Source organism: Microbulbifer maximicatervae (SeqCode), assembly GCF_052467305.1.
This window is the reverse complement of sequence record NZ_CP174306.1, coordinates 4,517,501-4,573,760: the sequence shown is the minus strand read 5'-3', so window position 1 is coordinate 4,573,760 and position 56,260 is coordinate 4,517,501. Positions and strand designations below refer to the sequence as shown.

The window sequence follows — 56,260 nt, the reverse complement described above, 5'->3', positions numbered from 1 at the left end:
AGCCGAAACTGGCACAAAGCCTCAGCGAACGGCTTAACGAAACCGGCTATGCCCTCTCCGCCTGGGCGCGAATTATTATTGGCCTGATCCTTTTACTAATTGCAGACACTCGCCACTGGTATATTTTGTTCAATGCCCTCGGTGTACTGGTGCTATTGAGTGGTGCCTATATGCTGCAAATTGGTTTTGAGCGGGGCAAAGAATTAGCGGTTAAAATTTCCCGTGGCAATGAAAATTTCCTGCGTATTAGCGGCGTCATCGGTGTCATCCTCGGCCTGATGCTGCTCTCTGCGCGTTAACGATGTAGGTTCCCATGTCTTCTACCGATTTAATTATTTTTGACTGTGATGGTGTGCTGGTAGACAGCGAGAGCATCGTCTGTCGCATATTGGCAGAAGAAATGAATCGCCTGGGCTTGCAGACCACCGCCGAGGAACTGGACGAGCAATTCAGCGGTCGCCCGGCCAGGGACTGCTTGGTGGAAATCGAGAAGCGCTTTGGCGGACCACTACCGGATAATTATTTTGGCAATACGGAGCGGCGTATCCGGGAGGCGTTCCAGCAGGAATTACAGCCGGTTGTGGGTATTGAAGGCCTGCTCGACCAACTGCAACAGCTGGGTTTGCGCAGCTGCGTGGCTTCCTCGGGCTCTCATCAGAAAATGCAGCTGACACTGAATAAGACCGGTTTGTACGATTATTTCGACGGGCGGATTTTTAGTGCCGACGATGTATCCCGGGGCAAGCCCTGGCCAGAGCTATTCCTGCACGCGGCAGATGCCATGGGGGTGGCGCCGGAGCGCTGTCTGGTAGTGGAGGACTCCATTGCCGGTGTCTCTGCGGCGGTCTCTGCAGGTATGCGCGTGGTTGGCTACAGCGCTCACCCAGTGCGGGGCCCCCAGCTGGAACAGCAGGGTGCCCGGGTAGTCACTGACATGATGGCAGTCCTGAACTTTATTTAATGGCCTCAGTGGCCGAGACTTCCAGTTGATCAGCGCTTTCGCTGTTCTACACTGAATTTGACGTCGAGAAACCGGAAGCTGTACCTATGGCGGGTAAATTCTTGTCTGCCTGTTGCCTATTCTTATTGGCCTTTACTCTGGTGGGCTGTGACCAGTCCGAATCCCCAAAGAAATATACGCTCGAGCCTGTCGATGGAATACAGTCAGGTGACAGTGAGAAGACTGCCCGAAAAGCGGCTCCCTTTGCCGATGAGTTGGTGAGGTTTTTACGGGGAAATAATCGGTCCATCGGAGACACGTTCCGCCTGCGCCTGGAGTTCGATCCCGGCGGTTTTGCCCCCCGCATAGAAACCATTGCCGATCTGGAAGCCTTGCTGGTGATCATGCGCGATTTTTCAGAGATGCGAATCTCCATTGAGGGGCATACAGACAGTGGCGGCGATGCGAAGAAGAATCTCAGCCTGTCCCAGCGCAGAGCGGATTGGGTAAAGCATTTCCTGATAGAGCGAGGCGTCTCCGCTGATCGTATGGAAGCCCAGGGCTACGGCGATACTGATCCGATTGCGGATAATGAGACAGAGAAAGGCAAGCGGGAGAACCGCCGCCTGATGATCCGGGTACTAAACTTTGATCGTGTTCCCAGCAAACTGCCGAGGCGCTAACCCCGAACAGCTTGCAGGTGAAGAGCTAGCTTAGGATAGTGTCTCAGCTAGAGGCATTACCCAATTCCTCACTGGAATTTACCGGCGCCTTTGGGGCTTGGTTGGAAAATATTTTCTTCATCAACTTTCCAGTTTGACGCAATCCAATAATACTCTGCGCTGTGAGCATACCGGAGATCATTGCACCGGCTACGCCGCAGCTCATCACATCCTGCCCTGTAAGGTAGAGCCCTTTGACCCGGCTTTTGGGTCTCAGCCAGGATTGCTCAAAGCGGTTGGGATCGTGATCCAGTCCGTAGATTTCTCCCCGTGGGTAGAAGCAGAAATAATCCGTGGATAACGGGGTTGAAAGCTCGTAGTAATCGATTTCCCCACGCAACTGCGGCATATGCTTATACAAATGCTCCAGCAGGCGCTGGCTAAATGCCTCCTTTAGGTCCTCGTAATCATCTCCCCGCTTGCCCCAAGGCTTGTCGTGCCACTGGGCAAACCAGTCGTAGTTGGCCGGTGCCACAATTTCGATGGTGGCGCGGCCCGGGTAGCGCTGGGTAAAGGTGGGGTCTTTCGCAGACGGGAAAGAAATATAGACTAGCGGTATTTCCTTATCCTGATCGTCGATAAAGGCCTGCATATCCTCTTCGTACTGATCGCTGGAATAGATCCAGTAATTGGTCTTGGGCAGGTTTAATTCTTCCGCAGTTTTCTCCAAGCCAATATACAGACACAGGTGAGACATGGAGCGGTTGACGGTGTCCAGGTCGCGGATATATCCCATGCGCTCACTGGTACTGCGCGGTAACAGCTTCTCGAAGGTATTAAATACCCCTGTGCCGGAGACAACTAATGGTGCTTCGATTTCATGTCCGTCAGACATTCTTACACCGCGAACCTGATCCCCATTCATCAGGATGGTTTCCACCTTGGCATAGGTAAATACATCTCCACCACTGGCCTGGATTTGGGGAATTATCGTTTCGGAGATTTTGCTGGCGCCGCCGACAGGATAGTAACCGCCATAGAGATAATGTTTGGCGATCAGGGCGTGAATAATAAAGCTGCCCTCGGATGGGGTCATGCCATTATCACCCCACTGACCTGTCAGCACAGAGATCAGCTTTTCATTGCTGGTGATTCCACTGAGAACTTCGCGGGTGGTTTTATTGAGCCAGGCGGGTTCGCGCAGTTTTCTCCACAGGCGAATAAAAGGCCCACACCAGGAGGGCAGCATTTTTTCCATTGCCAGTCGCTGCATGGCTTTGGCAACCACATTCAGGCGCTGCAGGTACTCCTCGATATTCGCGCGCTCATCGGGGAAGTGGCTGACTAATTCATCGATAAATTGCTGGCGGCCGGCTTTCAGGTCGTATTGTTTATCGCCAATACAGATGCGGTCATAGGTGCTGTCCATTGGCGCCCAGTGCAACTGGTTATTGGAAATAAAGTCGAAGATCTTGCGGGTCATGGTGGGGTGTTCGCCCACGTCGCCGATATAGTGGACGCCGACATCCCACTCATAACCATTGCGGTCATAGGCGTGGGTGTATCCCCCGGCAGTGTAGTGTTGCTCAAGGACAAGGGCTTTCTTGCCCATGGCACTGAGCATCGCAGCACAAGTCAGACCGCCAATGCCTGAGCCAATGATAATGGCGTCGTAATTGCCTTCTAGGCGACTCGGGCGATAGCGCCGACCAATGCGCAGCCGGCTTGGTTTTGGGGCACTGCGCTTCTTCTCAGGGGTCTCTGTCATGATGGCCTCGCCACTATTGTTTTTATTCCTCAACCATAGCGCCCCCTATCGAGCTATGCAATAAGTTGCATATTAATATTCTGTATATCTATTGTGCGCTTTTATATGTAGCGTATACAATTTGTATATAAAGCATATCAAGGTAATAGTTATGGGCATCGTCAAGATATCCGATGAGCTACACGATGAGATTCGCAAGGCCAGTACGGTGATGGCCCGTTCAATTAATTCCCAGGCGGAGTACTGGATCAAGATTGGGATGCTGGCGGAGCTGAACCCGGAATTAAGCTACAGCGACTTGTGTAAGAAGTTGCTGCGCAATCAGGCATTAACCCTGGAAGAGCTGACACGTGAGTGAAATAAAAATAAAGACTCCTGATGAGCAGGAGTTAATGCGCCAATCGGGTCAATTGTTGAGCCGTGTATTTGCCATGCTGGACTCCTTTATTGAACCGGGGGTCTCGACAATGCAAATTAATGAGCGGGTAGAAGAATTTATTGTCAATGAACTCAATGCCCGCCCCGCCAGCAAGGGGCAATATGATTATCCCTACGCCCTGAACACCTCAGTCAATGAGGTAGTCTGTCACGGCATGCCAAGTGATAAGCAGCTACTGCGGGAGGGAGATATCATCAATGTGGATATTACCCTGGAGAAATCTGGCTATATCGCGGATTCCAGCAAAATGTATAGCATCGGTACCGTGACCCCTATTGCCAGAAAACTGGTAACCACCTGCTATGAAGCTATGTGGGCCGGTATTGCCACGGTAAAGCCGGGAGTTACTTTTGGTGATATCGGCAATGCAATCCAGCGCCATACCGAGCGCAACGGCTTCAGTGTCGTACGGGAATATTGTGGCCACGGTATTGGCCGGGAGATGCACGAGGCCCCGCAGGTTCTTCACTTTGGGCGGCCTGGTTCCGGTGAAGTTTTGCAGGAGGGAATGACATTTACCATTGAGCCCATGATCAATCAGGGAAATCGTAAAACCAAACTTAAGAAAGATGGCTGGACTGTAGTAACTAAGGATAAAAAGCTATCTGCTCAATGGGAGCATACGATTTTGGTAACCGGTGACGGTTATGAAGTATTAACGCTAAGGGATGAAGAACGAGTTTCTGGAGTTAAATAGTGATTGATGATGAGCTTTAGATAAATAACGGTGGATAGCGAGGTAGCAGATATCCTCACTATCCATTTTTTGTTTAGTTTATTTTAGGCAGCTAGGGTTTGCCGTATCAAAAGTATTCAGTCTCCAGGTATTAGGACCAGTGCAATCACCGGGGTCACTCTCATCCTCTAAATCGAAGGAATTGAGATCAGAGTTGTCCTGGGATATGTTATCAATAATTTTATTGAGTTCACTATTATCGTCAAGTATACCAATACCACCTCCTGAATTTTTCTCTACTGTATTTTGTGTGATCACCGTATTAGAGGTTTGGCGTACAGGAATACCCCAGTTGAAATTAGAGGTAATATGATTTTGTGAAATGATGGAGAAGTCGGCATTATCGTCCTCATTACCCCCCCCTACGGTAATTCCATTAGAAACAGTAGAAATAGTATTTGAAAATACATTGGTGAATTGTCCATTTACTTCGATACCTTCACCAAGGTAGCCACTTATGTCGTTATGGCTGATATTATTAAAAACCCCATTCAGCTTGATGCCATCACTATCAGGCAGTCCGCCTGCAATAAAATTTTGGGTTACTGTATTAAAGTCCCCTTGAATATCTATGCCATCGCCGGTACTAGGTACACTTCCGATAAGAGTATTGTCTTTCACTACGGTGTGATTGGTTTCTATATAAATTATGTCGTCATAACTATCTTCAATCATCATAGAGTAAATGCTATGTGATCCATTCCCTTTGGCCACAATGCCTTTTGTGCAGGCGAAAATCATCCCATTATATATTTGTGCACTAGTTCCGCTGAGCAGAATGCCTGTACCTGACTGACTAGAGTCAGCGCCAACACAGGTTATGCGATAGCCATTCATGTCAAGTGAGCCCGATGGCCCTTCCACAGTTAAAACGACTTGATCTGCGTCTGTTATCTCACAGATAAGCTCCTCTGTCAGCGTGGTTGGAGCAGTAATAGTATCGCCACACTCAACTGCTTTTGCGAAAAGTGGAATAAAAAATCCTAAGAATATAGTAGTTGCATAAACGTGATGTATTTTCATAGTGCGAACCTATTGGGCGTTATAATTTCCATGCTATCTATAGTGTTCAGCATGCATATTTTGTACAACCTAGAGAACTTTATTTCTTTTGAATAATACATAATTGAAATTTATTTTTTACTAGTTATAAGGATTTAAAATTTAATAAGCTATTAATGGATTAATGCGCCAGAGACTCATTTATGTCCTCATAAAGTAAAATGTATTTTTTCCGAATAGTGAAAGTGGTGGCGTTAATTTATTGTCTCCTTGACAGATCCACAGGAAACCAAGATATACTGTATTTTTATACAGTATATTAAGTGGTTGATTATGCGCCCCAGAGTTATAGTTTTTGATAGTGAGCCGATTCGTATCTGCCGCTATCGATCCAGTTACGATAATCGCCCTATGTACGCGATTAGTATTTTGAACTATGAAAAGTACGTACGTCGGTTTTCTGTTGCTGTGGGAGTGGATTTACGCAAGGAATTGGAGTTAACCTTGTGCCAGATGAGAGGGATCGAGAGTAATTTAAGGTGGCTGTCCGAATATACTGAAAAAACCAGTTCAGTAGGATAATTGGGAGGCTCTGGGTGTGTAGTGTCTTTGATGTCAGTGATCATGCGGGTGTGGAACGCTTTCTCGATACTTATGGTATTCGAGGTGCCAGACATATGATTTACGGTAGACGCCGGAGGCCCACCCAGCAGGTGTCTATCGTAACTACTCGGAAGGGTGCTGCTCAAATAGAAAATGCCATTTGGCATCTCTACCTTGAGAGACATGGTGATACTTGGCGGCCCCATAAAAAATACTGGTCCATCAATAGTAATTGGAAAAAACTGAACTCCAGGCCGGAATATCGAAAATCCCGCTGCTTAATACCCGTTACCGCCTGGGTGGAAAGCCAAGGTGGCAAGCACCCAGTGGAATTCAGTTATGGTGAACCTTTTTTCTTTTGTGGTTTGTATAAAATCTGGGGAAATTTACTCAGTTGCTCAATCATTACTTTGGACTCCCATCCAGCCACTAAGCGCTATCATGAAAAGTCACTTCCCATGGTTGCGCCCGATCGTCCAGATTTTGTAGAGTCTTGGTTAAATTGTACGGGGTCGACAGAAGATTTTAGCCCATACCTGAAACCATCCATTGAGTACTCGGGGAAAATACTTACGGCTCATCCTTTGCTCAGGGCAACTTCTACGGAGTATATTGGGGGCCCTATCCCCGTAATTGAGTAATTATTTTCTCTGGGATATTGGGGTATAGAAAAATTTAAATTTTACAATCCAAATTGTACTCCTGGCGTGGTATATCAATTAGCTTCGTTCTTGAGCTTATACTTCTTTCGTGAGGTGCAAAATATGCGCTGGTTTCATCTAGAAGATCTACAAAGCGATTAAGCCGATGTATTTGTTTTTGGTTTAAATTATCTTGAGCAAGAAGTGCATTGATTTCTGTGCTAGCCAGCTCCTTTGCTGCTATATCTTCTGGCAGGCCACTGCGAGTACATAATCCATAAGTCCCCTCAATAAAGTGTTGCCATTCCTCTTCGATATATTGAGAAATTTCGGATGAAAATTTTGGGTTGCTGGATTCGTATCTTAAATTTCGCAATTGAGCTATTTTAGCCATATATCGATTAGCAAAGCATTGATAAATAGAGTTAAAGTCTTGCTTAGCCTCTATGATACCAATCCAGCTGGCGTAGCCTTTTGCAAAGTACTCAACTGTCTGTTTTTCGGAGTGGGGTCCAAAAAAGGATTCACTCTCCCATTGAATATTGAGCTTATAAGAGGGCTTTGGCATAACACCCTTATCCTGGTAGCGCTGCAATTGTAGTTCGCTGATTTGAGTAGCCTGAATAAGCTGTTCTTTGGTTAGGAAGTGTTTATCCAGATAATTAAGCAATTCCACTGAATGTGCTCCAAGGTAGAAATCGAATGAAATTCTAGCGCCTGGAGCACTTAATACTTCGATGTGAGCCGAAGCATCTTTTCCCTTTTAACAAGTCTTGGAGAATTTATTCCTGCAGGAAGAGAATATCCGTTCTAATAATATATTTGATTCCTCGGGTGATTGGAGTAGAGCTGTGAATTCTGTGTAAGGGATGCATTCCATGGGGGAAGCACAGTACGGCTCCGGTAGGTGTACGGACATCGATGTCTAATAAAGAGTCCCGACTGGGTTGTTTTAGGGGGTCATCTGCATTCACCCTGAATCGGGTTGCACCACCTTCAAAATCTTCACTCAGCAGTATTAAAAACGTCATTTCACTATAGCGATCGGGGTAGCCATTGGTGATCAACTGGTTGTTGTCAATGCGGCTACCGGGCCAGGCGCCATCGGTGTGGAACTGGAAGAAATCTCCCTCACCATAGCGATAAAAGCGGAAACGCCGATTTATGCCAACAGCCTCTCTTCCACCAAAGTAACCATTTAAGTCCTGCGCCAGGTCTCGGCATCGCTGCCAGATCTGCTGCTCTGTAACCTCGTCAACCACCCAGGTCAGGTTGTCGTTATGGCGGACCTCCCGGGGCAGGGAGACGGCTGCATCCGGTAAATAACCCACCGCTTCAGTGATATCAATCAGCCGTTGGCATTCGTCTTTGGAAAAGACATTGAGCAATTGGAAGGCTCCGGGTACCTCGGCGATATCTCGTCGTGAAACCGGTTGCGGTGCTTGTTCGGCCAGCGCCGCCGGGTTTTTACTGCGTGTAGCCCAGGTGGGTAGAGCCGGGTGTTCTGCTCCGGGTTCGCGAGCGATAACAAAGAAGTCATCCAAGTGGGTGACAGTATCAATACTTTCAGTCGTGGACATCTGCTGTACTTCTATTGGAAAATTTTTCAAAAACTTAGCGGTTTAATACGGTAATTTGGGCAAACTGTCGGTGCCCTTCAGCTCCACCGTGGAAGCCAAAGCCACTTTGCTTGGCGCCTACCCAAGGTGAGCCGCCGGCGCCCTGGTTGATGCCAATCATCCCCGCTTGCAGCTGGCTGGCGACTTGCTCGGCCTGTTTGCTTTCACCAAACACAACCGCACCAAGACCGTAAACAGAGTTATTGGCCCGCTCGACCACATCGTCTACTGAGCTAAAGCGGTCGATGGCTACGATAGGCCCAAAAGTCTCATCATCTTCCACCAGCATGCCCGGTCGAATACCACTGATAACTGTGGGCGGAATAAACGGCACCTGTGGATCGCGCTCCCCTAGAAGAAGCTTTGCGCCTTTATTCAGGGCATCGTGGATATGCTCCACCACCTTTTGGTGTTGGCGGTGATTAACCAAGGGGCCGATATCCACCTGTGGCTCCTGCCACCCGCCGACACGATACTGCTTCGCCAATGCCACCACGGCATTTTCGAATTTATCGGCAATTTTTTCGTCCACATAAATACGCTCTGTGGAGGTACACATCTGGCCTGAATTCTCAAAACTGGAGCCAACGGCAAATTGTGCCGCCTGGGGAATATTGGCGCTCTGCAACACGATCATTGGGTCATTGCCACCCAACTCCATAACCAGGCGTTTCAATGCCGGAGCGGCATTGGCCATAATTTTTTGGCCCGTTGTTCGCGATCCGGTAAAGGCGACCATATTGATGGGGGATTTCACCAGGGCTTCACCGGTTGCGCCATCGCCGTGAGCAATTTGTAAAATGTCCTGGGGCAGGGTTTGATTGAGTGTTTTCACCAATAAGTCAGCGACCAATGGCGATTCTTCTGAAGGTTTTAAAATCACAGCGTTGCCGGCGACCAGGGCGGGAACAATCAGGTTATTGGCCATGGCCAGTGGATAGTTCCAAGGGGAGATAACCGCAACAACGCCCAGTGGCCGATATTGAATTTCGCTACCGCCATTGCGTTTTGCCCGCAGGGCCTCGCCGGCATCCCCCGCTAACCATGCACCGCCTTGGACTACGCCGCCGGCTTCAAATTGTGCACGCCGGGCATCTTTGCCCATTTCACGGCTGATAAGTTGTGCCAGACCTCCCTCTTCCGCATTCAGTTTTGTGTAAGCCTGCTGAAGTAGTTGTACCCGCTCCTGAAGAGATTTACTCGACCACACTCGCTGCGCTTTGTGGGCTTTCTCCACCATGTCCTGAATATCTTGGGGCTTGCTGACAGGTAGTGATCCGATGGCCTCTCCGGTTAGTGGATCAATCGATCGAAGTATATTTTCCATAATGAGGTCTCACTCAATCCGGCCACTTTATTGAGTGGCCGGGTGTTTTCTTAAAAGCGTTGGTGTTATTGGTCAAACAGGACAATAGTGCGAATTTCCAGGCTGGTTCTGCGTGGTGCCCCTGCACTTCCCGGCAGGTCGAAAGCGCAGTGGGGAACACCGGTTACATCGCCTCGGTGCTGGCTATCGAAGACCCGCAGTAAAATGCCTTCGCCGGGCTGCATATCGCTAAACCAAATCCAGCGGTGAACCGGGTTGAAACTCAACACCGAAATCTGCCCTTTTCGCTCTGGGTAAATTAATCGCATATTGTGGAAATCACTGGCGGCGACAGTGCGTAGGTCCACCATTGCCAACGGTGACTCCTGCACCGGGCGCAATAGGGGCAGCCAGAGATTAATAAACTGGTAGCGCGGATAATCTGATGGCTTGTACCCCCGGGCCTCCAGGGTTTCCTTTAGCTGGCGCTCTGCGGACCAGGGTGTGTAGTCGTTGTGCACCAATTTCACCGGGGATCGGCGACTGCGGCTCAGCTCCGGTGTCGCATCAGTCGATGGTTGGGCTCGCAACGTGTGGTCAAAGGTCAGTACCTTTGCTGCACCCAGGTGAGCGGCTATCCAGGATTCAATAGCTGGATACCATTGGGTGCGAATCAACTGGTCGCGCTCCTGAGGGCTGGGGCTACTCCCTGAGGGTTGGTCCAGCGCGTGTAGCGCATCATCCAGCTGGCGCAGGTTAATGCCGAGCATAGGGCGTACCAGCTCAAATCCCTGGGTATCGGTACGAAAACGCTCCCCGGCGGTTTTCAGGGCGCGACCATCGTAGATGTGAACCTGCTGGGAAATAACATTCTCGACCAGATTGGCGGGCCCGGGGCCCTCTGAACGCTTGTCGTACACCAGATCGCTACTGGGATCAGCGTAGTGAATAATTGCTGTAACTAATTGATCCTGAAAGGAGGATCGGGCTGCGGATTGCATAGTGAACTCTCCCCCCACCGAAGTGGATGCCATACGGGCCAATCTACTCACAATGTTAGGGTTACGTGGATACAATGAAAACCAAGTAACAGTTGTGAGTGATACAGGTTTGAGCAGAAATCATCGGGCGAACCCACTGGAGAGGCTGGAGTTGCGTCAACTTCGCCTAATGAACGCTATCTTGCGGGAACTGAACTTATCCCGGGTGGCTGACCAACTGGGTGTGAGCCAGCAAACAGTCAGTGAACAATTGAAACGCCTGCGGGAAATCTTTGATGACCGGCTTTTTATTCGCACCAGCAACGGTGTTATTCCCACCCCCCTGGCCGAGCGCCTGGCTCCCAAATTGGATGAGATCCTGAATAATGTCGCGGCGCTGCTGCGTACGGATGAATTCGATCCGGCACAGCATCGGGGCATCTTTACCATCAGTGCAACGGACTTTGAGCAGCGGGTGGTACTGCCAGTTCTCCTCAAGCAACTGCGTCAGCAGGCCCCGGATATAAAAGTCGTGGTGCTTAAGTTGGAAATTGATCGCATGGCCCAGCAACTGCAAACCGGTGAAGTGGATCTGGTGTTTAGCACGCCGGGATTTGTGCCGGATAACAGTCCCAGCATGTTGTTGTATCGAGAGCACTACGTCTGCGTATGTTGTCAGCACACCGATATGCCGCACAGCGCCAATCAGCCATTGGAAATGGAAGAGTTGGCGGCTTTGCCACAGCTGGTGGTATCACCTTCCAGGGGGGATCTGCGGGGCATGGCGGATAGCTGGTTTGAGCAGTTTGGTTTGGAGCGCAATGTGGTGCTGTCTGTCCCCTCTTTTGCCGCCGCAGCCGAGTGCATTGCCTCTACCAATACCGTTGCCTTTTTGCCCTCGCGACTGTTGCCTGATCCCCGACTAAAAACACTGCCTATTGTCGAACAGCCCCCGGGGTTTGATGTGATTGCCGCCTGGCATACTCGCAGCAGTCAGGACCCTTTGCACAAGTGGATTCGCGCCCTGTTAGCACAACAATTTCCCAGCAGTTAGTAAGAGAGGCAGCGCTGCTAAACTTGAGCAGTCCAAGGATTCAGGTAGTGATCGTCATGCGTGCAGCATTTTTTCTGCTGATATTTTTAAGCGCTTCTGTTTACGCTCATACCGATTTTACCGAGCAAATGGGTATCCCCCACTTATTTGCCAAAGGCGCACTGGTTGAGGAAATTAAAAAAGTGGATTGCACTCTCTCTGAGGGGCGCAAGACCCAATGCTGGATAATTGTGGTAAAGGCTGAACCCAAACATAAAATGGGGCCCTGGTGCCCACGCAATGTTGTCGACCCAATTACGTCTGGCGGCATGATGTTTATCAAGCAACAGATAGTGCCGATTGATGGACCTTTCGTTAAAAATGCTGCGACCTTTTTCTCTGATCCAAAATGGAGCCTATATGATCCTAAAACCGGGGCGATAAAGGTTACCGATTCGAAGCAGGCTTGCGAGATGGCCGCGCGGCCTGATGTGGCACCGCAATACAACAATTACTGCGTGGAGTGCCTGGCCAGCTATATGGGCCCGGATTTTCATACCCGCTACCTGATCCCCGTACAGCCTGCCAAGGCCAAGTCAAAGCAGAATCCCGATGGTTTTTCCGGCTATGGGGTTGCTTTTAATGGGGTTAAATTTGATATCGCCGCGCCCATCGGTGCAATTTTAGGTGCACATACCTTAGCGCCAGTGGATGCCTGCGGTGGTCATGCAAACCCCCATGTGGGCTATCACTACCACGCTGCCCTGGGTTGCAGCCAAGCCTACCCGTCTGCCGCAAGTCATGCTGCGATTGTCGGTGTCGCCATAGATGGCTATCTAATCTATGCGCGGGAGAATGCCGATGGCCGCGAGCCCGATGACCTGGACGAATGCCGTGGCCATGAGTTTGCCGACCTGGGCTACCACTACCACGCCAACCTCGCTGCAGAAAACGATATCCTGCATTGCCTAAAAGGGGAGAGAGGTTGTGCCCTGGCCGGCAATCAAAGCCAGTGCGATTTCTCCCACCGGGGACCTCCGGGACCACCCAGGCGTTAACTCAGGCCCGATTGCTGCTTCAAATAGTGAAAGAGGAAGAGAGTCTCAGCGCTCTTTTTGGTATTGATATCAATAAATGGCGTCGAATAACTGTTTTATAAGCCCAGGACTTGATCTGACCGTCAGGTTTCCTTAATGGCCCTGGGACATAATGCCTCTAACTATTTCAGGTAATCCGGAATACCAACAATGAGCAATGGTACAAATTTCTATCTGATTCGAATGGTGGAATCCCTCGGTGTGCTGGTGCGCACTCGCCTGTGGATGCAGATAGTGGTCGCCATGATCCTTGGGCTAACTGTCGGCCTGCTGCTATCTCCTGAAGGGGCCGCGCTGGTGAGCCAGGATCTCAGTACGGCATTGGCTAGCTGGTTTAAGCTGCCGGGCTCCATCTTTCTGAATATGATCCAGATGGTGGTGATACCGCTGATTATGTCCTCAATCATCCTGGGGCTCAGTGGCAGCGGGAACGTCAGTCAGCTTAAACGTGTCGGACTGCGCATCGCTCCCTACTTTGTCGGCACTACCACTGTTGCGGTGATTATCGGCATTATCCTGGTCCAGTTGATCCAACCCGGTGACTATATCGATGAGTCCCTGCTCAGCGCCGCCACTGAGTTACAGGTTGCGAGCGCCCCCCAGGTGATTGAGAGCAAACCGCTTCCCGAACGTATTGCTGAATTGATTCCCGCCAACCTCAACGAAAGTATCGCCATGCGCAATATGTTGCAGCTGGTGGTTTACGCGATTTTTATTGGTGTTGCAGTGATGCTGTTGCCGCAAAAGCAGCGGGAAACCGCAGTATACGCTTTTGGCATTATTCAGGAGGTTGCACTTAAAGTGGTTGGCTGGGCCATGCTGTTTGCGCCCCTGGCCGTATTTGGCCTCCTGGCAGATATTGCTATTCGCGTGGGTCTCACTGCAATTCTGGGAATGTCTGTGTATGTGGGCACCGTGATTCTGGGACTACTTATTCTTCTCAGCTTTTACCTGATAATTGTTTCCCTGGTGACCTCCGTCGGCCCGATCACATTTTTGCAGAGAATTAGCGGAGTGCAGCTGCTGGCATTCTCCACATCCAGCTCTGCTGCGGTAATGCCGCTGTCAATGAAAGTTGCAGAAAGTCCCCTGGGAGTAAAACCATCCATCGCCAAATTTATTGTGCCCCTGGGCGCTACTGTGAATATGGATGGCACGGCGCTCTATCAGGTAATTGCTGCGGTGTTCTTAACTCAGGTATATGGAATCGACCTGACAACCGCGCAGCTAGTGGGGCTGACAGTGACTACCGTTGGCGCTTCAATTGGCTCTCCCAGTACGCCGGGCGTCGGTATCGTAATCCTGGCGACAATTCTGGCCGGTATTGGTGTCCCGCCGGAAGGTATTGCGCTGATTCTGGGGGTGGATCGGATTCTCGATATGTGCCGTACAGCAGTCAATGTGACCGGGGATCTGACAGCCTGTCTGGTGATGGACCGCTTGTTGGGCAGTGACAACCTGGAGGAGGAAGCCGCCCAAACGGCCTGACTGTCAAAGTGATGGCTTAAATGAGGGTTCCCGGCTTCTATTGCGGCATACCTAGAATTTCCAGAATACGAGGGTCTTTTTGATTCTCGTAGTATTTCTCCAGGACTGTATCAAACAAAGTTCTACCCTCTTCTGCCAATGCGAATAAGTCCATAGAATATTTCATCTTCAAATCTTAATTACTTCTAATGTATCTAAAGGAAGCTTGAAATAGAGAAAAAGTGGCATATGTAAAGTATGGGTGATCTTTATAATATGAAAAAACAAATATAAATTATTTAATATCGTTCCAGTCTTTATATTTTTTATAATTTATCTGATTAAAAAATATGTAGAAATACTAAAAGTAATTTTTAGAGATAAAATCCCAAGTCTGTTCATACAGTAATTGATGTCCCTTGGGATTTGCATGGAGGCCATCCTCTGAGAGAAGGGTAATAAATTCCTGATCTCGCCATAAATTGTCAAACTCCAGTATGGGGATCATTTCGGCAGTGGCAGATTCTCTCATAGCTTGGTTATACAGGTCCGCATCAGCCTGATAGAAATAGCTATCACTATTCCGAAAGGGAGTAGTTCGTTGCTCATCGAACGGAATGCCTGTCATTAGGAAGGACGGCGCGATGGTTTTAGACGTTTGTAACAGCTGTCGCACTGTTTCACTGAAAGAGTCCAACGCTACAGAGTTCTCAGCCTTTGGTCCCCCGATGCGGCAAATATCATTGAAACCAGGATATATCCCGATTAAGTGTGGCCTTCTTGGAGGCAGCTCTCGGGAAAGTCTTATGGCTAAAGAGTTCGCGTTCTCTCCGAATATTCCCAGAGCGTAAACTATATTATGGGGATCTAAAGTTTCGAACCGAAACCGGAATCGTTGAACAAATCCGCCTAGTTCTATATCACCTTTTCCATAGATAGAACTGGAGCCAATAAAGACAATTTTTTTGGGGACTCTTCGTGCCATAGAAAGCCACTAATTTGACTGAACTTTGGATTTTATTTGCCGTTACCATTATAGACATCGACTAGGTCCAGGTTGTATGCATTAGTAGAAAATCGTAACTTCGAAAAGTTGAGAGTCCAAGGCTTGGGTAGGAATAGCCTTGTTAAAAAATAAATAGAAATTGAATGGAGAGAGTTCTAAGGTGGGCAGCAGATTTACAGTTTCTTTAGGGGGGAAAGAGGTGCTGATCGGTTTGGCTTAAAATGATGAGGAAAATTTAATACGGGTAGAGTGGTAGATTCTGTGAGTATGGATACTACAGCTTGTACGCCAATATAATGGTTCAGATCATGATTGCCACCCAGCCTTCCGATCATAAAAAAGCCCCACCCTTGCAGGTAACTAATGTTGGACAGGAACTTTCAGTATCTCGAAAGTACGAAGGTCCTTCTGTCCTTCATAGTATTTTTCCAGCACCTCTTCAAATAGCTTGTCTTTGGGATCGGCGATAGAAAATAGCGTCATGGATGATTTAAGTTTTACATCATCCGGTGAGCCAAATATCTGGTAAGCGGAGTAATTATTCAGTTGCAATAACTCCTTGCAGCACTCTTTGAGCCTGGGTCCGAGCACAGGGTGCTCCAGGTAAGCCCGGGCTTCATCCAGGTTTTTAATTGCAAAATGTTCGGATGTCGCGCTGTGCCCCAGGCCGGAGATCTGGGGGAATATATACCACATCCAGTGGGAGCGCTTATGGCCGCTATGCAACTCACTCAGGGCACTTTCATAAGAGCTTTCTTGCGCCGTCACAAAACGCTCAAGGTGAAATGGTTGGGCCATGCTTTGATTCCCTTTATTCTTATTCCTTTGCAGGCCCAAGGTTAGCAGTAATAAGGATGAATGCGAGAGGATGAACTGCCTGACGGCTGAACTTCCACCAATTAATTGATATTCATCATGATCTCAGCAAGGGCGGGCTCCTTGGCTCCCACAGGAGAATCTCCCAATAGGTTCTTCATATCGGCATAGGAAAGTTGAATTAGCCGATGTATGTCATTGGAAGTGTCAGCAGTACAAGGAAAACTACCGCTGACAAAGACGGAAATTGAATTTGTTCGCTGAGTATTAAAAATACGAATTTCCCGCCTGAAAAAATCATTGCCGCGACAGGATGCCGCTCTTCCTGATGGAATACTATTGCCTGCGGGAACGCTTAGCAGTACATCTTTGGATCTTTCTTCAAAGGGGCCACGTCTGTAAATTAGCATCTCTCGTAGGCCTTTAGACACTGGGTGGTTAAATTCCAAATCTCTAATCGCATCGACAACCTGCACACTTTTGATATCGTAGTAGCTGTGAGCCTGTCGATCAAAAGGCCCTTTCAATCCATAAAGAAGCTCGCGCAAACGTTGAGAAACATCAGATTTAATAGGTTGTTTTTCAATTTCTCCAATTAATTCAGGATCTGTGGGTAAATAGAAATTGCCAAACTCTTTAAGTAACGCCTTGGATTCACGCCGAGCTTCTTCGTCCTGAAAGAGTTTGTCCAGTACAGCTCTAATTGAAACTGCACTGTTGTTACCATCCACTTGTAGTTCTAGCTCGCTATTTCCCACTTTGATACGTAAAGAGCCAATTTTTTCACTTTTATACAGCAAAAAGCAAAAACTCAACACAATTAAAACGAGAATGCACCCGTAGATAATATGAATATTTTTATTAGGCTTTCCCGCTGACATCTATATACCTCTGATATAAAGCAAGAGTCTTTCTATTATTACCAATTTTCTTACGTTAGCTTTTACGCTCTAGAAAATTAGCCCTAATAACATTCTACTATAAGGATAATATTCCTCAAAACTTTCATGCTTAGCTGGATTGTTTGTATGGTATATATTCTTTCTACCGTCCAATAGTTTGATGAAAGTACTAGCTAGAAATTTTAAAGCACAGATTTTTTCACTCTGAAGTGGAGAGAAGGCTATACGTTATTAAAGACGCTTTCGTGCAACAGTTATTTAGATGTTTTTATTATACATATTGTTTGGGGGTAGGAGTTTAAAGCTATTTATTTAGTTAGGCTATAATTTTGTCATCGTAAAATAACCTGAAGAAAATAGTTTTCTATAGGTGTTGATAAGGACTTAATTTTTATTTGGCTGAAGACTGCAGATCTCAAACCAAGCGCGATAAAAATTATTTGGTATGTTGAAAAACATGTATTGATTATTTTAAACCATACATGTTTTTCACGAATTAGAACTAATAAAAATTATAATTTTAGTTGTTAAAAACCCCAGATTTGTTGCTCATGTCTGTCTCAGACATATTATATTTTTCAACAACGTCATCTTTAAACATAATAACGAGTTGTTTATTTTTTCCAGTAGTGGAGCTTCCAAATCTATTTACGATGGGTACATAATTCACCGCATCAACTTTGCTTTCGGATAAATAGTACGCCCAAACCTCTCTATTTCCATCTGCAAAATTAGTACTCATAGGTGATCCAAACATAGTTCTCACTTCTGCCTTGGTGGTTTCTCCTATGGTAATTTTCTTTTCTAGGGTGGCCTCATTTTCTTCTTGTATAGATTTATTTCCAGTAGAAGAAGTAGCACAGCCACCGATAAAAATTGTTAGTAAAGAGACTATTGCAATGCTTTTTTTATTTATCATTTTTTTAATCCTACGTTGATGTTTATCAAGGTGCGGAGCTTAAAGCAAAGAATAATTGAATAATAGATGCGGAATTTATTGTACCAGTACCAAGTGAAAGGTAGTTTGGATTGATGTACTAGTTACCGTGTTTTTCTGTATGAAAAAAATACAGTTTTCCGAGGTTTTTGATGAAATCAATGATATTACGTAACGACCATGTAAGACTTTGTAATTGATTGCGCCCGCTGTAGCGGAGTTTTCCTTGATAGTTTGATTTTATGATGAATTTGTTTTCAATCTCTGTATTTATTTAAGTAGGTACAATAAGTGATATTGACTTCTTTATTTTTATAAATTAAGTAATTGGTTTGATGGCCCCCTACTTGAAAGCAAGAGGCCGTCAATTAATAAATGATAATTGGACAGTTATCGCTTGGTTGCCCGGTCATTAATATTGATCAAGGTCATATAGGGTTATCATGCCGCCGAGGCTAATATGGAATAATTGCTTTCCATCAGGTGTTAAAAGCAGCTCGTCATTGAATTCATCGTTTACAGTGTCAATTATAGTTCCTGAAAAACCAATGGAGTCCCCTAGGCCAGATATAGTATATTCGGCAATATCTACTCCATTGCGATCGGCATAAAATCCACTACCATCTGGTTTAAGTGCAAATGCTCTGTCAAAGCTGTCATTATAATCATTCCACGGTCTTCTTATATTATTGTATGGATAGATAAACTCATACTGGATTGGATATGATCCTGCGTCACTTCTAGCGTAAATAACGGTCATATCTTTGGATGCTTGAGCTTGTCTATGGGAACGTGAAGCAACGTTCCCAAGATCAAAAGTACTTCTTTCTAATAGTATGGTTTGTAGCTGGCTATCAACTCTATAAAAATCATTAAAATTATCATAACGGCTGTTGTAATTCATTAAGCCAAATCCTGAACCATCAGTTTCTTCAAAAATAAAACGGCTATACCCGTCTAATTCGAATTTATGACCAATAAATTGGCCAGGATTTAAGTCAATAACTATAAGTTTGGTTTCCAGTGTAGATTCTCGCACTAAAGTTGCCGTTTCATCTGCGCTTAGGCGCAATTCATAGAGTCTACTAGTAGTTTCTTCGTTTACATGTCTAATAGTTGTTAGTTGTCCACTTTCTAAATCATTCATGGGATAACGAAAGAAAGTATAGCCAGCTTCAACAAGAATCAGGTCTCTCCCGTTAAAGCTGGTAGCAATTTGTCTTACATCGCATAGTTCTAGGTCTACACTGCTTGCACTTAGTCCAGTGCTATCTAGAGTGATTTTTTGTAAAGTGCTAGTACAAATATCATTTTCAGTATTTCCAGAAGAAACAATATAAAGGGCATTATTGGCAGGGCTAAATGTAAAAGCTGAAATATTTATTTCACTATCAAAACTATACTTAGCATTTATAGGGTTTAGCGCTTCAGTGATATGAAGGCTAGCTTGGTTTCGTTCAAAAATACCAGTATCAAACCATAACTGTGGTACATAGGAGCCTTCCGCTAAGCCAGAGCTGCTAATTAGCAGTTCATTCTCGGATCGGAACTCTTTTACAGGTAACTTTGTATTGCCGAAATTTAATTCGACTAGAGCTTCTGGGAAGCCGCGACCGCGCACCAGTATATCCGTATCTGTGCCAGGCAGAGTTGCCCTGGGACCAAACCCGCGGATTTGTGGCAGGGTCATATTAATTAAGCCTGTATAGCTCTTATAAAATTGAGTGTTTGAAAATTCAAAGTGATCAAACATTTCATCGTCAACTTTAAGTTCTAGATAATACTTGGTATCTCCCATTGACAGACGATCGATGGATTCCTTATCTAAAGTTAGGGTTACTGTTTGATTTCCAGTAGATGTGCCTTCTGTTTTTGAAAGCTTGATCCAGGGGTCGTAAGGAGCTGTCAAAGTCCAGGAAACCGGCCTTTGAGTTGAGGTGGAAAGAGTTAAAGTCCGGGTTAAATCCTCTAGCTTACTCTTAGAGTCAAAAGTGAAATTTAAGTCTCCATCTAGTGATATTGCGGGATTAACCTTTATTTCTACCTTGGGGCCTTGAAATCTTCGTACAGCGCCAGATGCAGCTGTTGCGGTGATAATAGTAGTCCCATCTATCATTTCAGAGGGATTCCCAGTATAAGGGATTATTGTCACTAGCCCTTCCGAACTATTGATGGCAGAACTGGCATATCGATACGGCTTTAGATGGTAATTGTTCCAATTTATATAAGCTGACCATTCTGAAAAAGAATCACCAGCCCATTTAACTTTAAATGATTTTGGGCTCGGTGCTTCCGTATCCACCTCATTCATAGAGAAGGTAATTGGAGAATTGTCTACAATTATAGAAGGGCCGCCAGTAATTGTTGTTTGGACTTTGATGGTCTTCTGAGCTTTTGTTCCTGTTGAACAGACATTGTCACTGCATGCCGTTACTGTAATTGTCTCATAATATATTTTCGATTCATCGAAGGAGCTTGGAGCTTTTGGAGTTATCTTGATTTTTGCTTTACTAGAGTTATTAGTGCTAAGTATCGCTGAAGATAGAGCATCTCCCGATGAGGAAACACTCAAATAAATACTCCCGCTATTCGACGTTACGGTAACCTCTTTAGTCGGTAAATCCGGCTCATCCCAGCTAGCTTCAAATTTTAAGCTGTTTGTTGAAAGAGAGAATCCTCCGGAATCGCCAGAGCCTCCTCCTGATCCACCACAGCCTACGAGAAGAAAAAAGCTAAAAAGGCTAAACATCATACCCTTCATTCTATAACTCCATATTTTATTTCAGATATTATAACAATGTGATGGGTTTTAATCAGCTATGTAATTTTCAGGTAGTGAAATTGGGAGATACGACTAAATATACAGGTCACAATGAGCATAGTTTTAGCTTATATATACTTAATATTCAGGAGGCTAGAATTTTAATTGATTAACAATAATAGTAGTTTTAATAAATACTCAGTCGCCTGATAATTTCTTTTAGTCGCGCTTAGTCTTTTACATTTAGAATCTCTGTCTATGATTCTTCTTGCTGCAATCTGTAACTACCTAGGTAGATAATGAAAAGGCTATGATGAGTCATGATTTAGTGTCAGGGTGAGAGCTATTGGGAATCAAAGGACCCTTTGCTGATAATTTCTTGAAGTGAAAGAGGAGAAAAAGAGCTTAATTAAAGGTGTTAATTTTAATCTATGTGATTGCTGCGTGAAGCCGCTTTAAACACAGGTGAAATTATTAGGTGGCGATACAAAAATTGATGTAGTTGGGGGGGGGGCAGTGCATCATTGCTCAATAATAAAGCTCGGAAAGTTATTCCTGGCCTGCATTCGAAATGCGCTACATGAACCTCTTGGAGGGGGGGGGAATTAAGTGGCAATTTTTTCGGCTGCAGATAAATAGAGAGGGGAGGGCTGGGTCAATTGAGAGCTATTCTGGCCCTGCGCTTATGGCTTGCAGGCATAGCATTAGCTAAAGGGTAAGGGTTAGGTGGGCACTATGAAATATCCCAATTGCGTTTTTTTGAGGGCTAATTGAGCAAGTATGCAGGTTTTGAAAGGCATGGTAATCATGCAGCTAACGAATTAGCGCCAAAGGTGGGAGCATTGCCTTAAATTTCACTGTAAATCAGATATAAAAAAAGCCCCATCCTTGCGGATGAGGCTTTTGGAGATGGTGCCCGGAGGCGGAATCGAACCACCGACACGGGGATTTTCAATCCCCTGCTCTACCGACTGAGCTATCCGGGCTTTGCGATCTTGCTGGGCTTCCCCTGCGTCGCGAGGCGCGTATTAAAGCCCTTCCCTGGGTCAGAGTCAACCCCTTGATTATAAAAAAGTTTTTTTTCTTTGCCGGGGAAGCTTCGGGGCCTTGTGTTACTGCTGTTCCGGCGGAACGTAACCGTCGGCTGCGTCGTATTCCTCGCCGCTCAAGAACTTCATCATTTGCTCACTCAAGTAGGCGCGGCTTGAGGGTTCCATCATGTTCAGGTGCTTTTCGTTAATCAGCATGGTCTGGTGGGACATCCACTCCAGCCAGGCCTTCTTTGAAACGTTCTCGAAGATATCCATGCCTTTGGGGCCGGGGAAGGGCGGTGCATCCAGACCTTCCAATTCCTCTTGGTACTTGCGGCAGAATACGGTTCTGGACATGGACTCCTCCTGGTTTTAGTCGGCAGTGGTCGGCGTGAGCAGGGGAGCCTGCAGCGCCAGTAGTTGTTTTGCCAGCTTGACGATAGGGGCGGGTAGCCCCAGTTCCTGGGCCGCACGAGGGCGGTTTAAACGCCGCAGTTTATACCAGCCAGCGCCGCTCTCCGCCACCTGTGCTGGGACTTTGCTCAGTTGTACCCACACCGGGGAAATATCCAGGTGAAAGTGAGTGAAGGTGTGTCGCAGGGTCGGCAGGGTTTGGACGTCACTGGCACGCCAGCGCTTTGCCTTGAGCCAGTCGCTGCTATTGTCGGCTTCAGGCGGGCTCCAGAGTCCGCCCCAGATGCCGCTGGGCGGGCGCTGTTCTAGGTAGATCTCACCTTTGTGTTCGAGCAAGAGCAGGGTGGCGCTGCGCACCGGCTTTTCCTTGCGCGGTTTCTTGCCGGGGAAATCCTGTGGATTGCCCTGGGCGTGAGCCACACAGGATTTTTTCACCGGGCACTCCTCGCAGCGTGGTTTCGAGCGGGTGCACAGGGTGGCACCCAGGTCCATCATCACCTGGGTGTAGTCGTTAACGCGTTGGTTTGGGGTGAAGGTCTCGGCCAGTTGCCACAGTTGATTGGCAACCGCTGTCTGTCCGGGCCAGCCCTCCACGGCGTGAAAACGGGCCAGCACCCGTTTGACGTTGCCATCGAGGATCGGTGCCCTGAGTCCCATACTGATACTGGCAATAGCGCCAGCGGTGGAGCGGCCTATGCCGCTCAATTCGGTCAGTTCCTCTACGTCCTGGGGAAACTCCCCGTCGTATTCCTCCAGCACCGTCTGGGCACACTTGTGCAGGTTGCGGGCGCGGGCGTAGTAGCCGAGGCCGCTCCAGTGAGCCAGGACTTTGTCCTGAGGCGCGCGGGCGAGGCTTTCCAGGGTGGGGAAGCTCTGCATAAAGCGCTCAAAGTAGGGAATCACCGTGGTGACCTGGGTCTGTTGCAGCATGATTTCGGACACCCAAACCCGATAGGGATTGATGTCCTGCTGCCAGGGCAGGTCTTTGCGCCCGTGTTTGTCGAACCATTTCAGGACGGCATTTTGGAACTGCTTTGGGGTCATGGGGATACTGCGGGCTGGAATCTGTGGTTGAACGCTGGAGTTGTGCACCGGGTGGACCCCGGTGCACTTTAGCGGGGCCTTAGCGGCCGAAGAGATTTTTCAATTTTTCTTTCAGCTCGTCGACCTTTTCTTCAACTTTATCGCCATATTTCTTTTCGGCTTTGTGCTTCAGTTCTTCCCGCAGCAAGTCGTCGAGGCGGCGGCTGTCGGGTTTACAGGTGCTGATGTTCACATCGTCGAAGTCGCCCTTGCAGCGCAGCGGCAGCGGGCGATTGCGCCAGCGCTTGTTGCGCACGGTACAGCCGTCGGCGGAGGTGCTCTCGCCCACCAGGGCCAGGCCGAGCTTGAAGTCGAAGTCCTGTTTCTTCAGGTCCACCTCTCCGTCACCGGTCAGGGCGATGTTTTCGATACCGGCGAGAATTTCGCTCACATCTACCTGGTCGCCTTTCACCGCGATGGTGGCGCGAAGGTCCTGCAGTCCGGTGCTATTGGGCCAGTCCCGGGTGGGCATTTCGGTATTTTCCGCGTAGCTGAACAGCTGGCACATGTTTTTCTCCAGGTTGAATGGAGAAATCGACATTTCCTTACTGGAAACCTCAACGGAGGCGCGCAGGTTTTTCTCTAAGGCTGTGGATGTTTTACCTTTGGTGCTGGCACTCCAGTTAACGCTGGCTTCTCCAGCCAGCTGGACTTCTTCACTGGGGAAGAGGGCAGCTTGGACCTTGCCGATATCCACATTGGTGAGACCGCCGCGCATCTGCGCCTCGGCGGACTGGGCGCGAGCGTTGAGCTGACCATTCGTGTTCAGCTGGCCACCATAGATATCGGCACTCAATTTTTGCAGGCGGTAGAGGCCGTTATCCACGGTGAGTTGGATTTCCGGGCTGTCCATTTGCAGGTCAGCGGCTTGCAGTTGGTCCAGTGCCAGGCTGATATTGGCGTTGAAGCCGCGCAGGTCGCTCAATGGAAGGGGGTCTGCCTCGGGCGGCTTGGCAGCTACTGTTCTCTTTGGTTTTTCTGCGGTTTCAGTTTGATCACTCTTTGTCGCCTGCTCTCCCTGCTTTTTGCCTTCAGCGGCGGGAGCTTGCGCACTCTGTGCTTCCACTCCCTCGGTTTGTTCCGCCGAAGCGGCTCCAGCCTCATCTTCGTTCGAAGGGGGCAGATAGTTATCCAGGTTAAAGGCGCCGCCGCGCAGGTTCAGGTCAAGCCCGGGCATTTCTGCGTTGCGCAATTGGGCGTTGCCGCTAAAGGTGACGTCGTCCAGTTTCAATTGCAGCGGTGTCAGGTCGAGCTTTTGTTCGGTACCTTCCACGCTCGCTTCGATACTCAGCTTTTGCAGTGCCGCTTTATCGCGGGTATCGATTTCGGTGCCCGTCAGTTCAAACCAGGGGCGCAGAGGGTCGGCATTGGCGTTGACGTTTAGTTGTATACGCCAGGGTTGGGTGTTGCTGTCCCTGCGCAGGTAGCCGCGCATATGCAGGCTGGCCTTGGCGCTGTTCTCAGAGGTGAGGTCTACTTGTAGCGGTTGCAGGCGCAGCCCATTGAGGCCCTCGTCCAGGGCGAGGGTACTATCAATTTTTAGCTTCAGTGGGTGTTTGAGGTCGCTGCCGGTAAGGTCTGCTGCGGCAGTGAGTTTGCCCGGTTCGCCACCCGGTACCAGGTTAATAACGCTTACCTGCAGGTCTTGGACTTTGTACTCTTTGTTAGTCTGGGCATCGCTGTAGAGCACCACGCCCTTCTCGATACGCAGCTTTTGCAGGCTCAGGTCGACCTGTTGTTGTGATGGCTCTTCCTGTTCCTTGGGGATAGAGAGTTTGGGAGGTTGCTTGCTCTGAGCTTCCAGGGCCTCGCTAATCAGCTCCCAGTTGCCGCGCCCTTCTTTGTCGACGGTGAGTTCAATTTGCGGAGCTACCAGGACTATCTCTTCGGCCTCTACTTTGCGTTGCAGTAGTGGCTTTAGGGCCACGCCAATGGCAATTTTTTCTGCTTTCACCAGAGTTTGTTTTGGTAGCTTTAATGGTGCCAGCTGTACATCTTCAAGTTGCAGGCCGAGCTTGGGCCACAGCTGCCAGCCGATATCACCTTCCAGTTGCAGGGAGATGCCCTGCTTGGCAGCGAGTTTTTCTAACTGGGGTTTGTATTGGTTGATGTCGAGTCCTGCTAACAGCCAGGCGACGGCGCCAGCGAGTAGCAGGAAAACGATTAAAAGTGCGATAAAAGTGCGCTTTATCCAGGCCATGGAGAGCATTGTCCCTGTGTATTTGTCGTGTGGTGTCACGCATATGACGCCGCAGCGCGGCTTGATGTTCCCGCGCACTTCTACAAATAGGTTATGCCGGAATTGTAGGAGATGCAGCCCCGCGAGGCTGGGAAAGCGCTGCGGGGCCATTGAAGCAGGTGTTTATTAGAAAATAAACCGCACACCGGCTTCAATGCTGCGACCAGCTTCAGGAGCGTAGTCGCGTAGTAGTGAGGTGGAGTTGCGAATTTCTTCGTCGAGCAGGTTGCGGGCGCTGGCGAAGATCACCGCGTCGCTGCTGCCGATGTTGAAGTTGTAGTGGGCACTCAGGTCCATGCGGGTATAGCCGTCGGTTTCCTCTTCGTAGGCGCCGGCGCGATCCTGGTCCGCAGCTTCGACTGTGCGCCATTCCCAACCCCACTGGTCGTACTCTGCTCCCAGGGCGAGACCCAGGCGCAGGGGAGGCATGCGCGGCACATCGGAACTCTCACCGGCGATATCTTCGTCGAAGCTCGCGCGCACAACATCGCCAAACAGAGTCAGGTAGAAGTTGCTGCGCAGGGGAAATTTCACCGAGGCTTCAGCACCGTAGAAGGTGGCGTCGCGGTTGCCATAGGCGTAGATGGGCAGCTCTTCTTCAAACAACTCATTGGTGTTTTGCGAGTAGATGTAGTCGCCGATGCGGTTGTAGAAGACGCTGGCTTCAATCTGCGCTGCATGCCAGCCACTGGCCGCTTCGTTGTGGTGGTGATAGCCCAACTCCAGGTTAATGGATCGCTCTTTGTCCAGGTCACTGTTGCCAATTAAGTATCTGCCCTCGGCCAGGTGCTCGCCGTCGGCAAACAGCTCTTCGGCTACCGGGGCGCGTTCGGAGCGGGTGGCACCGACGCTGATATGCTGGTGCTCTTGCAGGAAGTACTGCAGGGTAGCGCTGGTGCTGAACAGGTTGAAGTCGCGATCCTCTGCGGTCTCCGGGTCGACATCGACACGCTCAATACGCGCGCCCAGGTCCAGGTGCCAGTTGCCCCATTCGCGTTCCTTCATGGTGAAGAGGCCGGCGCTGCGGGTGCGGGAGGGCTGGATAAATGCCCCCTTGTCAGCGGTAAAGTCTTTATCGGACAATTGCAGGCCGTAGGCGCCACGCCACTCGCTACCGCTGTCGTGGGTGATTTCCAAGCGACCTTCCCAGGCTTCGTTGGCATAGCGGGTGCCGGCTGCGTCCTCTTCCAACTCTACGTGCTCGTAGTCGTTATAGCCGATACGCAGGCGTAACTTGTCCCAATAGTTGCTGTTAAAGCGGTGCTCGCCTTTGAGGTCGTAGCGAGTCTGCGCCATATCGATACGCACAGCTTCGGCTTCGCTCTCCTCCTCATGCTCTTCGTGTTCCTCGTGATTGTCCTCGTCGTGCTCCTCATCATCGTGGTGGTGCTCGTGAGTGCCGAGGGGGATACCGTAGTTGTTTTCCAGCTTGTTTACTGACAGGCCGATGTAGCCACTTTCAGTAATCCAGGAAACACCGCCGCTGTAACTGTGGGCGCGGGCATTGGTGTTGCCGACGAAGCCGTCGGTGTTGAACTCTTCCTCGTGCTCGCCTTCGTCCTCGTCGTGCTCTTCGTGTTCCTCGTGCTCGACAATAGCGAGGCCGGGGATTTCCGTGTCGTCGTTTTCGCGATAGACACCGTCGAAGTACCAGGCCAGCTGCCCGGCACCGCCGGTAAAGCGGAATACCGAGGCATCCTGGCTGTTGGCAGTGTCGTGGCGCATCTCAACCGCGCCTTCAACTTCCTCGGGTACCTCAGTGGGGATGCGACCGTCGATAATATTTACCACCCCGCCGATAGCGCCGCTGCCGTAGCGCAGTGCCGCCGGTCCGCGCAGTATCTCGATGCGCTCCGCCAGTAGAGGTTCGATACTGGCAGCGTGATCGGCGCTGGTGTTGGAGGCGTCAGAGACATCCAGGTTGTCGTTCAGGATCTTCACTCGGTTGGCGCTCTGGCCGCGAATAACCGGCAGGCCCACGCCACTGCCGAAGGAGGCGTTGGCCACTCCCGGCTGGTTCTTCAGGGTTTCGCCCAGGGTGGCGGAAGCGGCTTTGCGCAGGGTCTCGCCGGAGAGCACCGATACCGGCGCAGCTACTGCGTCGGCGGGCTTATCCAGGGGAGATACGGTGACGTTAACTTCTTCCAGTTTGTTGCTGTCTTCTGCGGCGCAAATAGCGGGCACGGCCAAGCTGGCAATAGCCAGGGCCAAAGTATTGAACTTAGTCATTGTTTTTTATTCCTGTCACAGGCGGACAATGCCATACGCGCTCCAGCGCGGGCATTCACTAAAAAATATCGGTTTTTGGGTGTTAGCTGAGTGACAGGAAGAAGGGAGGGGCGCGCGCACTCTGGCGCTCTGGCTGGCAATCGCGCGCGGTTGGCGCAGAGGGCCGTTCGTAGTGACTTTGGGGCTCAGCCTGTACGAGCAATGGCTCGCTGCCGAGTGCTGCAGGTGAATGCATGCAACACAGGTCACACATCTCTACCTGGGTATTGCCCAGGTGGAAGTGCTCCGCCCACAGCGGCTGAGCTGCTACTACGGCGAGTAACAGGAACAGGCTGGCCCAGTAATGGGATTTTCGGCGCTTTAGAGTAACCATGCGGTGCATGATAGGGCTAAACAATTACGAATCAAGTTTCATCTGACACTAGAGAGCCACAGGGGATGTCATTCATCCTATAATTTGCGCCCTCTGTCTTATCGTGCAAATAAGGATCGCTTTCGATGCGTACAGCTAGCGTCACCCGTGACACCCTGGAAACCAAGATTCAAGTCAGCGTTAACCTGGACGGCCAAGGTCATGGCAAGTTCGCGACTGGGGTTCCTTTCCTGGAGCATATGCTCGATCAAATTGCCCGCCACGGCATGATCGACATGGACATTAGCTGCGATGGCGATATTCATATCGATGATCATCATACGGTGGAAGATATCGGCATTACCCTGGGCAAAGCCATTACTGAAGCGCTGGGGGATAAAAAGGGGATGACCCGTTACGGCCACAGCTATGTCCCCTTGGATGAGGCGCTATCCCGGGTCGTAATCGACTTCTCCGGCCGGCCAGGCCTGGTTATGGATGTGCCTTTCACCCAGAAGCGGATCGGCAACTTTGATACCGAACTGTTTTTTGAGTTCTTCCAGGGCTTCGTCAATCACGCGCTGGTAACAGTACATATTGACTGCCTGCGTGGCCACAACGCTCACCATCAGGTGGAAACCGTATTTAAAGCCTTTGGCCGCGCCCTGCGTATGGCGTTGACCCCGGACCCCCGTATGGCCGGCACCATGCCCTCCACCAAAGGAGTCTTGTGATGGGTAAGATTGCGGTACTCGATTACGGTATGGGCAACCTGCACTCGGTGGCCAGCGCCCTGAACAAGGTGGCGCCGGAGGCCGAGGTGGTGCTGGCACAAACTCCGGAGCAGGCCGAGGGCGCAGAGCGCCTGGTGGTGCCTGGTGTGGGTGCCATTCGGGATTGTATGGCAGGGTTTGTCGAGGCGGGTTTTTCGCCGCTGCTTCGCGAGGCTATCAGTGTGGGTACCCCGGTGCTGGGTATCTGTGTGGGTATGCAGATTATGATGCACCACAGCGAGGAGAATAATGGCGTTGATTGCCTGGGGATTTTCCCGGAGCCGGTGAAATTCTTCGGCGACAACATTCCCCCGGCGCAGAGTGCTGAACGGCTCAAGGTGCCCCATATGGGCTGGAACAGTGTTCAGCAGCGTCAGCCGCACCCCCTGTGGGCCGATATTGCCGATGGCAGCCGTTTCTACTTTGTCCACAGCTACTATGTGCCGGCTGCTGAAAATCTGGATATTGCCGGGCAAGCCGAATACGGCATTCCCCTGGCTGCCGCAGTTGCCAGGGAGAATATCTTCGCCACCCAGTTCCACCCGGAGAAGAGTGCCGAGGCTGGCTTGCAGCTGCTAAAGAACTTTGTCCACTGGAACGGCCGGGCCCAATAGGCCCAGCTCACCGATCACACTGAAATTACTGCCGACGTAAGAAAAGATATGATTGTAATTCCCGCGATTGATTTAAAAGACGGCCAATGCGTGCGCCTGCGCCAGGGCGAGATGGATGACGCCACTGTATTTTCCGATGATCCCCTGGCTACAGCTCAGCATTGGGTGAACGAGGGAGCCAAGCGACTGCACCTGGTGGATTTGAACGGCGCCTTCGCCGGCAACCCGGTGAACGGTGAAGCGGTAACTGCTATCGCCAAACAGTTTCCCGATTTACCGGTGCAAATTGGCGGAGGCATTCGCGATTTGCACACTATCGAGCGCTATCTGGATGCCGGTGTGCAGTGGGGGATTATCGGCACTGCGGCGGTAAAAAATCCCAAGCTGGTGGAAGAGGCGTGTCGCGAGTTTGAGGGCCATATTATTGTCGGGCTCGATGCCAAAGATGGCTTGGTGGCTACTGAGGGCTGGGCTGAGGTTTCCGAGCTGAAGGCGACAGAACTGGCCAAGCGCTTTGCCGATTGTGGCGTCAGCTCTATTGTTTATACAGATATTGCCCGCGACGGGATGATGCAAGGCGTCAATATTGAGGCGACTCTGGAAATGGCCCGCGCAGTGCAGGTGCCTATTATTGCCTCCGGCGGTGTCAGCAGCATTGAGGACATTGAACAGCTGTTGGATGCCGGTGAAATCTACGGTGCGATTACCGGCCGGGCGATCTACGAAGACAAGTTGAACCTGCGGGAAGCGCAGCAGCTTTGCGACCAACGGAACAAATAATGGCTCTGGCGAAACGTATTATTCCCTGTCTGGATGTGGACAACGGCCGCGTGGTGAAGGGCGTTAACTTTGTCGATATCCGCGATGCCGGCGACCCGGTGGAAATTGCCCGCCGCTACAACGAAGCGGGCGCGGATGAAGTCACTTTCCTCGATATCACCGCCACCCATGAGCAGCGCGATACCATCCTGCACACCGTGGAGAAAATGGCCCACGAGGTGTTTATCCCCCTCACTGTCGGCGGCGGTGTGCGCACCTTGCAAGATATCCGCAATCTGCTGAATGCCGGTGCGGACAAGACTGCAATCAATTCAGCGGCAGTGAAAAACCCCGAGTTTGTACGCGAGGCCGCCGAGCGCTTTGGCAGCCAGTGTATTGTGGTGGCCATTGATGCCAAACAGGTGGGAGAGGGCCGCTGGGAGATCTTCACTCATGGCGGGCGCCAGCCCACTGGCATTGATGCAGTGGCCTGGGCTCGGCAGATGGCTGAATACGGTGCCGGCGAAATCCTGCTGACCAGTATGGATCGCGACGGCACCAAGAACGGTTTTGACCTGGTCCTGACCCGGGCGGTTACTGAGGCGGTTCAAGTGCCAGTCATTGCTTCCGGTGGTGTGGGAGACCTACAGCACCTGGCGGATGGCGTATTGCACGGTGGTGCGGATGCGGTATTGGCTGCGAGTATTTTTCACTTCGGCGAATACACCATTGCCGAAGCGAAAGCGTTTATGCACAGCGCAGGGATTGAAATGCGGTTGTAGGTAATGCTGGGGTAGTCTTGCACGGCGGGCCCAGGGCCCGCCGTACTTTGCTTACTGCTGTTCGTCTGCGCGGGCAAGGCGCTCGCGCAAACCCCTGTCCCTGTGAGCGTAGAGATTGAGGCCCTTGAGTACATTGAGGGCTTCGAAGATTTGGTTGTCACGATCCATCCAGTCTTCCCGTTCTTCCTGTTCTCTCGAGCGGTCTTCAGAAGTCCGGTCGGCACCACCGTTACCGTTGTCCAGATGCCCGGCCAAATCAGCTTCAGTGGGCCTGGGAGAGTCGTCCAAGCGGGTGACTTTCACCCGCTCTACCACGATATCCGGTGTGATGCCCTGGGCCTGGATTGAGCGGCCATTGGGAGTGAAGTAGAGCGCGGTTGTCAGCTTGATGGCGCGTTCATTATTGATAGGGATTACTGTTTGTACCGATCCCTTGCCGAAGCTGTCGGTGCCCATCACCACTGCGCGGCGGTGGTCCTGTAGGGCGCCGGCGACAATTTCCGCTGCAGAGGCGGAGCCCGCGTTGATTAATACAACCAGCGGAGCGCCTTCGGTTAAATCGCCCGGCTCGGCGGAATAGCTCAGGTTGGCGGCTTCATTGCGGCCTTCGGTGTAGACCACCAGGCCCTCTTCCAAAAATGCATCCGCTACTTCCACCGAGGATTGCAGCACGCCACCGGGATTGTTGCGCAGGTCGATAACCAGCCCTTTAAGTGCGCCTTTCTTCTGCAACTTGATCAGCTCGTCGGCCACATCGGCGCCGGTGTCCAGCTGAAACTGGCTGATGCGCAGATAACCGTAGCCATCATCGAGGACTTTGCTGCGCACACTGCGCACGCGCACGGTGTCTCGCTTGAGGGTGACATCGAAAGGCTCTTTAAAACCTTTGCGAGCGATGGTCAGGGTGACACTGCTTCCTTTGGGCCCGCGCATCCACTCCACCGCTTCATCCAGGCTCACGCCCTTCATGGATTTGCCCGACAAGCGCAGTATGACATCGCCGGCCTTGAGGCCAGCGCGGGAGGCGGGGGTGTCGTCCATGGGGGTGACGACGGTGATATGGTCGTTTTCGATGCCCACCTCGATCCCGAGGCCGGCAAACTCACCGGTGGTGTTGGCTTGTAAATCGTCAAAGGATCGGCGATCAAGATAGGAGGAGTGGGGGTCTAGGCCTTGCAGCATGCCCTTGATGGCGTATTCCAGCAGGGTGCGGTCGTCCACTTCCTCGATATAGCCCTGGCGAATTTGCTCGAAAACTTTGGCAAAGCTGCGCAGATCTTCCAGCGGCAGGCGGGCTTCAGTGTCTGCAGCCACCTGGGAATGGCTATCGCCGTCGGTCAAACCCATTAAAGGCAGGGCTGTCAGAGCGGCTGCGCCGATCAAGGTTGTCAGCGCCTTGGGGATAAACATGTTGTTGTGACCTCTGCCTTATTTCTTCGCTGCTTTGCGAAAGTGTAGACCGCAGAGATTGGCAGGGATTCTAAGCGGACGCCAAATTCTACAGTGTCACGATCTTAGTCGTCATAAGCCCAGGGGTCTTACACCTGGGTTGGCTCCCGCTCTTATTCTCTTTTGGCGATAAAAAAGCCGATACTCCGCAGCTTTTCGTCGTGGTGCTTTCTCATTTAATTAGCACAGCGGCGGGAGTCGTGAGATGAAGTGGGGAGCATTAGGCGGGTGTGTAATCCCGATCGCTGTGATTTGCGAGGGGGCTCTATAACGGGTGCGTGGAAAATGCCCGGGATTTTACGCCTCGTATTATGCCCTCTGTGCCAGCTCCGATCAGGAGCTGCACCAAACTGTGGGGTCCTGCGCTTTACCCCGGTGGCGAATTTCGAAGTAAACACCGCTATGGCTGAGTCCACCGCTATTGCCAACCCGAGCGATGGTGTCACCACTTTCCACCCACTCGCCAATATTGCGGGTGAGGGACTGGTTGTGGGCGTAGAGACTCATGTACTCCTCTCCATGATCCAGGATAACCAGCATGCCGTGGCCGCGCAGGTAATCGGAGAAAACCACGCGGCCGCGGTGGATCGCCCGCACGGGCTCCCCTTCATTGGCGCGCAAGGTGACACCTTTCCAGGTGATGCCATTGGCGCGACGCTGTCCATAGGCATTGGCGCGGCGGCCATCAACCGGCCACTGCATTCGGCCTCGCTGGCGCGCAAAGGGTTTTTGCTCGCTGGGGTTTACCAGTGAGGCGATGGCGCGACCTACTTCGTCGATCAATTTTTGCAGGCGTGTGCGATCCCCTTGGAGCTGCTTGAGTTCACCGCTGCCATCGGAGAGCCGCGCCGCCAGTTTATCCAGCGTGTCCTTGCGATTCTGCTGTGCGATGCGCAGTTTGCTCTGGCGTTTCTGCAGCTGCTCTCGCTCCGCTTTCAGGGTTTCGCGCTCGCGCTCAATGGAGGCGGATACGGTTTCCAGTGAGGTGAGGGTTTCCAGGTAAGTGTCTATGATGCGGCTGCGTTCTTGGAGGAAGTAATCGTGGTAGCGGAGATGGCGGGCGACGTTCTGTGGATCTTGCTGGTTGAGCAGGAGCTTGATCTGCTCCTGTCGGCCTAGTCGGTATGCGGCGGCGATCTCCTGCTCGACCCGCCGCTGCATACTTCGTCGCGACTCTTGCAGTTGCTGTTGTTCCTGCTGGAGTTCGCGCAGCTTGTCCGAGCGGCTGCGCATATCCTGTTTGATCTTGTCTATGCGCTGGTGCAGCCCGGAAATATCTTTCTCGTTCTCTTCCAAATCCTTGAGCAATTGGTCGCGCTGGCCTCGCACCTGGTTGAGTTCCTGTTGCAGGGACTCAATGCGTTGCTTGATTTGCGCCAGGCGCGCCTGCTCATCTCCCTCTGCCTGGCTCCAGGCGGGTAGGGAAATCAGTGTGATCAGGAAGAGTACGAGAGTTTTCATCAGTCCATTTTTACCAAACTTTGGCCGGTCATTTCCGTCGGCTGTGGCAGATCCATCAACGCTAACATGGTTGGCGCTACATCCGCCAGACTACCTCCGTCACACATTTGCACATTGCGCTCGCCGATATAAACAAAAGGCACCGGCAGAGTGGAGTGCTGGGTGCTGACTTGGCCGGAGTTGGCGTCGAACATCTCTTCCACATTGCCGTGGTCGGCAGTTATCAGCACTTCGCCGCCGGTAGCCAGAGCGGCGTTTACGACGCGCTCTACACACTGGTCCAGGGCTTCGACGGCTTTTACTGCCGCCTCGAAAACACCGGTATGGCCGACCATATCGCCGTTGGCGTAGTTGCAGATAATGGCGTCGTACTCGCCGCTCTCAATCGCCGCTACCAGTTTGTCAGTGACGATTGGCGCATTCATTTCCGGTTGCAGGTCGTAGGTGGCCACATCCGGTGACTTGATCAGTTCGCGGGTTTCGCCGTTGTAGGGCTCTTCGCGGCCGCCGCTGAAGAAGAAGGTAACGTGGGCGTACTTCTCTGTCTCGGCGATGCGCAGCTGGGTTCTGCCCTCTGCAGACAAGTACTCGCCGAGGGAGTTGACCAGGTTTTCTGGCGGGAAGGCACAGCTGGCGTGGATATCGGCAGCGTATTCGGTCGTCATGACGAAGTCCGCCAGCTGCGGCTTGGCTTTGCGCTCGAAGCCGCTGAAGTCCTGCTCGGTAAAAGCGCGGGTTAACTGGCGCGCGCGATCCGGGCGGAAATTCATAAAGATAAGGGCATCGCCGTCCTGGATCGGAGCGGGCTCGCCAATCACCGTTGGCGCGACAAATTCATCGTTTTCACCGCGCTCATAGGCCGAGGCCAGTCCTGCCAGGGCGTCACTGGCACTGTGCTCTGCTGTACCCAGGGTCAGCATGTCGTAAACGGACTCGGTGCGCTCCCAGCGCTGGTCGCGATCCATGGCGAAGTAGCGCCCGGCCAGGGTAGCCATATGGGCATTGCCGACGGAGTCACACACCTGCATCAGGCGCGCCAGGGAGGGTTCGGCACTGCGCGGTGGGGTGTCGCGGCCATCGAGAAATGCGTGTACATAAATAGCGCGGGCGCCGCGCTGTGCCGCCAGGGTTATCATGGCGACAATATGGTCTTCGTGGCTGTGTACGCCGCCTTCGGATAGGAGTCCCATAATATGGACGGCGCCGTTGTTGGCGATAGCCTTATCGACCGCAGTGGTGTAAGCGGTATTGCGGAAGAAGTCGCCGTCCTGGATGGCTTTGTTGATCCGGGTAAAGTTCTGGTAGACCACTCGACCGGCACCCAGTGTCATATGGCCGACTTCCGAGTTGCCCATTTGTCCATCGGGCAGGCCCACCGCCATCCCGGAGGTCTGGATCAGGGTTTTTGGGCGGGTCGACCAGATATTGTCCCAAACCGGAGACTTGGCTGCGTGAATCGCATTGTGCTCGGGATTGTCGCTGTGGCCGAAGCCGTCCAGAATCAGCAGGACCAGGGGGCGTTTTTGCGGGGCTTGCGTAGCGGCCATAGCGACAGTATTCCTCTTCCAAGGGTTAAATTGCGGACGCGGATTTTAACCTGTGGGGCTGGTATTTCACCATGTTATTTAGCTTAAGCCGGATTACAAAGAGGCTGGGGCGGAGGGATTTGGTTGATTAGAATTTCGCCATGATCGTGTATACTCCCGCCGGCATTGGGCGCGGTAGCGCCCTATTGATTACCACTTGAGGATTTTGGGGGCGAAGTGGATTTTCTCGACTTTTTAGCTGAGCAGTGGCTGTTGGTCGGCCTGCTTGTGGCATTGCTTTACGCATTTGTTTTGACTGAGCGATTCAAGTCTGGCGAGCCGGCATCACTTCATGAAGTGACCAAGCTGATCAATAGCGACGGAGCCAAGGTGCTGGATATTCGCGATCGCAGCGAGTTCACTGCCGGTCATATTGTCGACTCCCTGCATATTCCCCACGGGGATGTGGCTGAGCGCATTGCCGAGCTGGAACCGTTTAAAGACAAGACCATTATTGTCGCTGACAAGATGGGGCAGCACGCAGGTCCGGTGGGGCGCATGCTGAAACAGAAAGGTTTCCAAGTGCGTCGCCTGCAGGGCGGAATGAGCGAGTGGGCTAACCAGAACCTGCCTGTCGTTAAAGGCAAAGGTTAACCTGAAGTATAAGTTTGACGGAGTTTTGTCATGCAGAATGTTGTCATTTATACCACCCGTTTCTGCCCCTACTGTATTCGCGCCAAGCAGCTGCTGGATAGCAAGGGTGTCGCTTATCGCGAAATCCCTGTGGACAATAATCCCGGCTTGCGCGCAGAAATGGCTGACAAGGCGGGGCGCCGCTCGGTGCCGCAGATTTGGATTGGCGATAAGCATGTAGGTGGTTGCGACGAGCTGATGGCGTTGGAGCGCGGTGGCCGACTCGACAAATTGCTGAAAGCAGCGGGATAAGCGGAAAACTGACGCGGCCGCCAACATGCGGTCCCCAATTTTTGCTATTTATCCGGTCTGGGCCTTGAAACGTTTTATCGAGGCCCCAACTGTTGAGTTATTACCGGAGTCTTTCTCACGGAAGGCATCAATAAACTTTTTATAATGAACAGGCTGTAACATGGCTGAAGAATTGAATGGCGCAGCGGCAAACGCAGAGGCTCCACAAGTACAATTTGCGATGCAACGCATCTACCTGAAAGACCTCTCCTTCGAAACCCCGATGGGTGCCGAGGTCTTCAAAAAGCAGTGGAAGCCCCAGGTTAATCAGGAGCTGAACACCAAGACCGCGAAGATCGAAGACGATCTGTACGAAGTGGCTCTGACCCTGACTATCACCGTAAAGCTGGAAGAAGACACCGCTTTCCTGGTGGAAGTAAAACAAGCTGGCCTGTTCGGTATCAAAGGTCTGGAAGGTCAACAGCTGGCCCAGGCCCTGAATACTGCCTGCCCGCAAATTCTGTTCCCCTACGCCCGCGAAGTGATCGATAACGCTGTAGTTAAAGGATCTTTCCCGGCACTGATGTTGCCGCCGGTGAACTTCGACGCCCTGTTCGCTGCTGCCCTCGATAAGGCACAGAAAGAAGCAGAGGGCGCTCAAGCGAACGCTTAATTCGCTTTAGCCCAGCTGGCACGATAAAAAGGTCCCTTAGCGGGGCCTTTTTTTATATCTGTAATCTCCTCGGGGATAGCTTCCGCTTTACTGACTGCCCCTTCGCAACCGCAGCACAAACCTGGAGCCGCTTATGCAGTGGGATCTGCCAAACCCATTTATCACCACAGTGACGGTTGGCGCCAAACATGTGGATGGTCTGAGTCATGCCAACAATGCGGAATATGTGCGCTGGTGTGAGGCTACCGCCTGGGCGCACAGCGCAGCCCTGGGTCTGGATGTCACGAATTATCAGCAGCTTGACCGGGGAATGGCAATTCGTCATGGCGAGTATGACTATATACTGGCGGCCAGAGAGGGGGAGGAATTGCTGTTTGGCACCTGGCTCACTGAGGTGGACGGGCGTCTGAATATGACTCGCCGCTTTCAGGTGTTTCGCGCCGCCGATAAGGCATTGGTATTGCGGGCCGAATGGCGGATGGTGTGCATTGAGCTTTCCACTGGCAAGCCAAAACGTATGCCGGCGATCTTCAAGGAAATTTACAGTCCGGCAGTGACTGCCCCGGAGGCTGAAAAAAATGAGTGAAGAGTTTGTATCCCTGACCAACAATTCAGGGGCGCTTAAGGACAAGACCATCTTTATCACTGGTGCCAGTCGCGGCATTGGCCGGGCGATTGCCCTCAAATGCGCGGCGGATGGTGCCAATATCGTGATTGCCGCTAAGTCGGCAGAGCCACATCCCAAGCTTCCGGGAACCATCTTCTCGGTGGCAGAGGAAGTGGAGAAAGCCGGCGGCAATGCCCTGGCCCTGCAGGTGGATGTGCGCGATGAGCAGCGAGTAGAGCAGGCTATGTCGGAGGCTGCCGAAAAATTTGGCGGCATCGACGCTGTGATTAATAATGCGGGCGCGATCAACCTGACCAATGTTGAGTCGACACCACCCAAGCGCTACGACCTGATGCAGAGTATCAATAGTCGCGCGGTGTATCTCACCGCCCACTTGGCGACTCCCTATCTGAAAAAAGCTGACAACGCTCATATTCTCAGCCTGTGCCCACCGCTGAATATCCAGCCCAAGTGGTTGGGGCCCTTCGCTCCTTACGCCCTGTCAAAATTTGGTATGACCATTCTCAGCCTGGGTTTGGCAGAAGAGCTGCGTGAGGCGGGGATCAGCGTGAACACCTTGTGGCCGCGCACACTGGTGGCCACCGCCGCGATTGAATTTGCGGTGGGTAGTCGTGATATGTTTGAGCAGAGCCGCAAGCCCTCGATTATGGCCGATGCGGCCTACGAGATACTGACGACTAAAGATGTCGCCTTGAGCGGTCGCCAGCTAATCGATGAAGAGCTGTTGGCAGAGCGCGGTGTGAAGGATTTCACCGGTTATGCCCACAATCCAGCCAATGCAGACAATTTAACCAAGGATTTATTTCTCGACTGACGCTGGCAGGGGGTATTTGTGAGCAGCGACAGCAAATTATTTAAAGACGCTCTCGGTGAAATGGGAGACGTTAAACCGCTGGCGCAGGAGCGCCGCGTCAATTTGCGCAAGGAGCCGAAGCAATCTGAGTCTATGTTGCGGGAGCGCCGCGCCGCTGCCACGCGCCTGACAGAGCGGGAAATGAACCCCCTGTCCGGTGAATATATTGATCTGGTAGAGCCATGGGATCCGTTGGAATTCAAGCGCGATGGTGTGCAAAACGGGGTCTATCGCAATTTGCGCCTGGGCAAATACAGCATAGATGCGCGCCTGGATTTACATCGCCACTCTGTGGAGATGGCGCGCAGGGCCGTGATGGAATTTATCCGTGATTGTGTTGAAGCGGATGTGCGCTGTGCCCTGATTACCCACGGTAAGGGTGAGGGGCGTAAGCAGCCGGCGTTATTGAAAAGCTGTATCAATCACTGGTTACCGCAGCTGCATGAAGTACTGGCTTTTCACAGTGCGCAACCCCAACACGGGGGCTTGGGAGCGACTTATCTGCTGCTGAGAAAGAGTGAACGCAAGCGGCAGGAGAATCTGGAGATACATCAAAAACGCCGTTAAGGTTCTTTTGTAACTTTTCTGTCACTTATGCAAATTAAGATGCGCCGCTGAGGCTTTCCCCTCAAGAGTGCTTTTTTAGACTCCTAAAGCTCATCTTTTTGATTCTTCTTGATTGTCATTCTGGCGACCCAATGGGTCGCCTTTTTTATAGGGTTGGGCCTGGCGGTAGCTGCGGTCTACTTGTTCAAACTCAATATAGGCACTGCCATCGGTATTGCTGATCATCATCTTGTTACCCACGATAACAATCAAATCAGACTTTCTCAGGGCATTGAGGTAATCGATCTCCAGTTCATCGCTGGGGTGTGCTCCCCCCATGCGCGCAATAGCGGGAATCCGCTCCCAGGTGAAAGCACCGCTGCTAGTGAGAGAAAAGCGCCCCAGGTATGGGTTGGTGCCACTGTTGCCCCTAACGTAACCAAATTGATCGCATTTGAAAAAGGGTCTATCCCGCCAAAACCTGCTCCAGCTCAGGGTTGAATCATAAGTGCGCCCGGAGTAGTACAAGCTCGATAGCACCCACTCGTGTTCACAGGCAGACCAAGCCGATCGTTGGAGTTGGGGAATAGGGGGATTGGGGGTGCTGCAGCCTGCAAGCACCAGGTTGCATACGATAATACTCAGTAGTAAGTAAAAAGCACGACGTGGCATGATGTCGTTCTCATTGATTTTGCGACATTTAACCTAAAAATTTACAGGTCTTCTGTGGCGGCGTTCAAGGTCCGGCCTTTACGTATTCTATATAGATATCACCGGAGGGGTCACGAAGTATCAAACGATTCCCGCGCGATTTGGTAAATGCCTGGCGAGTGGCGGCGAGGGCACCGAGGTAGGCATGTTCTTGCCGCAGCAAGGGTTCGGGGCCGCCCATCTTGGTAGAGACAAAGCTGGAGGTATCCCAAAGTAACTGCCCGTTATCGGTTACCTGCACCTCTCCCCGATAGGTGTTTATGCCACTCCTCCCCATGACATTGCCTTGGAGATTGCACACAAAGGTAAAGTCCGCAGGCCTCTGGATGTCGACCACCCCACCATTGACGCGCAAGCGTACCAGCTGCCACTTCTTACCACAGACCGCTCCCATACTGCCTGAAGATTGAACAACTTGGGCTTCTTCTATTCGGTTTGTTAGACATCCGCCGACAACTAATAGGGCTCCCAGAAGCCATATTTGTACCAACCTACTCATCGACGAATAACTCCCAAACACAAACCCTTCTCCAGCCCACACCCAAGCCAGCCACTTTTCGGCTTTCACAAAAGCTTAGTTGTTGGCTGCCGTGACGAGACGACAGCAGTGACAAGCTATGCTTGCACTGATGTAAAAAAATAGTATTTGGCCATCGATTAAAGGACGGTCGTCGATATGATCAGGCGCACCAAAATTGTTGCCACCCTGGGTCCAGCTACCGATAAAGAAGAAACACTTCGGCAATTAATCAAGGCCGGTGTGGATATGGTTCGCCTTAACTTCTCTCATGGAAAAATTGATGATCACCGGCGCCGGGCAAAATTTGTCCGTGAAGAAGCCGAGCGTCAGTGCAGACATATTGCCCTGCTGGGAGATTTACAGGGGCCCAAAATTCGTGTCGGAAAATTCACTGATGGGCGTATATATCTGCGCAAAGGTGAAGAATTTATTTTGGACCCGGATTGGGATAAAGATAGTGGCAGTCCTGAAGGTGTTTGGGTTGATTATGAAGCACTCGCAGAAGACTGTAATGAGGGAGACTGCCTGTTACTGGATGACGGCCGATTGAGTTTGCGCATCAAAAAAATTATTGGTCTGTCATTAAAAACCGAGGTTGAAAATGGTGGCTGGTTATCTGATAGAAAGGGAATAAATAAGCAGGGAGGTGGCCTGACTGCGCCGGCACTGACAGAAAAAGACCATCGGGATATCAAAGTTGCCGCCGAGTTACAGGTAGATTATTTAGCCGTTTCTTTCCCTCGCGATGCTCGCGATATTCACAAAGCGAGAAAGTTACTCAGAGAGGCGGGTGGCACCGCACATATTATTGCCAAAATCGAAAGGGCTGAGGCGGTATCCAATGATGCTCGCCTTGAGAAGCTCATCTTGGCCAGTGATGCCATTATGGTAGCGCGCGGTGATCTCGCCGTGGAGATTGGTGATGCAGAATTAATGGGAGTACAAAAACATTTAATCAGCTATGCCCGCTATCTCAATCGGGTCGTTATTACTGCGACACAAATGATGGAGTCGATGATTTCGAGTCCGGTACCTACTCGAGCAGAAGTCTGCGATGTGGCTAATGCAGTACTGGATGGTACTGATGCGGTAATGTTATCTGCTGAGACAGCGGCAGGTGAATATCCTATTGAAACCGTTAAGCATATGGCTGAAGTGATTCTTGGGGCAGAAAAACACCGTAAAATTTATTCCACGCCGGAAAGCCTTCGCGGCGATTACCCTGCGGGTGATGCGTGTATCGCCATGGCCGCCATGATCATAGCGAATCATTGCCGTGAAATTAAAGCCATTATTTGCCAGACCGAAACTGGAAATACTGCGTTATTGATGTCGAGAGTATGTGCATTAATTCCTATTTACGCTTTTTGTCGGCACCAAAAGTGCTGTAATCGTGTAGCCCTCTACAGCGGCGTTGACCCTGTATTAATGGATGTTTCTAATATGGACGGCCCGCTGCGAGATCAAAAAGCAATTTCTTATTTACTGGATCAGGAACTGCTAATTTCAGGGGACTTCGTTTTGATATCCCGGGGCTATCAACAGGATATTGGTGGTCACACCGATACCCTGCGTATTGTCCGCGTGCCCTGATACAAACGATTAAATTACAAATTCTCACAGTGCAAATAACTTACCCCGCACGAACACATCTAACCAGTACCTTGGTCTCCAATTCCTGCTCAACACAGCGAAACTTCTGACCGTCAAGGGTTAATGACTTTGGGCTTCCCTGGGGCGCGGTTGTCGAACAACCGGCAACTCCTGTCGCCAGGGCCACGGCAAGCAGAATAAGTAGTATTTTCTGCACCGCAGTTACCTCTTTGAGTGGTGTGAGTGACGCATTCCCGAATAACTTGTTTATTCAGGGTAGAGGTAATAGCTGTCATTGAGATGTATAACGCGCCAATTTGTTAAAAGTGGCGACAGTGAGCTTGGATGGTGAGGCTATTTAAGTGGGCGGTTGCACTGAGGTTGGCGATTAACTTACCCCGCTGCGTCTTTTGATGGTTTGCTACAGCGGGGTTAGTTACCTAATAAAGCTTGGAGTTAGCGTCTACCGCGATGGTGTCCACCGCGAACACGATAGTGGCCTCTATGGCCCCGGTAGCCGCGATAACCGCCGCGGTGATAACTTCTATAGCCTCGGTGATGGGCCCGGTAGCGGGCATGGGGCGACCGAGGGTAATAGAAACGGTTGTAGTAGGGCATTCCGCGATAGTAATAGCGAGCCCGGTAGCGAGGGTGGCCGCGGAATGATGCGGATCGGTAACTGGCGTAGCCACCGCGGTAATAATAGGTATTCACCGGTGTGAAACCAACGGTTTGGTAAACCGGTGTCCTGTAGGAAGTTAAATAGACATTACTCGAAGCGTAATAGTTGGGCGTGGCATAGGGATAAGCGTAGGAGGAGGTGTAAGCGACTTGCCCTCCACTTGGGCCACCGTAACTGGTGTAGGTGGTGTAGTAACCATCGGTGGCACAGGCACCCAGGGCTAGGGCTGTGCACACCGTGGCGGTGAGAATCACCGTTTTTACAGCTCTATTCATAGTGCTTTCTCCGGTAAGTGGAATTTCCCCCCGGAGAGGCCCGGCAGGGGCCAAGCCCCTAGGCGCGCCAACTAGGCGAGCACAGAATCTCAGACTTAGTAAGGTCTTGCGCGCGGCGGTGGATCGACAATTTGATACTGGGTATTTACAACCGCAGGCGGTCTCAGGCGATAAAAGTTGCCGTCCCAGTAGAAGTTACAGTGCTGCATATTGTGACAGGTGCCATCCGGGTGGCAGTGGGCATAGCGGCCACGCAGGTTGTAATACGTCTTGTTGTAATAAGGGCTGTATCCGTAATAACTGGCGGAACAATCGTTGCCTCCGCAGGGATAGCCGGATGTTCCATTACAGGCCGATAGAGCCAGTCCTGCTGCGATGGCGAGCGCACAACCTGAGCCTCGCAGCAATCTAGTGGGCAGCGGTTTCATCAAGACCTCCACACCTATTGGCGGGTAACACTTCTACATTCAGCCTAGCATTTTTGGCGTGTGAATCATCACGAGGCAGAGTAAATGTTCTAGCAAAGCTGAATACCGAGGCAGGTCTGTATTGGTTGATGGAAACTCTTCAGTTTCGATTTGATAGACCCACTTGTTCGGAGTCAAAAAAGGTAAGGTCGGCAGGCGGGTGAAACCACTAAAAATTCGCACGTTGTGAGAAAAAAGGTTCTCTCACAACGTGCGAATTAAGCCCTGAAGGCTCTTTAACTTAGTGACTACTTGGCAGGAGATTGGGGTCTATTGATTCTAAGTAGGCGCCGCTGCTCAGTAATTGTTTCGCCTCTTCAATATCCGGGGCAAAGTAGCGGTCCTTGTCATAGAAAGGTACTCGGGCGCGCAGTTTTGCCTTGGCGGCCTCCAGTTTTTCCGTGGATTTTAATGGCGCGCGGAAATCCAGTCCCTGGCAGGCAGCGAGTATCTCCACCGCCAGGATGCCACAGGTATTGTCGGCCATATCCCGCAGGCGACGGCCGGCAAAGGTGGCCATGGATACATGGTCTTCCTGGTTGGCGGAGGTGGGCAGTGAGTCCACGCAGGCTGGGTGCGCCATGGATTTGTTCTCACTGGCCAGCGCCGCCGAGGTGACCTGGGCGATCATAAAGCCGGAGTTTACCCCGCCATTTTCCACCAGGAAAGGCGGCAGGCCGGACAGGTTGCTGTCGATTAACAGGGCCATACGGCGCTCGGACAGAGAGCCGATTTCTGCCAGAGCCAGTGCCAAGTTGTCGGCGATCATAGCAACAGGCTCCGCGTGGAAGTTACCTCCGGAAATAATGTCGGAGTTATCCGGATTTTCCTCGTCGGTAAATACCAGCGGGTTATCGGAAACCCCGTTTGCCTCGGCCAACAATACTTCGGCGGCGAAGCGCATCTGCTGGAGGCAGGCGCCCATCACCTGGGGCTGACAGCGCAGGGAGTAGGGGTCCTGCACCTTTTCACAGAATTGATGGGAATCACCGATCTGGCTGGTTTCACCGAGCAGGTCCCGATAAATTGCCGCCACGTCGCGCTGTGCCTGCTGGCCGCGAGCGTTGTGAATACGCTCGTCGAACGGGCGGCGCGAGCCCTTGGCGGCTTCCAGAGTCATGGCACCGGTCACCAGGGCACCGGCGAACAGGTCTTCACTGGCGAACAGGCCGAGCAGGGCAAAGGCGGTGGATGCCTGGGTGCCATTCAGCAGGGCGAGGCCCTCTTTGGGGGCCAGGGTAATGGGCTCAAGGCCCGCCGCTTTGAGGCCTTCGTGGGCGCTCTTGCGCTCGCCTTGGATCAATACTTCCCCTTCACCGAGAAGCACCACGCTCATATGAGCCAGCGGCGCCAAATCGCCAGAGGCGCCTACGGAGCCTTTCTCGGGGATAGCGGGGTAGACACCGGCATTGACCAGTTGCATTAACGCTTCGATAACCTGCGGGCGCACGCCGGAAAAGCCGCGCGCGAGGGAGTTGATTTTCAACACCATCAGCAGGCGCACAGTGGCTTCACTCATAAAGTTGCCGGTGCCGGCGGCGTGGCTCAGTACGATAGCGCGCTGTAGGTTTTCCAGGTCGTGTTTTTCAATGCGGGTGTTGGCCAACAAACCAAAACCGGTATTGATGCCGTAAACCGTGCGGCCTTCGGTAATCACTTGGGCGACGGTGTGGGCAGAGGCTTCGATAGCGGGATAGGCGCTTTTCGCCAGGGACAGTTGCACCGGCTCGCGGGCTACGCGGCGCAGTTGCGCAAGGCTTAACTGGCCGGGATCGATTTCCAATTGATACATAAATTCATTCACCAAAAAATATTTGCTGCTTAGCAGGCTGTTGAAAAACAGCCTGTTAGACGCCAGTGGTACAGCCCGATAAAAATGCTTCGGGCTGCAAAAGATTTCCGCCGGCGGTATTTTTATTGCGGTAAAAAATCAGTCGTTCAGCATGGGCAGGTCCAGGCCCTGCTCTTTTGCGCATTTTTTTGCGATCTCGTAACCGGCATCGGCGTGGCGCATGACACCGGTGGCGGGATCATTCCAGAGAACCCGTTCGATACGCTTGCGCGCGGCTTCGGTGCCGTCACACACAATGACCACACCGGAGTGCTGGGAGAAGCCCATGCCCACGCCACCGCCGTGATGCAGGGATACCCAAGTAGCGCCGGAGGCGGTATTCAGCAGGGCATTCATCAGCGGCCAGTCGGAGACGGCGTCGGAGCCATCCATCATGGCCTCGGTTTCGCGATTGGGGCTGGCGACTGAGCCGCTGTCGAGATGGTCGCGGCCGATGACTACCGGCGCTTCCAATTCACCGTTTGCCACCATCTCGTTAAACGCCAGCGCCAGGCGCGCGCGATCTTTCAGACCCACCCAGCAGATACGTGCGGGCAGTCCCTGGAAGTGAATTCGCTCGCGGGCCATATCGAGCCAGTTGTGCAGCTGCGGGTTGTCGGGAATCAGTTCTTTAACCTTGGCATCGGTCTTGTAGATATCTTCCGGGTTGCCGGACAGCGCCGCCCAGCGGAAAGGACCGACGCCTTCGCAGAACAGCGGGCGAATATAGGCGGGCACAAAGCCGGGGAAATCGAAGGCATTTTCCACGCCCTCTTCCAGGGCCATTTGGCGAATATTGTTGCCGTAGTCGAGGGTTGCGGCGCCGCGCTTTTGCAGCTCCAGCATGGCTTCAACCTGAACCGCCATAGACTGCTTGGCAGCCTTCACTACAGCGGCCTCGTCTTTCTTACGCATCTCTGCGGCGTATTCCATGCTCCAGCCCTGGGGCAGGTAGCCATTTAAAGGATCGTGTGCGGAAGTCTGGTCGGTAACCGAATCCGGCAGAATATTGCGTTTTACAATTTCCGGGAAAATATCTGCGGCATTGCCCAGCAGGCCAACGGAAATGGCTTCGCCTTTTTCCATCGCGGCTTCAATCATTTGCAGCGCTTCGTCGAGGCTGGTGGCTTTTTTGTCGACATAGCCGGTGCGCAGACGGAAATCGATACGGGTTTCGTCGCACTCTACGGCGATCATGCTGAAACCGGCCATCGTCGCCGCCAGTGGCTGAGCGCCACCCATGCCGCCGAGGCCGCCGGTAAGAATCCATTTGCCTTTCGCTTCGCCCTTAAAATGTTTGCGTGCGACGGCGGCAAAGGTTTCATAGGTGCCCTGGACGATGCCCTGGGAGCCGATATAAATCCAGGAGCCGGCAGTCATCTGGCCGTACATGGCCAGGCCTTTTTTATCCAGCTCGTTGAAGTGTTCCCAGTTAGCCCAGTGGGGTACCAGATTGGAGTTGGCAATTAATACCCGGGGCGCGTCGGCGTGGGTTTTAAAGACACCGACGGGTTTGCCGGACTGCACCAGCAGGGTTTCGTCGTCTTCCAGGCGCTTCAGTACTTCGACTATTTTGTCGTAGCACTCCCAGTCCCGCGCGGCGCGGCCGATACCGCCGTAAACCACCAGGTCTTCCGGGCGCTCGGCTACCTCGGCGTCCAGGTTGTTCATCAACATGCGCAGGGGAGCTTCGGTGAGCCAGCTTTTGGCATTGAGCTCACTGCCGCGAGGCGCGCGGATTTTGCGGCTGGGATCGTGGCGTTTGTCGGTAGACATAGCTTCCTCGTCAATTTTTCTCGTAAAAAAATTCACACGTCCCGGATTTGATGGTTTCTTTTCCCAGGGCGCGCGGGATAAATCAATAACTAGAATCTCAGTTGTGCACCGAGGCGGTATCGATTGCCTGGGTGAACCAGGCGCGCGAAGCTCACGGTGCCGGCACTGCATTTAGTGCGCCGCCAAACCTGGAGGCACGCATCTCCGGGGGCAATTTCCAGAGCGTGGGCGATAGCGGCTTCCGCAGCTATGGCCTCGACGGTTGTATCGGCCTCGGTCAGCGGTGCGACTTTGGAAAGATAGGCGTTGGGGGTGGTGTGGGCGAAGTCCTGGTCCAGGTAATCTGGAGCCAAGGCTGGATTGGTAAACCGCTCTTCCCACTGCACCGGCAAGCCGTTGTCACAGTGCACAATAATGGAGTGAAACACTTTTGCCTGTTCGGGCACTTCCAATGCCAGGGCTACATCGGCGCTGGCGACACAGGGCTGAGCTAACAGAATGCGGTTGCTGTAACTGTGCCCCCGGGCCGAGATCTCGTCGGCGATATTGCGCACTTCCAACAGTGAGCTGGCGGGCACCGGCTCGGCGACAAAAGTACCCAGCCCCTGGGAGCGCATCAGAACGCGCTCATCGGTTAACTCGGTGAGTGCCCGCCTTGCGGTCATCCGGCTCACACTGAATTGCTGTGCCAGTTGGTTCTCCGAGGGCACCTGGGAGTGAATTGGCCACTCGCCAGACTCAATTTGTTGGCGGATATGGCGCTTGATGGCCGCGTATCGGGGTTCACTTGCAGTATTCATAGACTTAGGTACAGTGCTTCCGTGGCTTGTATATTGTTGTATATACAAGAATAGTTACGGCTACTATGGTTTTCCTGCTGCGGGCTGTCAAGTCGAAGAGGGGAGCTGTATCCTGCCCGTTACTGGTTTGTCGGTCATCGGGCCGAGCATCTATGGTTTAAAAGGAAAAGCGTGCCGCTAAAAGCTTATGTCAGAACGCTGTGATTTGCTGATTACCAATTTGAATGCCGCCACAATGGACCCATCCATTGCCGGTGGTTACGGTGTTATCGAGGATGCTGCAATTGCGGTAACCAAAGGTCGGATCGTTTGGATTGGTCCCCGCCGGGATCTGCCCGAGTGCACCCCAGACCGCATTGTTGATGGCGAAGGTCAATGGGCAACTCCGGGCCTGATCGATTGCCACACGCATCTTGTATATGGAGGCCATCGCGCAGGGGAGTTTGCCCGTCGCCTGGGGGGAGAGAGTTACGAAGAAGTGGCTCGCTCTGGCGGGGGTATTATTTCTACCGTGCGGGCGACACGGGGTGCCAGTGCCGAGAACCTGTATAAGTTGGCTGAGCCCCGTCTGCACGCCCTGATGGCCGAAGGCGTTACAACCGTGGAAATTAAATCCGGTTATGGCCTGGACCTGGATACTGAACTAAAGCAATTGCGCACCGCGAGACGCCTGGCGCAACACAACTCAGTGGAAATAGTAACGACCTGTCTGGCAGCTCACGCTCTGCCACCGGAATACGACGGTCGTGCCGATGAATATATCGATCTTATCTGCGAGCAGATATTGCCCGCTGTAGCCCGCGAGCAGTTGGCCGATGCCGTGGATATGTTTTGCGAGACGATAGGATTTACTGTCGATCAGTGCCAGAGAGTTATCGATGCAGCGAAAAAACTGGACCTGCCAGTAAAAGTGCACGCCGAGCAGTTGGCGCGTACAGGGGCTACTGAAATGGCGGCAAAGTCCGGGGCATTATCGGTAGATCATATTGAATACATCAGCGATGCGGATGTCCGGGCCATGGCGGAAAGCGGCACCGTGGCCGTCCTCCTGCCGGGTGCTTTCTATACGCTGCACGAAACCCAGGTTCCGCCCATTGAAAAATTACGCGAGGCGGGGGTTTGTATGGCATTGGCTACAGACCTTAATCCCGGGAGTTGTCCAATCGCTTCCCTGCGTTTGATGATGAATATGGGTTGTCAGCTGTTTGGCTTAACTCCGGCAGAAGCTCTCGCAGGTGTTACCCGTGCAGCCGCTCGGGCATTGGGTTTGTGCTGTTCTCGCGGTGTACTGCGCGAGGGGCTGCGAGCAGATATTGTTCTTTGGCCGATGGATACCCCGGATCAGCTCGCTTATGAAGTTGGCGCTTTAAAGCCTGCAAGAATTTTCCTGGAGGGGCGCGATGTTACAGCTTGCTGATATGCAACTGAGAGTCGGGTAAGTTGATTCCTAGGGTGGATGTACATCGGAAATAAGGATAAGTTGGTGCTAAATGAGCAACAATATTATCAACAATTTTTATAAGGTTTTTGCGCCCATTATTATCTGAGAATTGGAATGTTGATCTCTATTTAGTATCTATCGAGGGCTTTATTTTTAGTTCATGAGTGTCGCTTTGTATTTACAATGGGCGACACTTTTTGAAACTGCTAGCCAATGTCACAGCGTTGGCTGATAAATAGGGCATACTTATAAACTGTAAGCTCCTTTAGATTTACAATCGGAATAAATAAACGGTCCCCTCTTAACATTAATGATCAGGGGGCTGTAACCGATAAATAAGTAATAAGGATTTTTGTATACCTTACATTTTCACAGGAAGTGCATCTTGTCTTTGCAATATCTCTATATCACTTAATGCACACTAAATTCATTACTCTAAAGCTAGGAGCTCTTGAAAATGAGTAATTCCAGTCTTTCAGGAGCAGTGGTGCTCCCGCAAGAAAATCCTCGTATTTTGGCCTTTGATCTGACCCGAGGCATTGCCGTACTGTTTATGATTGCTATTCACGTCTTATATCATTATGGACGAACAGACGTGGCAGACAGTGCTATTGGTGTTGCTATCCAGGTATCTGCGGGAACTCCGGCAGCTTCAGCATTTATGCTGATTATGGGTATTTTCATTGGCTATAGTTCGAAGCCGAGTCTGAAACAGGATTTGTTTCGTGCTGCTGGTCTTTTTGCAATAGGGTATTTACTTAATTTCGCCCGTGGCACAGTGCCTATGTGGCTTTCTTTACAGTTTGGCCTTGTCACACAAGAGCAACTGGGAGAATACACACCGCTGAGTGAATTTCTTATGGTAGATATTTTCCAGTTTGCTGGCCTTGCGCTTGCTATTTGTGCACTAGTCAGGCACTTCTTGCCTCATCCTATATACTGGCTCGCTGCGGCAGCTATCGTAGCATTCGGCTCCTCACTCGTCTGGGATATCGGCAGTAACTCCGTTGTTATTGACGAAATTTTACAGTTGTTTTTTGGCAATAAGCGCGAAGGGGTAATGTTCCCGTTATTTTCCTGGCTTGCCTATCCCCTCGCAGGCATGGCAGTTGGCTACTGGTTTAAAAATACAAAAAATATAGATGCATTGTTCTCACGCAGCATATGGATTGGCTTAGCCCTAATGAGCATAGGTGGTCTTCTAATCATGTTAAATACGCAATACTTTTTTGCCGAAAACATGAGAGGTGGCCCAGGTCTAATTATTCTGCTTATTGGCTATACTTTCCTTTGGCTTTGGATTAGTAATTTCCTCTTAAACAAAGTAAAGAACAGAAAGCTCATTGACGTAATGGTGTTTTGGGGTAAAAACATAACTCCGTTCTATATTGCTCAGTGGTTGATAATTGGATGGGGATTAATGTTAGTTGGTTCCCAGCAGCTTGGTATGGCCAGTACGTTAACAGCAATGTTTATCGTACTCCTTCTTTCTCATTTTGGGACTCGAGCTTGGGTTAATTTCCGTTCCCACAAAGGGAAAGCTATGGAGCAGCCAGCAGCGTCTGCGGTATAGTACCGACATGCAACACGTGCTGTTGAAAAATGCGGCACGTTAGTGTTGTAGAAGCGCAACTTAAATGCTTCTTTTCCGTGACATATTTTAAGGTACTCGCAGAGGGCATTGCTTGATCGTCTACTTCCAAAAGTATCGGCAGCTCTCGCGTTGGGGCTTTACAGTTCCCACAGCCCACTGTGCGAAGGTTTGTGCGCGCATATTGCGCACGGCCAATGGATATTCCGGTTCAACTTGCCTACAAAGTGGGGGCTTGAAGCCAATAAAGATCTTCCTCGGAGGTATTGATGTTACAACTTGCTGATATGCAGTTATGGAGTGGTCGCACCGACTCTGAGGATGGACGTGCAGGTGAGCGCTGGCACCAGCGGATTTCTCCTTTGCAATTGGATGACCCTCCCGGCCTGGCTGTTCTCGGCTTCGCTTCTGATGAGGGTGTGCGTCGAAATAAAGGGCGAATTGGCGCGGCCAAGGGACCGAGAATATTGCGTTTGGCCATGGCGAACTTGCCGGCAACTTTTGATGCGCCCTTATACGATGCGGGTAACGTCAGAGTCGAACGGGAAGACTTGGAGTCTGCCCAATCGCTATTGGGTGCCCGTATCAATGAGTTGCTCGGTGCCGGTCACTTTCCACTGGTATTGGGAGGCGGCCATGAAATTGCTTTTGGCAGTTATCAGGGGATTGCCCGCTGGATGCGCGAGCATCACCGCGAGAGCAGTCTGGGTATTATCAATTTTGATGCGCATTTGGATTTACGCACACCTGCGCCAAAGGGGTCATCGGGTACGCCATTTTTCCAGATTGCAGAGCAGTGCAGGATAAATGGCCGCGAATTTAATTATCTCTGTGTAGGCGCAGCGGATAACGCCAACACGCCTGCTCTCTACCAGAGAGCTGATGAGCTGGGTGCCCAGGTTATTCGGGATCGTGAAATCAGTAGTTGGAATCTGAATACTGTTCAGGCGCGAATCCGCGATTTTATTGAGAAGGTGGATTTTGTCTATCTGACGGTATGTCTGGATGTATTGCCGGCGGCAGTAATGCCAGCGGTGAGTGCCCCCTCTGGCAGGGGGGTTTCCATGGAGTTTCTGGAAGTCTTGCTGGATACCGTTTTGGAATCCAATAAAGTTTGTTTGGCGGATATTGCTGAATTTAATCCCTATTTTGATATTGAGGATCATGGTGCGCGTACCGCAGCCCGCTTAGGTTTTCAAATTGCAAATCGTGCGGCCAGAAAAATCCCCTGAGTATTTTTTAATAATACAGCGCGGCCTGTATGTCTTTGGAGGTCGCGTTAACTTCAGTATTAGAAACCACTATTTTAATCTTTATCCACAGCCGTAAGTGACTGGCAGAAAGCTCCACTTTTGCAGTTGATATGATCAAAGATCTTGAAATTAATCACCTAAGAACCCTGGAAATACTATTCAGGGTTGAAAGTATCTCCCTTGCTGCAGAGCATCTACAGGTTTCGCAGCAAGCTGTCAGTTTGCAGCTGAAGAAGATTAGAAAAATAGTTGGGGATGATCTATTTGTGCGCACTGGGCATGGGATGGCTCCCACCAGTTATGCAAAATTTATAGAGCCACAAATTCGACAGGTGCTGACGTTACTCAGTGAGATTCCCGCCCCGGGCTCTCTTGACTCAAGCCAGGCTTCCCGGACCCTGGTGATCTCTGCTACAGATTACACGCAAAAAGTGGTTGTTGCCGAATTGATCGAAAGGGTCAGGCAATATGCGCCGAAAGTGAAATTTATTGTCACTAATATTGAAAGCGTTTCTCTCACCCAGAAAATGCATCAGGGAGAAATTGACTTAGCTTTTACATCAGCGGGGTATGTGCCTGATGGAATTAATACACAGGTGCTCTTTAATGAGCGTTATGTCTGTGTATCGGCTAATCCTATGTATAGTTTAGATGAGTTGGTCCCTATTGATCAGTTGATGCAATCTGATTTTGTGATTACATCGCCAGGGGTTGGAGGCTTGCGCGGTTCAGCCGATCGTTGGCTAGAGGGGCAAGGTCTAAAAAGAGAGATTGTTGTCTCGGCGCCCTCTTTTTATATAGCCCAGGAGTTCTTGAAAAGGACGGACACTCTGGCCTTTATCCCCTCTAGGTTGATGCCTTGTGAAGGCTTGGTGGAAATTACCTTGGACAAGTATCCACCTGGCTACGAAGTTGTAGCCGCCTTTCACCCCCGAGTGGAAAATGATCCATTGGTAAGTTGGATTCTCAATGATCTGCACCAACGGTTTTCGAAGTCAATGGCTTCCTGATTGTATCCGTAACAAGCTTTACTCCATAGCTTTGGCAAAGCTGCCTTTCTACTATGATTTTTTCAAAAGCTAGAAAGCGTACAGGTCTGTTATGAGTATTCTGAATATTAATCCTTCTTCACTTTACGATGGCAGTTCTTCCTGCCTATCCCACGCCCGAGTCGATACCAAAACAGGCTTGGTATTTGTATCGGGTCAGGTGGATTGGGATAGTAATTGTGAAGTTAAAAACAAAGGGGTTGGTGCTCAGGCGGAAAGCGCCATGCAAAACCTATTGACAGTATTGGATGAGGCCGGATCGTCGGTAGAGAACCTTTTGCAGTTACGTATCTATGTGCGTGGAGAAGTTAGTGAGCATCTGGGGGAAATAGTCCCCGTGCTATCTAAATATTTGGGTACTACTCGCCCGGCAATCACGGGAGTGGGAGTCAGATCCCTGGCGTCGCCAGAGACATTGATAGAAATTGAGGCAGTGGCTAAAACGCTGCTTTAAGTACCTGAATAAAAAAGCCCCGCATTGCCGGGCTTTTAAGTTTTACTTGAGGTGTTCCCTAAGCTCGGAGCCTGCTTGATCAAGAGCATCCTGCACAGCGGGCACGTCACTCAGGGCATTTAGTAGGCCGTAGTCGTGAATCATGCCGTTATAGCGAACAGCGGTTACGGTCACACCAGCTTCGTTAAGTTTGCGGGCGTAAGCTTCCCCTTCATCTCTCAGCACATCCATCTCAGCAGTCTGCACCAGAGCGGGAGGCAGGCCGACCAACTGGGATTTGCTTGCGCGCAGAGGTGAAGCATAGATCTCGTTGCGCTGTTTGGGGTCGGTAGTGTAGTTATCCCAGAACCACTTCATCATATCTCGTGTCAGGAAGTGATCCTGGGCGAACTGCTTGTAAGAAGCGTTGTTGAAGTTGGCATCGGTAACCGGCCAGAGCAGCAGTTGGAATTGCAGATCCGGTGTTCCTTTCTCTTTCGCCATCAAGGCAACCACGGCTGCCATATTGCCACCGACACTGTTACCGGCCACGGCAAGACGGGAACCGTCGACACCGATCTTTTCGCCATTCTCCGCGACCCACTGGGTAGCCGCATAAGCCTGGTTAATTGCAGTCGGGTACTTGGCCTCTGGAGATGGGGTGTAATCCACATATACCGCAGCGGCGCCGGAGCGTTGAACCAGATCGCGGATCAAGCGTTCGTGGGTTGGGTAGTCACCCAAGACCCAGCCTCCGCCGTGGAAATACATAAAGGCGGGAATCTGGCCCCGGGTGTTTTTCGGTTTAACGATAGTCAGTTCCAGCTTTTCGCCATTAACCGTAATGGTTTTCTTGTTGACTTCAGCGGGCGGCAATTGCGCACCCTCTTGGGCTCCGACCAGGACGGCGCGGGCATCTTTTGGTGATAGTTGCTCAATGGGTTTGCCGCCACCTTGCGCCAGTGCTTGAAGGAACCCCTGGGTACTTTTCTCCACACCAGGGGAAATAGAAGCAGATGCAGAAGCCATACCAAGAGCAAAGAAAAGGGGTAGTGCCAGCTTGGAAATTTTTAAGCCATTCATAACGGATACCTTCAACTCTCTACCGGTTGCTTAAGCGGATATGTGCAGGCGCACATCAACATTGCCTCGGGTTGCATTGGAATAAGGGCAAACTTCTTCGTGAGCGGTGCTGGCAATTTTTTCTGCCGTCGCCTGATCGAGGCCAGGAAGATCGATGTAGAGGTCAATATCCAGACCGAACCCCTTACCCTGGGGGCCGATTCCAACTTCAGCGCGCACAGTGGTTTCTTCCGGGACTTTTACTTTCTCTTTACCGGCGACAAACTTAAGAGCGCCAATAAAGCAGGCAGAGTAACCCGCAGCAAACAGTTGCTCTGGGTTGGTGCCATCGCCACCGGGGCCGCCAAGCTCTTTGGGAATACTGAGCTTGACGCTTAACTTTCCATCTGATGATTGAGCTTCGCCATCACGGCCGCCATTTGCGGTTGCTACTGCGGTGTAAACTGTTTGCATTAACCTGTCCTCATTGATGTGTGTTTGTCTGTCAGAAGCCGCCTGGAATGGAGTCCAGTCCTTTTCCCGCTGGATTTATTGAGCTGGGGGTAGTAGTCCGGATTTCTAAGTCAGCTTCTAAATAGCGCGTCAGCTTGGGCGCCAGATAAAGTTATTGCGATAACTATTATTGCGATAATTAAATATCTCTATAAGGGCGATAGCTATAACAAATGGAGTCAAAGCGGGGCCCCGCTAATGGCGGGGCGATAAAAAGAGGGAAAGATTAAGGGTTCGCTAAATATTGGCGAAGCGTCTCTATTTGCGCCTTTAGCGCTCGTGCAGACTGAGGATTCAAGCCACAGGCATTCAGCACTTGAGTGGGAATTGAAGCAGCTTCTTTTTGCATCGACCTACCGGTATCAGTCAGCTCGATAATGACTCGACGCTCGTCCTCCGGGTCTCGGTGGCGGTTGATCAGATTTTGATTCTCCAATCGTTTGATAACTGGCGTTAGGGCACCCTTATCCTGGCCAAGCCGCAGACTCAGCTCCGTAGCGGTGATTCCGTCGTCTTCCCAGAGTACCAGCATCATCAAGTATTGGGGATAGGTTATTCCCAGTGTCTCCAATAGAGGCTTGTACATTTTGCTCATTGCCAGGGAGGCAGAATAAAGGCTGAAGCAAAGTTGGTTATCGAGTTTTTGGTCTTCGTTTATGGACTTGGCCATAGGCACACCCTACTTACCGGTGGCAGTTTTGCGCCAGTGTAGCGCAAGTATGGACTTACCACGCTCCTTCATTGTTCCAGAACCGACACATACTGCCAATCGAGAGCAGCGAAACTTTTTGTAAGGTTTTATTTGAAGCCGGTACAGTAATTTTCATAGACGATGGAGTGGCCGGTGGAATTACGGGATCAATTATTTCAACAAGCGACTACGGAATATACCGAAGGGGTTTCCCGGCTGGTACATAGCTATGTGCGATCAAAAGCCGAGCATGATGACCTGTTACAGGAAATCTGGCTGGGGCTCTGGCGGGCCCTGCCGACATTTCGCGGTGATGCTAGCTTAAAAACCTTTGTATATCGTATCGCACATAACCGCTGTGTGACCGAGCTGACCCGTAGGAAACCTTATCATGGGAGTGATGATGAATTACTGGAGCTTGAGGACCACCAGCCGGGCCCGGCAGAGCGACTGGTAGCTGAACGCAAGTCCGAACAGCTGGTTCGTGCAGTGCAGAAATTACCCTTAGGACTCCGGCAGAC

58 protein-coding genes and 1 tRNA gene (2 of these 59 cut by a window edge) are annotated in these 56,260 nt (G+C 51.2%); 27 read left to right on the top strand and 32 right to left on the bottom strand.

Features of this window, described 5'->3' with window-relative positions; genetic code table 11:
* The 3 genes from ACJJI4_RS19945 to ACJJI4_RS19935 form a co-directional block, all read left to right on the top strand.
* On the top strand, positions 1 to 299 hold the 3' portion of the coding sequence (locus tag ACJJI4_RS19945; RefSeq protein WP_282930692.1) for a hypothetical protein. 67 nt of this gene lie to the left of the window's left edge; 299 of the gene's 366 nt are visible here — the last part of the coding sequence; the start codon falls outside the window, past its left edge; it ends in the stop codon at positions 297 to 299.
* Between the two features lie 14 nt (positions 300 to 313).
* Positions 314 to 961, top strand: a complete 648-nt coding sequence (locus ACJJI4_RS19940) for an HAD family hydrolase (RefSeq protein WP_282930693.1) — start codon at positions 314 to 316, stop codon at positions 959 to 961.
* Positions 962 to 1,047: 86 nt separating this feature from the next.
* A complete protein-coding gene (locus ACJJI4_RS19935) occupies positions 1,048 to 1,623 on the top strand; it encodes an OmpA family protein (protein WP_444926251.1) in 576 nt (191 codons plus the stop codon).
* A 43-nt stretch (positions 1,624 to 1,666) separates the two neighbouring features.
* Here ACJJI4_RS19935 and ACJJI4_RS19930 read toward each other — a convergent pair whose 3' ends face one another.
* Positions 1,667 to 3,370 carry a phytoene desaturase family protein gene (locus ACJJI4_RS19930; protein ID WP_444926250.1) on the bottom strand — a complete coding sequence of 568 codons (1,704 nt, stop codon included), beginning with the start codon at positions 3,368 to 3,370 and terminating at the stop codon, positions 1,667 to 1,669.
* Between the two features lie 151 nt (positions 3,371 to 3,521).
* Here ACJJI4_RS19930 and ACJJI4_RS19925 point away from each other — a divergent pair, with 151 nt between their 5' ends.
* Both ACJJI4_RS19925 and map read left to right on the top strand, forming a co-directional pair.
* On the top strand, positions 3,522 to 3,728 hold the full coding sequence (locus ACJJI4_RS19925) for a ParD-like family protein (protein ID WP_413663773.1): 207 nt from the start codon (positions 3,522 to 3,524) through the stop codon (positions 3,726 to 3,728).
* Positions 3,721 to 4,506 carry a type I methionyl aminopeptidase gene (gene map / locus ACJJI4_RS19920; RefSeq protein WP_444926249.1) on the top strand — a complete coding sequence of 262 codons (786 nt, stop codon included), beginning with the start codon at positions 3,721 to 3,723 and terminating at the stop codon, positions 4,504 to 4,506. Before ACJJI4_RS19925 ends, map begins: the two co-directional genes overlap by 8 nt.
* Before the next feature lie 78 nt (positions 4,507 to 4,584).
* On the opposite strand, the gene ACJJI4_RS19915 is transcribed toward map, so the two are convergent.
* Positions 4,585 to 5,568 (bottom strand): right-handed parallel beta-helix repeat-containing protein, encoded by a 984-nt coding sequence (locus ACJJI4_RS19915; protein ID WP_444926248.1) that lies wholly within the window; start codon positions 5,566 to 5,568, stop codon positions 4,585 to 4,587.
* Positions 5,569 to 5,880: 312 nt separating this feature from the next.
* Here ACJJI4_RS19915 and ACJJI4_RS19910 point away from each other — a divergent pair, with 312 nt between their 5' ends.
* Both ACJJI4_RS19910 and ACJJI4_RS19905 read left to right on the top strand, forming a co-directional pair.
* Positions 5,881 to 6,129, top strand: a complete 249-nt coding sequence (locus tag ACJJI4_RS19910; RefSeq protein ID WP_444926247.1) for a hypothetical protein — start codon at positions 5,881 to 5,883, stop codon at positions 6,127 to 6,129.
* Positions 6,130 to 6,143: 14 nt separating this feature from the next.
* A complete protein-coding gene (locus ACJJI4_RS19905) occupies positions 6,144 to 6,791 on the top strand; it encodes an SOS response-associated peptidase family protein (protein WP_444926246.1) in 648 nt (215 codons plus the stop codon).
* Between the two features lie 34 nt (positions 6,792 to 6,825).
* On the opposite strand, the gene ACJJI4_RS19900 is transcribed toward ACJJI4_RS19905, so the two are convergent.
* From ACJJI4_RS19900 to ACJJI4_RS19885, 4 genes are all read right to left on the bottom strand, one after another.
* On the bottom strand, positions 6,826 to 7,467 hold the full coding sequence (locus ACJJI4_RS19900) for a DUF6058 family natural product biosynthesis protein (RefSeq protein ID WP_444926245.1): 642 nt from the start codon (positions 7,465 to 7,467) through the stop codon (positions 6,826 to 6,828).
* A gap of 106 nt (positions 7,468 to 7,573) precedes the next feature.
* Entirely contained in the window at positions 7,574 to 8,371 is a 798-nt protein-coding gene (locus ACJJI4_RS19895) for a prolyl hydroxylase family protein (RefSeq protein WP_444926244.1), read from the bottom strand.
* 34 nt (positions 8,372 to 8,405) lie between these two features.
* Positions 8,406 to 9,737, bottom strand: coding sequence for an aldehyde dehydrogenase family protein (locus tag ACJJI4_RS19890; protein ID WP_444926243.1), 1,332 nt, complete (start codon positions 9,735 to 9,737; stop codon positions 8,406 to 8,408).
* Between the two features lie 65 nt (positions 9,738 to 9,802).
* On the bottom strand, positions 9,803 to 10,717 hold the full coding sequence (locus ACJJI4_RS19885) for a CmcJ/NvfI family oxidoreductase (protein ID WP_444926242.1): 915 nt from the start codon (positions 10,715 to 10,717) through the stop codon (positions 9,803 to 9,805).
* Position 10,718: 1 nt separating this feature from the next.
* Between ACJJI4_RS19885 and ACJJI4_RS19880 the strand changes: the two genes are divergently transcribed.
* The 3 genes from ACJJI4_RS19880 (at position 10,719) to ACJJI4_RS19870 (ending at position 14,314) form a co-directional block, all read left to right on the top strand.
* Entirely contained in the window at positions 10,719 to 11,750 is a 1,032-nt protein-coding gene (locus ACJJI4_RS19880) for a LysR family transcriptional regulator (protein WP_444926241.1), read from the top strand.
* Positions 11,751 to 11,806: 56 nt separating this feature from the next.
* Positions 11,807 to 12,787: a YHYH protein gene (locus ACJJI4_RS19875; protein ID WP_444926240.1), complete on the top strand. Its 981-nt coding sequence runs from the start codon at positions 11,807 to 11,809 to the stop codon at positions 12,785 to 12,787.
* Positions 12,788 to 12,976: 189 nt separating this feature from the next.
* Positions 12,977 to 14,314 (top strand): dicarboxylate/amino acid:cation symporter, encoded by a 1,338-nt coding sequence (locus ACJJI4_RS19870; RefSeq protein ID WP_444926239.1) that lies wholly within the window; start codon positions 12,977 to 12,979, stop codon positions 14,312 to 14,314.
* 37 nt (positions 14,315 to 14,351) lie between these two features.
* Here ACJJI4_RS19870 and ACJJI4_RS19865 read toward each other — a convergent pair whose 3' ends face one another.
* The 12 genes from ACJJI4_RS19865 to ACJJI4_RS19810 all read right to left on the bottom strand — a co-directional run bounded on the left by ACJJI4_RS19865 (position 14,352) and on the right by ACJJI4_RS19810 (position 28,108).
* Entirely contained in the window at positions 14,352 to 14,480 is a 129-nt protein-coding gene (locus ACJJI4_RS19865; RefSeq protein WP_444926238.1) for a DUF1810 domain-containing protein, read from the bottom strand.
* Positions 14,481 to 14,654: 174 nt separating this feature from the next.
* On the bottom strand, positions 14,655 to 15,278 hold the full coding sequence (locus ACJJI4_RS19860) for a GDSL-type esterase/lipase family protein (RefSeq protein WP_444926237.1): 624 nt from the start codon (positions 15,276 to 15,278) through the stop codon (positions 14,655 to 14,657).
* Between the two features lie 381 nt (positions 15,279 to 15,659).
* Entirely contained in the window at positions 15,660 to 16,097 is a 438-nt protein-coding gene (locus ACJJI4_RS19855) for a DUF1810 domain-containing protein (RefSeq protein ID WP_413663762.1), read from the bottom strand.
* A 101-nt stretch (positions 16,098 to 16,198) separates the two neighbouring features.
* A complete protein-coding gene (locus tag ACJJI4_RS19850) occupies positions 16,199 to 16,996 on the bottom strand; it encodes a hypothetical protein (protein WP_444926236.1) in 798 nt (265 codons plus the stop codon).
* 541 nt (positions 16,997 to 17,537) lie between these two features.
* Positions 17,538 to 17,936 carry an SEN1984 family lipoprotein gene (locus ACJJI4_RS19845; protein ID WP_444926235.1) on the bottom strand — a complete coding sequence of 133 codons (399 nt, stop codon included), beginning with the start codon at positions 17,934 to 17,936 and terminating at the stop codon, positions 17,538 to 17,540.
* A gap of 430 nt (positions 17,937 to 18,366) precedes the next feature.
* Complete coding sequence (locus ACJJI4_RS19840; protein WP_444926234.1) at positions 18,367 to 20,706, bottom strand: BACON domain-containing protein; 2,340 nt, start codon at positions 20,704 to 20,706, stop codon at positions 18,367 to 18,369.
* Between the two features lie 919 nt (positions 20,707 to 21,625).
* Positions 21,626 to 21,701, bottom strand: a tRNA-Phe gene (locus tag ACJJI4_RS19835).
* 126 nt (positions 21,702 to 21,827) lie between these two features.
* Positions 21,828 to 22,103, bottom strand: a complete 276-nt coding sequence (locus tag ACJJI4_RS19830) for an oxidative damage protection protein (protein WP_282930759.1) — start codon at positions 22,101 to 22,103, stop codon at positions 21,828 to 21,830.
* Between the two features lie 15 nt (positions 22,104 to 22,118).
* Positions 22,119 to 23,204 carry an A/G-specific adenine glycosylase gene (gene mutY, locus ACJJI4_RS19825; protein WP_444926233.1) on the bottom strand — a complete coding sequence of 362 codons (1,086 nt, stop codon included), beginning with the start codon at positions 23,202 to 23,204 and terminating at the stop codon, positions 22,119 to 22,121.
* A 79-nt stretch (positions 23,205 to 23,283) separates the two neighbouring features.
* Positions 23,284 to 25,443 (bottom strand): AsmA family protein, encoded by a 2,160-nt coding sequence (locus ACJJI4_RS19820; protein WP_444926232.1) that lies wholly within the window; start codon positions 25,441 to 25,443, stop codon positions 23,284 to 23,286.
* A gap of 165 nt (positions 25,444 to 25,608) precedes the next feature.
* Entirely contained in the window at positions 25,609 to 27,711 is a 2,103-nt protein-coding gene (locus ACJJI4_RS19815) for a TonB-dependent receptor (protein WP_444926231.1), read from the bottom strand.
* Positions 27,712 to 27,793: 82 nt separating this feature from the next.
* Positions 27,794 to 28,108: a hypothetical protein gene (locus ACJJI4_RS19810; protein ID WP_444892326.1), complete on the bottom strand. Its 315-nt coding sequence runs from the start codon at positions 28,106 to 28,108 to the stop codon at positions 27,794 to 27,796.
* A gap of 101 nt (positions 28,109 to 28,209) precedes the next feature.
* On the opposite strand from ACJJI4_RS19810, the gene hisB reads away from it, so the two are divergent.
* The 4 genes from hisB to hisF are packed head-to-tail and all read left to right on the top strand — an operon-like array spanning position 28,210 to position 30,991.
* On the top strand, positions 28,210 to 28,797 hold the full coding sequence (hisB, locus tag ACJJI4_RS19805) for an imidazoleglycerol-phosphate dehydratase HisB (RefSeq protein WP_282930763.1): 588 nt from the start codon (positions 28,210 to 28,212) through the stop codon (positions 28,795 to 28,797).
* Positions 28,797 to 29,450 (top strand): imidazole glycerol phosphate synthase subunit HisH, encoded by a 654-nt coding sequence (gene hisH / locus ACJJI4_RS19800; protein ID WP_444926230.1) that lies wholly within the window; start codon positions 28,797 to 28,799, stop codon positions 29,448 to 29,450. The genes hisB and hisH overlap by 1 nt, the downstream gene beginning before the upstream one ends.
* A 48-nt stretch (positions 29,451 to 29,498) precedes the next feature.
* Positions 29,499 to 30,230, top strand: coding sequence for a 1-(5-phosphoribosyl)-5-[(5-phosphoribosylamino)methylideneamino]imidazole-4-carboxamide isomerase (gene hisA, locus ACJJI4_RS19795; protein WP_413663754.1), 732 nt, complete (start codon positions 29,499 to 29,501; stop codon positions 30,228 to 30,230).
* A complete protein-coding gene (gene hisF / locus ACJJI4_RS19790) occupies positions 30,230 to 30,991 on the top strand; it encodes an imidazole glycerol phosphate synthase subunit HisF (RefSeq protein WP_444926229.1) in 762 nt (253 codons plus the stop codon). Before hisA ends, hisF begins: the two co-directional genes overlap by 1 nt.
* Before the next feature lie 51 nt (positions 30,992 to 31,042).
* Here hisF and ACJJI4_RS19785 read toward each other — a convergent pair whose 3' ends face one another.
* The 3 genes from ACJJI4_RS19785 to gpmI form a co-directional block, all read right to left on the bottom strand.
* Positions 31,043 to 32,401, bottom strand: a complete 1,359-nt coding sequence (locus tag ACJJI4_RS19785) for a S41 family peptidase (RefSeq protein ID WP_413663753.1) — start codon at positions 32,399 to 32,401, stop codon at positions 31,043 to 31,045.
* 372 nt (positions 32,402 to 32,773) lie between these two features.
* A complete protein-coding gene (locus tag ACJJI4_RS19780; RefSeq protein WP_444926228.1) occupies positions 32,774 to 33,901 on the bottom strand; it encodes a murein hydrolase activator EnvC family protein in 1,128 nt (375 codons plus the stop codon).
* Positions 33,901 to 35,448: a 2,3-bisphosphoglycerate-independent phosphoglycerate mutase gene (gene gpmI, locus ACJJI4_RS19775; protein ID WP_444926227.1), complete on the bottom strand. Its 1,548-nt coding sequence runs from the start codon at positions 35,446 to 35,448 to the stop codon at positions 33,901 to 33,903. Before gpmI ends, ACJJI4_RS19780 begins: the two co-directional genes overlap by 1 nt.
* A gap of 216 nt (positions 35,449 to 35,664) precedes the next feature.
* Between gpmI and ACJJI4_RS19770 the strand changes: the two genes are divergently transcribed.
* The 6 genes from ACJJI4_RS19770 (at position 35,665) to smrA (ending at position 39,072) form a co-directional block, all read left to right on the top strand.
* Positions 35,665 to 36,081 (top strand): rhodanese-like domain-containing protein, encoded by a 417-nt coding sequence (locus ACJJI4_RS19770; protein ID WP_282930770.1) that lies wholly within the window; start codon positions 35,665 to 35,667, stop codon positions 36,079 to 36,081.
* A 30-nt stretch (positions 36,082 to 36,111) separates the two neighbouring features.
* Entirely contained in the window at positions 36,112 to 36,372 is a 261-nt protein-coding gene (gene grxC / locus ACJJI4_RS19765) for a glutaredoxin 3 (RefSeq protein WP_444926226.1), read from the top strand.
* A 160-nt stretch (positions 36,373 to 36,532) separates the two neighbouring features.
* Positions 36,533 to 37,024, top strand: a complete 492-nt coding sequence (secB, locus tag ACJJI4_RS19760; RefSeq protein WP_282930772.1) for a protein-export chaperone SecB — start codon at positions 36,533 to 36,535, stop codon at positions 37,022 to 37,024.
* A 133-nt stretch (positions 37,025 to 37,157) separates the two neighbouring features.
* Positions 37,158 to 37,610 carry an acyl-CoA thioesterase gene (locus ACJJI4_RS19755; protein ID WP_444895739.1) on the top strand — a complete coding sequence of 151 codons (453 nt, stop codon included), beginning with the start codon at positions 37,158 to 37,160 and terminating at the stop codon, positions 37,608 to 37,610.
* Positions 37,603 to 38,466, top strand: a complete 864-nt coding sequence (locus ACJJI4_RS19750; RefSeq protein ID WP_282930774.1) for an SDR family oxidoreductase — start codon at positions 37,603 to 37,605, stop codon at positions 38,464 to 38,466. The genes ACJJI4_RS19755 and ACJJI4_RS19750 overlap by 8 nt, the downstream gene beginning before the upstream one ends.
* Before the next feature lie 18 nt (positions 38,467 to 38,484).
* Positions 38,485 to 39,072, top strand: a complete 588-nt coding sequence (smrA, locus tag ACJJI4_RS19745) for a DNA endonuclease SmrA (RefSeq protein WP_444892318.1) — start codon at positions 38,485 to 38,487, stop codon at positions 39,070 to 39,072.
* A 90-nt stretch (positions 39,073 to 39,162) separates the two neighbouring features.
* Here smrA and ACJJI4_RS19740 read toward each other — a convergent pair whose 3' ends face one another.
* On the bottom strand, positions 39,163 to 39,723 hold the full coding sequence (locus tag ACJJI4_RS19740) for an META domain-containing protein (protein WP_282930776.1): 561 nt from the start codon (positions 39,721 to 39,723) through the stop codon (positions 39,163 to 39,165).
* 64 nt (positions 39,724 to 39,787) lie between these two features.
* The gene (locus tag ACJJI4_RS19735; protein ID WP_413663749.1) at positions 39,788 to 40,261 is read right to left on the bottom strand and encodes an META domain-containing protein; all 474 of its coding nucleotides are present in this window, start codon (positions 40,259 to 40,261) and stop codon (positions 39,788 to 39,790) included.
* Between the two features lie 177 nt (positions 40,262 to 40,438).
* Between ACJJI4_RS19735 and pyk the strand changes: the two genes are divergently transcribed.
* Positions 40,439 to 41,875 carry a pyruvate kinase gene (gene pyk, locus ACJJI4_RS19730; RefSeq protein WP_444926225.1) on the top strand — a complete coding sequence of 479 codons (1,437 nt, stop codon included), beginning with the start codon at positions 40,439 to 40,441 and terminating at the stop codon, positions 41,873 to 41,875.
* A 40-nt stretch (positions 41,876 to 41,915) separates the two neighbouring features.
* Here pyk and ACJJI4_RS19725 read toward each other — a convergent pair whose 3' ends face one another.
* The 6 genes from ACJJI4_RS19725 to hutC form a co-directional block, all read right to left on the bottom strand.
* Positions 41,916 to 42,092, bottom strand: a complete 177-nt coding sequence (locus tag ACJJI4_RS19725; protein ID WP_413663747.1) for a hypothetical protein — start codon at positions 42,090 to 42,092, stop codon at positions 41,916 to 41,918.
* 239 nt (positions 42,093 to 42,331) lie between these two features.
* Entirely contained in the window at positions 42,332 to 42,832 is a 501-nt protein-coding gene (locus tag ACJJI4_RS19720) for a hypothetical protein (protein ID WP_282930780.1), read from the bottom strand.
* A 95-nt stretch (positions 42,833 to 42,927) separates the two neighbouring features.
* Positions 42,928 to 43,260: a hypothetical protein gene (locus ACJJI4_RS19715; RefSeq protein WP_282930781.1), complete on the bottom strand. Its 333-nt coding sequence runs from the start codon at positions 43,258 to 43,260 to the stop codon at positions 42,928 to 42,930.
* A 280-nt stretch (positions 43,261 to 43,540) separates the two neighbouring features.
* Positions 43,541 to 45,091, bottom strand: a complete 1,551-nt coding sequence (gene hutH, locus ACJJI4_RS19710; protein ID WP_444926224.1) for a histidine ammonia-lyase — start codon at positions 45,089 to 45,091, stop codon at positions 43,541 to 43,543.
* A 138-nt stretch (positions 45,092 to 45,229) separates the two neighbouring features.
* A complete protein-coding gene (gene hutU, locus ACJJI4_RS19705; RefSeq protein ID WP_444926223.1) occupies positions 45,230 to 47,077 on the bottom strand; it encodes a urocanate hydratase in 1,848 nt (615 codons plus the stop codon).
* The gene (hutC, locus tag ACJJI4_RS19700) at positions 46,996 to 47,706 is read right to left on the bottom strand and encodes a histidine utilization transcriptional repressor HutC (RefSeq protein WP_282930784.1); all 711 of its coding nucleotides are present in this window, start codon (positions 47,704 to 47,706) and stop codon (positions 46,996 to 46,998) included. Before hutC ends, hutU begins: the two co-directional genes overlap by 82 nt.
* Positions 47,707 to 47,893: 187 nt before the next feature.
* On the opposite strand from hutC, the gene hutI reads away from it, so the two are divergent.
* The 5 genes from hutI to ACJJI4_RS19675 all read left to right on the top strand — a co-directional run bounded on the left by hutI (position 47,894) and on the right by ACJJI4_RS19675 (position 53,494).
* On the top strand, positions 47,894 to 49,123 hold the full coding sequence (hutI, locus tag ACJJI4_RS19695; RefSeq protein WP_413663744.1) for an imidazolonepropionase: 1,230 nt from the start codon (positions 47,894 to 47,896) through the stop codon (positions 49,121 to 49,123).
* A 481-nt stretch (positions 49,124 to 49,604) separates the two neighbouring features.
* On the top strand, positions 49,605 to 50,720 hold the full coding sequence (locus tag ACJJI4_RS19690; protein ID WP_444926222.1) for a heparan-alpha-glucosaminide N-acetyltransferase domain-containing protein: 1,116 nt from the start codon (positions 49,605 to 49,607) through the stop codon (positions 50,718 to 50,720).
* A gap of 287 nt (positions 50,721 to 51,007) precedes the next feature.
* The gene (gene hutG, locus ACJJI4_RS19685) at positions 51,008 to 51,970 is read left to right on the top strand and encodes a formimidoylglutamase (protein WP_444926221.1); all 963 of its coding nucleotides are present in this window, start codon (positions 51,008 to 51,010) and stop codon (positions 51,968 to 51,970) included.
* A gap of 131 nt (positions 51,971 to 52,101) precedes the next feature.
* Positions 52,102 to 53,001 carry a LysR family transcriptional regulator gene (locus ACJJI4_RS19680; protein WP_444926220.1) on the top strand — a complete coding sequence of 300 codons (900 nt, stop codon included), beginning with the start codon at positions 52,102 to 52,104 and terminating at the stop codon, positions 52,999 to 53,001.
* Positions 53,002 to 53,092: 91 nt separating this feature from the next.
* Complete coding sequence (locus ACJJI4_RS19675; protein ID WP_444895747.1) at positions 53,093 to 53,494, top strand: RidA family protein; 402 nt, start codon at positions 53,093 to 53,095, stop codon at positions 53,492 to 53,494.
* A 42-nt stretch (positions 53,495 to 53,536) separates the two neighbouring features.
* Here the strand turns inward: ACJJI4_RS19675 and ACJJI4_RS19670 are convergent, their stop codons facing one another.
* The 3 genes from ACJJI4_RS19670 to ACJJI4_RS19660 all read right to left on the bottom strand — a co-directional run bounded on the left by ACJJI4_RS19670 (position 53,537) and on the right by ACJJI4_RS19660 (position 55,718).
* Positions 53,537 to 54,556: an alpha/beta hydrolase gene (locus ACJJI4_RS19670; protein WP_444926219.1), complete on the bottom strand. Its 1,020-nt coding sequence runs from the start codon at positions 54,554 to 54,556 to the stop codon at positions 53,537 to 53,539.
* A 30-nt stretch (positions 54,557 to 54,586) separates the two neighbouring features.
* Positions 54,587 to 55,009, bottom strand: a complete 423-nt coding sequence (locus tag ACJJI4_RS19665; protein ID WP_444926218.1) for an organic hydroperoxide resistance protein — start codon at positions 55,007 to 55,009, stop codon at positions 54,587 to 54,589.
* Positions 55,010 to 55,274: 265 nt separating this feature from the next.
* On the bottom strand, positions 55,275 to 55,718 hold the full coding sequence (locus ACJJI4_RS19660) for a MarR family winged helix-turn-helix transcriptional regulator (RefSeq protein WP_444915221.1): 444 nt from the start codon (positions 55,716 to 55,718) through the stop codon (positions 55,275 to 55,277).
* Positions 55,719 to 55,892: 174 nt separating this feature from the next.
* Here ACJJI4_RS19660 and ACJJI4_RS19655 point away from each other — a divergent pair, with 174 nt between their 5' ends.
* A protein-coding gene (locus tag ACJJI4_RS19655; protein ID WP_444926217.1) for an RNA polymerase sigma factor crosses the window boundary here: on the top strand, positions 55,893 to 56,260 show its 5' portion. It continues 136 nt past the right edge of the window; the window shows 368 of its 504 coding nt (coding positions 1-368); its start codon is at positions 55,893 to 55,895; its stop codon lies off the right edge, out of view.

Coding starts and splice junctions, on each gene's coding strand:
- ACJJI4_RS19940 (WP_282930693.1), top strand. CDS start 314: ATGTCTTCTACCGATTTAATTATTTTTGACTGTGATGGTGTGCTGGTA.
- ACJJI4_RS19935 (WP_444926251.1), top strand. CDS start 1,048: ATGGCGGGTAAATTCTTGTCTGCCTGTTGCCTATTCTTATTGGCCTTT.
- ACJJI4_RS19930 (WP_444926250.1), bottom strand. CDS start 3,370: ATGACAGAGACCCCTGAGAAGAAGCGCAGTGCCCCAAAACCAAGCCGG.
- ACJJI4_RS19925 (WP_413663773.1), top strand. CDS start 3,522: ATGGGCATCGTCAAGATATCCGATGAGCTACACGATGAGATTCGCAAG.
- ACJJI4_RS19915 (WP_444926248.1), bottom strand. CDS start 5,568: ATGAAAATACATCACGTTTATGCAACTACTATATTCTTAGGATTTTTT.
- ACJJI4_RS19910 (WP_444926247.1), top strand. CDS start 5,881: ATGCGCCCCAGAGTTATAGTTTTTGATAGTGAGCCGATTCGTATCTGC.
- ACJJI4_RS19895 (WP_444926244.1), bottom strand. CDS start 8,371: ATGTCCACGACTGAAAGTATTGATACTGTCACCCACTTGGATGACTTC.
- ACJJI4_RS19890 (WP_444926243.1), bottom strand. CDS start 9,737: ATGGAAAATATACTTCGATCGATTGATCCACTAACCGGAGAGGCCATC.
- ACJJI4_RS19885 (WP_444926242.1), bottom strand. CDS start 10,717: ATGCAATCCGCAGCCCGATCCTCCTTTCAGGATCAATTAGTTACAGCA.
- ACJJI4_RS19875 (WP_444926240.1), top strand. CDS start 11,807: ATGCGTGCAGCATTTTTTCTGCTGATATTTTTAAGCGCTTCTGTTTAC.
- ACJJI4_RS19870 (WP_444926239.1), top strand. CDS start 12,977: ATGAGCAATGGTACAAATTTCTATCTGATTCGAATGGTGGAATCCCTC.
- ACJJI4_RS19865 (WP_444926238.1), bottom strand. CDS start 14,480: ATGAAATATTCTATGGACTTATTCGCATTGGCAGAAGAGGGTAGAACT.
- ACJJI4_RS19860 (WP_444926237.1), bottom strand. CDS start 15,278: ATGGCACGAAGAGTCCCCAAAAAAATTGTCTTTATTGGCTCCAGTTCT.
- ACJJI4_RS19855 (WP_413663762.1), bottom strand. CDS start 16,097: ATGGCCCAACCATTTCACCTTGAGCGTTTTGTGACGGCGCAAGAAAGC.
- ACJJI4_RS19850 (WP_444926236.1), bottom strand. CDS start 16,996: ATGTCAGCGGGAAAGCCTAATAAAAATATTCATATTATCTACGGGTGC.
- ACJJI4_RS19845 (WP_444926235.1), bottom strand. CDS start 17,936: ATGATAAATAAAAAAAGCATTGCAATAGTCTCTTTACTAACAATTTTT.
- ACJJI4_RS19840 (WP_444926234.1), bottom strand. CDS start 20,706: ATGATGTTTAGCCTTTTTAGCTTTTTTCTTCTCGTAGGCTGTGGTGGA.
- ACJJI4_RS19830 (WP_282930759.1), bottom strand. CDS start 22,103: ATGTCCAGAACCGTATTCTGCCGCAAGTACCAAGAGGAATTGGAAGGT.
- mutY (WP_444926233.1), bottom strand. CDS start 23,204: ATGACCCCAAAGCAGTTCCAAAATGCCGTCCTGAAATGGTTCGACAAA.
- ACJJI4_RS19820 (WP_444926232.1), bottom strand. CDS start 25,443: ATGGCCTGGATAAAGCGCACTTTTATCGCACTTTTAATCGTTTTCCTG.
- ACJJI4_RS19815 (WP_444926231.1), bottom strand. CDS start 27,711: ATGACTAAGTTCAATACTTTGGCCCTGGCTATTGCCAGCTTGGCCGTG.
- hisB (WP_282930763.1), top strand. CDS start 28,210: ATGCGTACAGCTAGCGTCACCCGTGACACCCTGGAAACCAAGATTCAA.
- hisH (WP_444926230.1), top strand. CDS start 28,797: ATGGGTAAGATTGCGGTACTCGATTACGGTATGGGCAACCTGCACTCG.
- hisA (WP_413663754.1), top strand. CDS start 29,499: ATGATTGTAATTCCCGCGATTGATTTAAAAGACGGCCAATGCGTGCGC.
- hisF (WP_444926229.1), top strand. CDS start 30,230: ATGGCTCTGGCGAAACGTATTATTCCCTGTCTGGATGTGGACAACGGC.
- ACJJI4_RS19785 (WP_413663753.1), bottom strand. CDS start 32,401: ATGTTTATCCCCAAGGCGCTGACAACCTTGATCGGCGCAGCCGCTCTG.
- ACJJI4_RS19780 (WP_444926228.1), bottom strand. CDS start 33,901: ATGAAAACTCTCGTACTCTTCCTGATCACACTGATTTCCCTACCCGCC.
- gpmI (WP_444926227.1), bottom strand. CDS start 35,448: ATGGCCGCTACGCAAGCCCCGCAAAAACGCCCCCTGGTCCTGCTGATT.
- grxC (WP_444926226.1), top strand. CDS start 36,112: ATGCAGAATGTTGTCATTTATACCACCCGTTTCTGCCCCTACTGTATT.
- secB (WP_282930772.1), top strand. CDS start 36,533: ATGGCTGAAGAATTGAATGGCGCAGCGGCAAACGCAGAGGCTCCACAA.
- ACJJI4_RS19755 (WP_444895739.1), top strand. CDS start 37,158: ATGCAGTGGGATCTGCCAAACCCATTTATCACCACAGTGACGGTTGGC.
- ACJJI4_RS19750 (WP_282930774.1), top strand. CDS start 37,603: ATGAGTGAAGAGTTTGTATCCCTGACCAACAATTCAGGGGCGCTTAAG.
- ACJJI4_RS19740 (WP_282930776.1), bottom strand. CDS start 39,723: ATGCCACGTCGTGCTTTTTACTTACTACTGAGTATTATCGTATGCAAC.
- ACJJI4_RS19735 (WP_413663749.1), bottom strand. CDS start 40,261: ATGAGTAGGTTGGTACAAATATGGCTTCTGGGAGCCCTATTAGTTGTC.
- pyk (WP_444926225.1), top strand. CDS start 40,439: ATGATCAGGCGCACCAAAATTGTTGCCACCCTGGGTCCAGCTACCGAT.
- ACJJI4_RS19720 (WP_282930780.1), bottom strand. CDS start 42,832: ATGAATAGAGCTGTAAAAACGGTGATTCTCACCGCCACGGTGTGCACA.
- ACJJI4_RS19715 (WP_282930781.1), bottom strand. CDS start 43,260: ATGAAACCGCTGCCCACTAGATTGCTGCGAGGCTCAGGTTGTGCGCTC.
- hutH (WP_444926224.1), bottom strand. CDS start 45,091: ATGTATCAATTGGAAATCGATCCCGGCCAGTTAAGCCTTGCGCAACTG.
- hutU (WP_444926223.1), bottom strand. CDS start 47,077: ATGCAGTGCCGGCACCGTGAGCTTCGCGCGCCTGGTTCACCCAGGCAA.
- hutC (WP_282930784.1), bottom strand. CDS start 47,706: ATGAATACTGCAAGTGAACCCCGATACGCGGCCATCAAGCGCCATATC.
- hutI (WP_413663744.1), top strand. CDS start 47,894: ATGTCAGAACGCTGTGATTTGCTGATTACCAATTTGAATGCCGCCACA.
- ACJJI4_RS19690 (WP_444926222.1), top strand. CDS start 49,605: ATGAGTAATTCCAGTCTTTCAGGAGCAGTGGTGCTCCCGCAAGAAAAT.
- hutG (WP_444926221.1), top strand. CDS start 51,008: ATGTTACAACTTGCTGATATGCAGTTATGGAGTGGTCGCACCGACTCT.
- ACJJI4_RS19680 (WP_444926220.1), top strand. CDS start 52,102: ATGATCAAAGATCTTGAAATTAATCACCTAAGAACCCTGGAAATACTA.
- ACJJI4_RS19675 (WP_444895747.1), top strand. CDS start 53,093: ATGAGTATTCTGAATATTAATCCTTCTTCACTTTACGATGGCAGTTCT.
- ACJJI4_RS19670 (WP_444926219.1), bottom strand. CDS start 54,556: ATGAATGGCTTAAAAATTTCCAAGCTGGCACTACCCCTTTTCTTTGCT.
- ACJJI4_RS19665 (WP_444926218.1), bottom strand. CDS start 55,009: ATGCAAACAGTTTACACCGCAGTAGCAACCGCAAATGGCGGCCGTGAT.
- ACJJI4_RS19660 (WP_444915221.1), bottom strand. CDS start 55,718: ATGGCCAAGTCCATAAACGAAGACCAAAAACTCGATAACCAACTTTGC.